General features: G+C 69.7%; 32 protein-coding genes (2 of these 32 only partly in view). 22 read left to right on the forward strand and 10 right to left on the reverse strand.

The genetic code is table 11. From position 1 onward, the window contains the following. The 4 genes from AC6I0Y_RS01175 to AC6I0Y_RS01190 all read left to right on the forward strand — a co-directional run. A protein-coding gene (locus AC6I0Y_RS01175) for a PASTA domain-containing protein (RefSeq protein WP_497732430.1) crosses the window boundary here: on the forward strand, positions 1-2,211 show its final stretch. It extends 56,898 nt beyond the left edge of the window; 2,211 of the gene's 59,109 nt are visible here — the last part of the coding sequence; its start codon lies off the left edge, out of view; its stop codon occupies positions 2,209-2,211. After that, a complete protein-coding gene (locus AC6I0Y_RS01180; RefSeq protein WP_497732433.1) occupies positions 2,165-3,337 on the forward strand; it encodes a hypothetical protein in 1,173 nt (390 codons plus the stop codon). The genes AC6I0Y_RS01175 and AC6I0Y_RS01180 overlap by 47 nt, the downstream gene beginning before the upstream one ends. After that, entirely contained in the window at positions 3,289-10,515 is a 7,227-nt protein-coding gene (locus AC6I0Y_RS01185; protein ID WP_497732436.1) for an SdrD B-like domain-containing protein, read from the forward strand. The genes AC6I0Y_RS01180 and AC6I0Y_RS01185 overlap by 49 nt, the downstream gene beginning before the upstream one ends. A 1,181-nt stretch (positions 10,516-11,696) precedes the next feature. Then, positions 11,697-12,308: a helix-turn-helix transcriptional regulator gene (locus AC6I0Y_RS01190; RefSeq protein ID WP_160710591.1), complete on the forward strand. Its 612-nt coding sequence runs from the start codon at positions 11,697-11,699 to the stop codon at positions 12,306-12,308. A gap of 946 nt (positions 12,309-13,254) precedes the next feature. Here AC6I0Y_RS01190 and AC6I0Y_RS01195 read toward each other — a convergent pair. Beyond that, positions 13,255-13,743: a helix-turn-helix domain-containing protein gene (locus AC6I0Y_RS01195; protein ID WP_497732441.1), complete on the reverse strand. Its 489-nt coding sequence runs from the start codon at positions 13,741-13,743 to the stop codon at positions 13,255-13,257. Positions 13,744-14,159: 416 nt separating this feature from the next. Here AC6I0Y_RS01195 and AC6I0Y_RS01200 point away from each other — a divergent pair, with 416 nt between their 5' ends. From AC6I0Y_RS01200 to AC6I0Y_RS01220, 5 genes are all read left to right on the forward strand, one after another. Next, complete coding sequence (locus AC6I0Y_RS01200; protein ID WP_497732443.1) at positions 14,160-17,036, forward strand: AAA family ATPase; 2,877 nt, start codon at positions 14,160-14,162, stop codon at positions 17,034-17,036. A gap of 53 nt (positions 17,037-17,089) precedes the next feature. Continuing rightward, the gene (locus AC6I0Y_RS01205; RefSeq protein WP_497732446.1) at positions 17,090-18,133 is read left to right on the forward strand and encodes a hypothetical protein; all 1,044 of its coding nucleotides are present in this window, start codon (positions 17,090-17,092) and stop codon (positions 18,131-18,133) included. A 10-nt stretch (positions 18,134-18,143) separates the two neighbouring features. Further along, a complete protein-coding gene (locus AC6I0Y_RS01210) occupies positions 18,144-18,893 on the forward strand; it encodes a metallophosphoesterase family protein (RefSeq protein ID WP_497732449.1) in 750 nt (249 codons plus the stop codon). A 153-nt stretch (positions 18,894-19,046) separates the two neighbouring features. Next, entirely contained in the window at positions 19,047-19,691 is a 645-nt protein-coding gene (locus tag AC6I0Y_RS01215) for a metallophosphoesterase (RefSeq protein WP_497732452.1), read from the forward strand. A gap of 472 nt (positions 19,692-20,163) precedes the next feature. Continuing rightward, positions 20,164-21,150 carry a hypothetical protein gene (locus AC6I0Y_RS01220; protein ID WP_497732455.1) on the forward strand — a complete coding sequence of 329 codons (987 nt, stop codon included), beginning with the start codon at positions 20,164-20,166 and terminating at the stop codon, positions 21,148-21,150. Positions 21,151-21,676: 526 nt separating this feature from the next. Here the strand turns inward: AC6I0Y_RS01220 and AC6I0Y_RS01225 are convergent. From AC6I0Y_RS01225 to msrA, 5 genes are all read right to left on the reverse strand, one after another. Beyond that, the gene (locus AC6I0Y_RS01225) at positions 21,677-25,453 is read right to left on the reverse strand and encodes a phosphoribosylformylglycinamidine synthase (protein WP_497732457.1); all 3,777 of its coding nucleotides are present in this window, start codon (positions 25,451-25,453) and stop codon (positions 21,677-21,679) included. Between the two features lie 269 nt (positions 25,454-25,722). Further along, positions 25,723-28,041: an ATP-binding protein gene (locus AC6I0Y_RS01230; protein WP_497732459.1), complete on the reverse strand. Its 2,319-nt coding sequence runs from the start codon at positions 28,039-28,041 to the stop codon at positions 25,723-25,725. A gap of 316 nt (positions 28,042-28,357) precedes the next feature. Next, positions 28,358-30,514: a YhgE/Pip domain-containing protein gene (locus AC6I0Y_RS01235; RefSeq protein WP_497732461.1), complete on the reverse strand. Its 2,157-nt coding sequence runs from the start codon at positions 30,512-30,514 to the stop codon at positions 28,358-28,360. After that, a complete protein-coding gene (locus AC6I0Y_RS01240) occupies positions 30,511-33,147 on the reverse strand; it encodes a YhgE/Pip domain-containing protein (protein ID WP_497732464.1) in 2,637 nt (878 codons plus the stop codon). The genes AC6I0Y_RS01235 and AC6I0Y_RS01240 overlap by 4 nt, the downstream gene beginning before the upstream one ends. Positions 33,148-34,154: 1,007 nt before the next feature. Further along, a complete protein-coding gene (gene msrA, locus AC6I0Y_RS01245; protein WP_497732467.1) occupies positions 34,155-35,438 on the reverse strand; it encodes a peptide-methionine (S)-S-oxide reductase MsrA in 1,284 nt (427 codons plus the stop codon). 693 nt (positions 35,439-36,131) lie between these two features. On the opposite strand from msrA, the gene AC6I0Y_RS01250 reads away from it, so the two are divergent. Next, complete coding sequence (locus tag AC6I0Y_RS01250) at positions 36,132-37,457, forward strand: hypothetical protein (protein WP_497732469.1); 1,326 nt, start codon at positions 36,132-36,134, stop codon at positions 37,455-37,457. Positions 37,458-37,653: 196 nt separating this feature from the next. Here the strand turns inward: AC6I0Y_RS01250 and AC6I0Y_RS01255 are convergent, their stop codons facing one another. Both AC6I0Y_RS01255 and AC6I0Y_RS01260 read right to left on the reverse strand, forming a co-directional pair. Then, positions 37,654-37,797, reverse strand: a complete 144-nt coding sequence (locus AC6I0Y_RS01255) for a hypothetical protein (protein ID WP_160710427.1) — start codon at positions 37,795-37,797, stop codon at positions 37,654-37,656. A 119-nt stretch (positions 37,798-37,916) separates the two neighbouring features. Further along, positions 37,917-38,363, reverse strand: coding sequence for a hypothetical protein (locus AC6I0Y_RS01260; protein ID WP_497732474.1), 447 nt, complete (start codon positions 38,361-38,363; stop codon positions 37,917-37,919). 30 nt (positions 38,364-38,393) lie between these two features. Between AC6I0Y_RS01260 and AC6I0Y_RS01265 the strand changes: the two genes are divergently transcribed. The 8 genes from AC6I0Y_RS01265 (at position 38,394) to AC6I0Y_RS01300 (ending at position 46,510) form a co-directional block, all read left to right on the forward strand. Then, positions 38,394-39,002, forward strand: coding sequence for an arylamine N-acetyltransferase (locus AC6I0Y_RS01265; protein WP_497733625.1), 609 nt, complete (start codon positions 38,394-38,396; stop codon positions 39,000-39,002). 52 nt (positions 39,003-39,054) lie between these two features. Beyond that, positions 39,055-40,482: a Y-family DNA polymerase gene (locus AC6I0Y_RS01270; protein WP_497732477.1), complete on the forward strand. Its 1,428-nt coding sequence runs from the start codon at positions 39,055-39,057 to the stop codon at positions 40,480-40,482. Between the two features lie 100 nt (positions 40,483-40,582). Further along, positions 40,583-40,960, forward strand: a complete 378-nt coding sequence (locus AC6I0Y_RS01275) for a YolD-like family protein (RefSeq protein WP_497732483.1) — start codon at positions 40,583-40,585, stop codon at positions 40,958-40,960. A 1,314-nt stretch (positions 40,961-42,274) separates the two neighbouring features. Further along, positions 42,275-42,730 (forward strand): PadR family transcriptional regulator, encoded by a 456-nt coding sequence (locus tag AC6I0Y_RS01280; RefSeq protein ID WP_497732488.1) that lies wholly within the window; start codon positions 42,275-42,277, stop codon positions 42,728-42,730. A 22-nt stretch (positions 42,731-42,752) separates the two neighbouring features. Continuing rightward, positions 42,753-43,376, forward strand: coding sequence for a DUF1700 domain-containing protein (locus tag AC6I0Y_RS01285; RefSeq protein ID WP_497732490.1), 624 nt, complete (start codon positions 42,753-42,755; stop codon positions 43,374-43,376). Between the two features lie 44 nt (positions 43,377-43,420). Then, a complete protein-coding gene (locus AC6I0Y_RS01290) occupies positions 43,421-43,678 on the forward strand; it encodes a hypothetical protein (RefSeq protein ID WP_160709730.1) in 258 nt (85 codons plus the stop codon). 179 nt (positions 43,679-43,857) lie between these two features. Beyond that, entirely contained in the window at positions 43,858-44,412 is a 555-nt protein-coding gene (locus tag AC6I0Y_RS01295) for a nitrous oxide-stimulated promoter family protein (protein ID WP_497732493.1), read from the forward strand. Positions 44,413-44,923: 511 nt separating this feature from the next. After that, on the forward strand, positions 44,924-46,510 hold the full coding sequence (locus AC6I0Y_RS01300; RefSeq protein WP_497732495.1) for a hypothetical protein: 1,587 nt from the start codon (positions 44,924-44,926) through the stop codon (positions 46,508-46,510). 292 nt (positions 46,511-46,802) lie between these two features. On the opposite strand, the gene AC6I0Y_RS01305 is transcribed toward AC6I0Y_RS01300, so the two are convergent. Both AC6I0Y_RS01305 and AC6I0Y_RS01310 read right to left on the reverse strand, forming a co-directional pair. Beyond that, positions 46,803-47,918, reverse strand: a complete 1,116-nt coding sequence (locus AC6I0Y_RS01305; RefSeq protein WP_497732497.1) for a helix-turn-helix transcriptional regulator — start codon at positions 47,916-47,918, stop codon at positions 46,803-46,805. 156 nt (positions 47,919-48,074) lie between these two features. Beyond that, positions 48,075-48,959, reverse strand: coding sequence for a methionyl aminopeptidase (locus AC6I0Y_RS01310; RefSeq protein ID WP_497732499.1), 885 nt, complete (start codon positions 48,957-48,959; stop codon positions 48,075-48,077). 572 nt (positions 48,960-49,531) lie between these two features. Here AC6I0Y_RS01310 and AC6I0Y_RS01315 point away from each other — a divergent pair. From AC6I0Y_RS01315 to AC6I0Y_RS01330, 4 genes are all read left to right on the forward strand, one after another. Further along, positions 49,532-50,128: a GntR family transcriptional regulator gene (locus AC6I0Y_RS01315; RefSeq protein ID WP_497732502.1), complete on the forward strand. Its 597-nt coding sequence runs from the start codon at positions 49,532-49,534 to the stop codon at positions 50,126-50,128. 9 nt (positions 50,129-50,137) lie between these two features. After that, positions 50,138-51,289 carry a DUF1648 domain-containing protein gene (locus AC6I0Y_RS01320; protein ID WP_497732504.1) on the forward strand — a complete coding sequence of 384 codons (1,152 nt, stop codon included), beginning with the start codon at positions 50,138-50,140 and terminating at the stop codon, positions 51,287-51,289. A 143-nt stretch (positions 51,290-51,432) separates the two neighbouring features. Then, positions 51,433-52,716, forward strand: coding sequence for an MFS transporter (locus AC6I0Y_RS01325; protein ID WP_497732507.1), 1,284 nt, complete (start codon positions 51,433-51,435; stop codon positions 52,714-52,716). Between the two features lie 866 nt (positions 52,717-53,582). Continuing rightward, a protein-coding gene (locus AC6I0Y_RS01330; RefSeq protein ID WP_497732510.1) for a fibronectin type III domain-containing protein crosses the window boundary here: on the forward strand, positions 53,583-57,671 show its 5' portion. It continues 1,188 nt past the right edge of the window; 4,089 of the gene's 5,277 nt are visible here — the first part of the coding sequence; its start codon is at positions 53,583-53,585; its stop codon lies beyond the right edge, outside the window.

Below are 57,671 nucleotides of genomic sequence, written 5' to 3' on the forward strand. Positions count from 1 at the left end.
GACAACAACACCTCCAACTCCACCCTGGACGGCATGATCGTGCTGGCGGGCAACACCACCGCCTACACCCAGGACGACAACTACCGCGTCATCCAGACCCGCGCCAACGGCGACGGCACCACCACGACGGTGGGCTTCGACATGGCCACGGGCCGCGACGAGGAGCTGCTCTCGGCCGGCTACGGCTACTTCGGCACCTCCACCGTGGGCGGCACCGTGTGGTTCGACGCTGACTTCGACGGCGCCCAGGAGGTGGGCACCGCCGGCGAGTACGGCATCAACGACCAGGAAGTGCGCCTGACCCAGTGGTACTACCTGAGCGGCACCGCGAACGGCGACGGATCGGTGTTCACCGCCGCGGCCGTGACCAACAACAAGGGCCAGCAGCTGCGCCCGACGCGCACCTTCGCCGTGAAGGCCGCTGACGGCAGCCTGCTCATCGACGACATCGAGCTCACGCGCGACGCCGCCGGCGCGGTGGTGGGCGCCTGGGTGCGCAACCCGAACTTCGGCGACAAGATCATCACCGACGTGCCGCTGTTCGACGAGAACGGCGACCCGGTGCCCAACGTGGACGGCAGCCAGGCCACCAAGCAGGAGGTCAGCTACGCCGGCTACGCGAGCACCCTCACCGGCCCCGACGCCGTGACCGGCGCCGACGGGGTGTACGCCTTCCCCGAGCTGCTGCCCTACGTGCAGTTCGACGCCGACGGCGCGCCGCTCTACCCGGGTGAGGCGGCCGAGGCGGCCACCGACGACGTGCTGGCCATCGCCGCGTACCGCGTGACGCTGCCCAGCCTGCCCGAGGGCCACGTGCTCACGGCCTACCACAGCGCCGCGGCGACCACCGACGACGATTCCGACGCTGCCCGCGACGTGCTGCGCCAGCAGACGGTTACCAGCTACCCGCAGTTCAAGGCGACCGGCGAGCAGGACGACAATCTCTACGCCCAGTCCACCGGCTTCATCGTGACGGCCAACGCCGCCACCCGGGCGGACAACACGCCCTACGTCACCACCATCGGCGGCGTCCGCTACGACGTGGCCAACCAGGTGGCGACGCGCTCCAACGTGAACAGCGGCCTGTACGTGGTGCCGCAGAAGACCATCGACGGCATGGTGTGGAACGACACCGAGGCCGACGACAACACGGCCTCCGACGGCATCCGCGACAACGGCGAGTTGGGCCTCGCCGGCCAGAAGGTGCTCGCCACCCAGTGGTACTTCGTGCCCAAGGGCGACGGCACCGCTGACGATCCGCTCGCCCAGATTCCCGCCGGCTACACGGTGGAGTGGGTGCGTGCCGACGGCTCCGTGGCCGACGAGCCCGCCACCGCCGGCGACGGCTTCCACGCCGTGCCCACCGGCGTCCAGGGCGCCTGGGTGAAGAACGGCGGCTTCGGCAACGACTGGCTGTCCACCGTGCCCGCCGCCGACGGCTCCGGCACGCGCGTGCCCGCCCAGACCGGCGGCACGCTGGAGGCCGAGGCCGACGGCGCCACGCGCGACGTGGTGTCCGTGCTCACGGCCGATGGCGAGGACGGCACGACGCTCGGCCGCTACGCCTTCGACCACCTGCCCTCCGCGGTGATGAAGACCAACGCCACCACCGGCGTCGACCAGTACTTCCTGGCCGGCTACCGCGTGGAGCTGGAGAAGGTCAACGACACGTCTGCCGACGGCACCGACCCGTGGCACCTGACCTCCTACCAGCAGGGCACCGACGCGACGAAGGACTCCGACGCGTCGCTCGCCAAGCGCGGCTTCACCGTGAAGGACAGCTTCATCATCGCCAACCGCGACCGCGCCAACGACGGCCAGGTCATCCTGGCCTCGCCGGCGGCCGCCGGCACCACCGGCATCGCCGAGAGCCTGGTGAACATCCCGGCTAAGCACGCCATGGACACCGCCGACGCCGTCCGCTACGAGTGGACGCTGCCGGCCGACCGCGCGGCGGGCGACGTGGGCGAGATCGAGCCCGCGTACCGCTCCATCGCCGGCTATGTGTGGCGAGACAACGATTACCACGACGGTCTGTACACCCATGAGCCTGGCACCTACAAGGATCTGGACACGGGCGAGGAGATCACCCTGACCAAATCCGAGGAAGGCCGCTTCCCGAAGGTCGTCTACCTGCGCCAGTGGTACTTCGACCCCGAGGCCGATGGCGGTAAGGGCGCCTGGAAGGGCACGCGGGGAATACGGCAATGACTACAGCGACACGGCGTCGTTCTGCTGGCGCACCGCGCTGACTGAGCCTGCCGATGCCGACCGTGGCACGCTGAACGGCTACTACGAGTTCAGCGACCTGCCGGTACGCGTCATCGTGGATGGCAGGGAGTACCTGGCCGGCTACACGGTGTGCGTGATGGGTAACCTGGGCTTCACGGCCACTATCACGGAGTCCACGCATACCGACGACCCCAACGTCGTGCCCTATGACAGCTGGAACTCCAAGAGCCACCCGATGGTGACCTCTACTAGCGGAACGACCCTGATCGAGCGCTATGGCCAGGGCATGTTCCCGCTGTATCGCCAGGTGGCGACCTCTTCGAACGGCGATATCCACACCCTGGACTCCATGCTGGTGCTGGCCGGCTCGCAGACCAAGGACGCCACTGACGGCTCGGTGGCGCCGAGCCAGTACAAGGTGAACGCCACGGACGCCGCGAGCACTCTCGCCCAGTTCGACCTGACCTACGGCAAGAGCGAGAAGCGCATCAACGGCGGCTTCGTGGAGCCCCCGGCGGCCCCCATCACCGGCTATATCTGGAACGACGCCGACTACGATGGCGTGCGAGACGAGGACGAGGAGGGCGTCGCCGGCGTGCGCGTGCGCGTCGAGCAGTATTACTGGGGCCCGCTGACCGATGCGGCCGATGCGCCCTACGGTTGGATCGCCACGGGCGCCGAGATTCTGCCCGCGGTCACTTCCGACGGCGTGGCCGACAGCGACAACGTCCACAACCTGGTGAAGGGCCAGTATTATCTGGAGGCCCTGCCTACCAGCCACAAGCCCGATGAGACCAAGCCCCAGAGCTACCTGGCCGGCTACCGCGTCTACGTTGAGTCGCTGCCGGCAGGGGCCACGATCACCCGCGCCCATGCGGCATCCGACCTCGACGGCTACGCCACTGAGTCCGACCTGCTCCGCGGCGCGGCTGATGCCGACCGTAATCTGCCGCTGGTGAACCGCTTCGATCAGAGGCACGACCTCGACGAGGGTGCCACCCAGGCCTCTATCGTGCTGATGGCATGGTCATCACCGCACGCAAGAAGCTTAACGACGTGGCGGCTGAGAGCCTGGTCACCTATGAGGGCGTCACCTACGACTTGACCTCCAACGTGCAGATCCAGCAGGGCGGCGACGCCGGCCTGGTGTTCATCCCCTCCACCACCATCGAGGGCGTGGTGTGGGACGACAGCTACCATGCCGAGTCCGACCCGGTGATCGACATCGCCGCCCGCGAGCGCTCCTACAACGGCGTCCGCGACGGCGTGACCTACGACGAGTGGGGCAACGAGGTCATCTCCAAGCCGGAGCCCGGCCTGGAGAACCGCCTCATGAAGATGACCCAGTGGGTGTACGACGACGCCGCTGACACGTGGAGCCTGGTGCCCGGCTCCACGCGCTCGGTGCTGACCGCCGACGAGCTGGTGCGCGACGGCGACGGCAACGTGACGGGCGTGGACGAGAACAAGCGCGGCACCTACGCGTTCGCCAACGTGCCCTCGGCCATCATGAGCACCCACTCCGACACCACGGTGTCGGTGGCCCGCACCTACGACGAGGATCGCCACGCCAACGCCGCCGAGAGCTTCTTCGGCGACACCTACGCGCTTGCGTCCTACCAGGTGGAGCTCATGGGCCTGGACGAGGTGACCTTCGACGAGGACGGCAACCCGGCCGGCGCCAACGCTGACGGCACGGCCGACGGCATGTGGATGCTCACCCGCTACCACCAGGGGACCGATGAGCGCCGCGACTCCGACGCCGAGACCTCCGACCGCACCGGCACCGCTGGCGGCATCGTCGTGAGCGACCAGACCTCCGTGGCCGGCCAGGCTGGCACCCGCGAGGGCTCGCCGGTGGCCGTGGCCGCCGGCAGCGGCGAGGGCGCCCGCATCGTGGTGGCCCGCGAGGGCGTGCAGAAGGGCGAGGGCGTGACCAACGCCACCAACCTGGCCTCGGCTGCGGACTACGTGACCGTGCCGGTGAGCCAGCTGGTGCAGGACGCCACGGCCGCCGCGGCCTCCTACGACTGGCTCACCGTGGGCACCGGCACCGTGGCCGGCGGCAACGTCGGCGCTGTGCGTCCCACGCGCCAGTCCATCAACGGCATCCTCTGGGATGACGGCTACCATGAGCTGACCGATCCGGCCATGGACGAGCTGGCCCGCAAGAACGCCAACAACGGCATCCAGGACATCCGCGAGCGCGGCCTGAACGGCTACGCCCTCGACCTCGACCGCTACTGGTACGACACCGACACCGATACGTGGGTGAAGGACGATACCTATCAGTATCAGACCGTCACCCGCACGCCTGATGGCTCCGGCGGCTTCACCGAGCAGGTGACCGACGGCACCACGACGCGCAAGGAGCTCATCACCACCATCGCCCGCCCCGACCTGATGCCCGTGCTCAACCTGGGCACCGGCCAGGCCCTGGAGGGCGCGCGCCTGGTGCAGAACGGCTTCTACGAGTTCGACGACCTGGAGACCGCCGGCATCGTGACCGTGGGCGGCAAGGAGCGCCGCGTGGTCTACGGCTACCAGGTGCGCGTGACCGATGAGCGCGTGGTCGACAACAAGATGATGAAGGCCAAGTACCGCGTGAGCGACGCCGACGGCAACCCCGTGGACTACCTGGTCAACTCCGACCTGACCGAGGACAACGAGCTCACCGCCGCCGACGAGTACATCGTGCTGCTGGAGGTGGTGGACAACCAGGGCGCCACGCCGGACGGCCGCGTGTCCCACGAGTCCAACATCATCTACGCCCCGGCCTCCAACAACCATGACCAGACCAAGCCCGCCAAGCGCGACGCCAACGGCGAGATCGTCTACGACGTGGACGAGGAGACCGGCAAGAAGACGATCGTGGCGGACGACGACTTCTCCAACGTGAAGAAGGATGGCGCCGGCCGCTTCGCCTACGACCTGATGATGGGCGTGGATCGCACCGGCAACGACGGCGGTCTCATCACGCCGCCTACCTACGACATCTCCGGCTTCGTGTGGGAGGACGCCGACTACGACGGCATCTACAACTACGAGCCCGAGCAGCGCTACGACGCCGATGGCGAGCCGGAGCCCGAGCTGTACTCCGAGCGCGGCTACGGCGGCAAGAAGGTCATCCTGCACAAGTGGTACTTCGACCCGCGGAATGGCTGGGTGCCCGATGGCGATAAGGAGATGCTCACCGACGCGGTGGCGCATCCCGACGGCATCACGGGCTACTACGTGTTCGAGGACCTGCCCACCGCGCGCCTCGGCGCTGACGGCTCCACGTGGTACCTGGCCGGGTACACGCTGGAGGTGAGCGGAGCCAACGACGACGAGGGCATGATGTCGCTGCTCGTCACCGGCTACGAGTGGGATACCACCAAGCGCGATGCGCGCAACAGCAAGGCCCAGCCCATGGCCCAGAATGGTGAGCTCGCGCCCTTCGGCTACGCGGACGGCAACTTCCCCGTGGCCCTGAGCAAGGGCAACGTGCAGACCGGATCGGCGGCTGACGCCGAGGGCGCCGTGGACGGCGACGGCGGCGAGCGCATCTCCAAGAACGTGATGGACGGGCACATCGTCCTGGCCGGCATCGCCGACCAGAGCTTCCCCGGCCAGTCCATCAGCACCACGCGCGACGGTCAGAAGCTCGCCTTCGACTTCGCCGGCGGCCAGGACCAGACGGCCATGAACGCCGGCTTCGCGCCGCCGGACTACACCAACCTCATCGGCCTGGTGTGGTACGACGAGAACTACGACGGCCTGTTCGAGGACGAGAACGGCCTGGAGGACATCCAGGTGGTGCTGGCCCAGTACTACTTCGTGCCGCAGATGACCGCCGACGGCCGCCAGCTGTTCTACGACGAGGAGAGCAACAAGGACCTCACCGCCGAGGACATCGCCGCCGACAAGTACCAGAACGTCATGTACTGGGTGGAGGAGGCCGACGGCACCGCCAGCCTGCACATCGACACGCACTACCCGCATCCCGACCTGATCGAGTCGGGCGGCACCGTGTACCTGGTCCAGGGCTCCATGCGCTACCCCTACGAGCTGCTCGTCGAGCGCGATCTGCGCACGATGCGCGCCAAGGGCACGTGGGTGCTCAACGACAACTACGACGGCAACGGCGGTCAGAACGCGCCGGACGACGGCGACACGGATCCCGAGGAGCCCACGCTGACCGATGACGAGAAGGCCGAGATCATGGCGCTGGCCGACGCCGACGCCATGCTCGTGTGGATTGCCGACCCGGCTCGCACCCTGGTTCAGCTGAAGGGTCTGGCTGAGCTGCGTGCAGGCTTCATCGACGGCACCGAGACCGGCACGCCGGCCACGGCCGTGAAGGAGGCGCTCGACAAGCGCATCGCCGAGCTGGAGAACCCGGATGCGACCGAGCCGGGCGACGGCAGCGGCTCGGGCGATGGTGCTGGCGAGGGCGCCGAGGGCGGCGACGGCGCCGAGGCGAACCCCGACGGCGAGCAGCCGACGGCTCGTGCGCTCGCGATGCGCCGCGCGGCGGCCCTGCCGCTGGCGGACGACGCCGAGGGCGACGACGAGCCGGCTAAGACGGAGCCGTACCACCAGGTGACCTTCACCGATGCCGACGGCAACTATAACTACGAGAACCTGCCGGCCTACGTGCTCATCGACGACAAGGCCGACCCGACCAATCCCGGCACGGAGAACATCTACCAGCCGCAGGATCCGGCCCAGGCGGCCAAGGACGACGTGAAGTTCGAGACGGCCACGCCGTACCTGGCGGGCTACGCGGTGTTCGTCGTGAAGAAGGGCGAGTACCTGGTCTCCCGCTTCCACGTGGACACCGGCTCCGACAAGACCGACTCCGACCTGCGCGAGTTCGACGCCGTCATGTCGGGCGACTACAACAACATCAACGACCATGACGAGATCTACGCCGTGGTGGCGCGCAAGTCGCGTGAGGGCGACTACGCCAACTTCGCCAACGATCGCTACGAGGTGACCTACAAGGGCATCAAGTACGACCTGGCGAACCGCCTGCGCCTCAAGCACGCCGGCGACGCGGGCCTGGTCACCCAGGATCCCGTGCGCGTGGCCGGCCGTGTGTGGAACGACGCCAACGCCGACGGCCTGCAGGGCTTCACTGAGGCCGAGGGGCCGGAGGGCGAGCTCATCCAGGTGCCCACCGAGGATGAGCGCGGCATCGACGGCGCCTACGTGCGGCTGACGCGCTACTGGTACGACATCACGGGCGTCGGCTCGCTCGAGGACGTGCCGGGCCAGGGCCACGACGAGGATCTCACCCCGGACAACTCCGAGCTGCCCGAGGAGACGATCGAGCACATCAACGGCCTGAAGACCGCCATCGAGACGGCGCTTGAGGCCGACGTGGCCGCCGAGCGCGACCTCAACGAGGCCCAGGAGGCCGTCGACGCCGGCAAGCCCGGCGCTGAGGAGGCCCTGGCCGCGGCTCAGGCCCGTAAGGACGAGACCCAGGCTGCCAAGCAGGCGGCCGTGGACGCCGCCGTCGCGTGGATCACCGAGCCCAAGCCGGGTGTGGCCGCCGACGAGTGGATGAAGGGCCCGGCCCGCACCTACGAGGAGCTGCTCGGCTTCGAGAAGGTGGCCTGGACCTACCTCTACGCCTTCACCGAGGGCCCGGACGGCACCATGACCGGCGACCCGGTGTTCGAGGAGCTGCGCGAGGAGTTCTTCGTCTGCACCTTCGTGGTGAGCAAGGACATGGAGTTCGACGACTCCGAGCGTGGCGTGTGGCGTCGCGACTGGTCCTTCAGCCAGGAGGACGTGCCCGTGCTGCGCGAGGGTGCCGAGGGCACCTACACCGACTACTACGACCTGACCGACGCCGACCTGGCTCACCTCTCCGCGCTGCTGCCCGACGAGGTCGTGCTTGACGAGCTGGGCCGCACCACCTTCCCGGGCTCGGTGTTCACCACCACGGTGTCCAACGGCGACTGGGAGTTCTGGGCCAAGGGCACCGGCAACCACTACCTCGAGAAGCGGGGCGAGACGGTGAAGGTGCTCTACGGCTACCGCGCCGAGGTCATCAGCTATCCCGACACCGAGGACTACGTGCCCACGCTGCAGCATGTGGGCGCGGGCGACCCGACGCTGGGGCTCATCGACTCCGACTTCGACGATGCCACCCAGGCCCTGCGCCCGAACGGCGTGGACGTAGTGGACGACGCCAAGCAGAGCCTCACCGACACGGTGCAGGTGGGCAAGCTCATCGTGCTGGCGCGCCTGGCCGATGACAACGAGGCGTCCTCCACGGAGGGCCCCGGCGCCCGCTACTCGCAGATGAGCGGCGGCCAGATCTCGCCGGCCGACCCGTCGGTCGACGAAGAGCCCGAGCCGGAGCCGGAGCCTGAGCCGACTCCTGACCCGGCGGATCCGGACCCGGACTATCCCGACCTGACCGTGGCGGAGTGCGACGCCATTCGCGCCCTGCCCGACGCCGAGGCCGACCTGCTGGCGTGGGTGGCCGACGCCGACCGCACCGTTCACCAGCTGAGGGCCCTGCTGGTGCTGAAGGCCGCGTTCCTCGACGGCGATGGCGCCGCTGCTCCCGAGCAGGCGGCCGTCAAGCAGGCCGTGGCCGACCGCATCGCCGCGCTTGAGGCTGCGGGTGACGGCACCGGCGATGCCGGCGTGTCCGGCGCGGCGCTGCTGTCCGCGGCGGTCGACGCCCTGCCGGCGGTTGCCGCGGCGTCGCGGGCCGACGTGCCGGTGGGCCATGCCGATAGCGTGGACCAGCTGGCTGACATGCTCGACTGGATCGGCAACGCCACGCTCTCGCAGCTGCGCAACCTCACCGACGAGCAGCGTGCCCTCATCGAGGCGCATCAGATGCTGAAGAGCGCCTACGAGGAGCGCCTGGCGTACCTTGAGTCGCTGCTAGGCTCCTCGGGGTGGTCGGACATCAACTGGCGCGACAGCCTCGATCACGGCTATGGCGTGGTCAAGCTGGCCAAGGCCCATATCTCCGGCGTGGTGTGGCTCGACGCCAACTACAACGGCATCCATGATGCGGGCGAGGGCACGGGCATCGCCAACGTGCCGGTCAAGCTGACCCGTTATTGGTACGGCAAGGATGCCAGCGGCCGCATGACCTGGATCGCTGACGACAAGTACAATGCCAAGCCCATCTGCCTGACCAGCTCTGCCGCCGATGGCTCGTGGATCTTCGACGAGCTGGACGTGGCCGGCAAGCGCATGGTGGACGGCGTGGAGACCGTGGTGCTCTACGGCTACCAGGTGACGGTCGAGGACCTGCCGAAGGGCTACGGCGTGACCGTGATGAACCAGGGCTCCGACGAGACGGCGGACTCCGACCTGGACGAGATGACCAAGCTTCTCCAGCCGGCCGACCCGCATGGCGGCATGATCGTGCTGGCGGGCGTGTCTACCCGTCCCGACCTGGCGGTCGCGGGTTCCTCGGTGCACCTGGCCGGCCCGGGCAACACCGCCTGGGTGGTCGGCGAGGGCGTCGACTGCGACTACAACGACACGGGCCTGCTGCCCTACGCGCTGGCCTCCATCGCCGGCATCGTGTTCGAGGATCCGGAGGGCGACGGCCTGAAGGGCTCCACCGCCATCGGCCTGTTCGGCCGCCCGGTGTACCTCGACCGCATGGTGCTCGACGTGGATGCCGAGTTCGGCTTCAACGCCCCGAGCTACGTGTCTACGGCCCTCAAGGCCATCACCGCCGACGGCGTCGACGGCGCGGGCACGTGGACCGAGGTGGCCTCCGCCATGACGGCCGTCGACGGCTCGTACCGCTTCGACAACCTGCCCATGGTGGACGGCCAGGATCGCCCGTATCTGTACCGGGTGCGCTCGATCCTGCCGGATGGCACCGAGTTCGTGGCCGTCAACGTGGGCAGCGACGACAACAACGACAGCGACTGGTGGAACCTGCTGGGCTCCCAGACCGTGGGCATCACCCCCGGCATGGCGGTGCTCGGCGCCTTCCACGCCGGCCGCACCGAGCCCAACGCCTACGGCCAGCGCTTCAACCTGCTGACGCCCTACAACTGGACGCCGGAGGTCGGACGTGCCGTCGATTTGGGCATGAAGGTCAAGGACGAGGAGAAGCTCCTCGGTCGTGACCCGCTGCGTCCCTACAAGCTGGTGTGGGACGAGCGCGAGGGCCGCTGGAAGATGCTGCCGCAGACCGGCGACAGCATGCTCCTGCTCAACTGCATGGCCCTCGCCAGCCTGGGTGCCCTCCTCATCCTGCTGCTGGCCATGCGCCGCCGCAAGGACGACGAGGAGGAGTAAGCGATAGGCGGCCGTCTCTCCGGACGGCCGCCTATCAGGCGGGGGAGGGGCGGCCGCTGATGCGGCCGCCCTTTTTTGTGCTGTCCCGAAGCCGTGGCGGGCTCTGCCGGCTCGCTGGGGCGCCCTCGTCGGCCCGCCAAGGCGGCGGGGCGCTCCGCCGCCCGGCCCCGTCTCCCGCGCTGTCAGCGATAGGCGGCTGCCTATCGGGTCGGCCGCCGATGCGATTCCCTCTTTCCGCCTCGCCCCTCAAGCCCCCTCGGCCCCGTCGGCCCGCTAGGACGGAGAGGTGTCCCCCCGGCCCTGTTCCCCGTGCCGTCTTCTCGGCTCCGTCTCCCCGGCGCCATCCGCTACGCCCCGCGCGCCGCCTCGGCGCGCCCGCGACTGGACGGGAGCCCCGTCCCCGGCGCCCAGCCGGGCGAGTCCCGCGCGCCGCCCGCATCCCGCGCGTCCAGCGCGCCTCCGAGCCGCGCGCCCAGGCCCTGCGCTGCCGTCCACCAACACGTGCCCTCCGGCTGCTCCCATCGCCACCGCTCCCCGCGCCAGGGCACCCCCCCCCGACGCCAGCGCATGCCCCGCGCCGCTCATCGTCGCCGTGTCTACGCGCCAGGGCGCTCATCTCCAGCGCTAGCACGTGCCTGTCGCCGACGCGCATCCCGCGCGCCCCGCATCCCAGAACGTGCCCCCGGTGCCAGTACGCGCCCGCCGCCATCGCGCCGCGCGCGTCCAGCGCACCTCCGAGCTGCGCGCCCGCGTCCCCCCGACCTCCGAAAAACCGCCGCCGCCCGCAAATCGGGGCGGTTATGCACCGGCCGGCGCGCCCACGCGCCGCCCCGAGGCGCCCCGCTCCCGCCAAAGCCCCAGGTCGCCGGGGGCCGGGCGCGCCCGCGCGCGCCGGGGCGCCGGGGCGGCGGGTGCATAACCGCCGCAATCTGCAGCCGTGGGCCGCTTTCCCCGGGCCGCGCCCCGCGCCCCCTGCCCCCGGCTCCGCCTCGCCGAGCCTGCGACTGGACGGGAGCCCCGTCCCCGACGCCCGCCCGGCCCTGCCTCCTCCTCGCCTCACTGCCTTTTCCCTGGTCATCGGCTCTTGTCAAAGGGTTTTGGCAGCTTGAGGCCTCGGTGTCAAAGTCATTCGGTGGTACGATGGGGTGCCAGGAGGCACTCTTGCATTCGGAAGGACGGACATGCAGATCGGGCAGCAGATCAAGCGGCATCGGGCGCGGCTCGGGCTCTCGCAGGAGGAGCTGGCGGCGAGTATCTTCGTCTCGCGCCAGACCGTCTCCAACTGGGAGACCGACAAGACCTATCCCGACATCCAGAGCCTGCTTCTGCTGAGCGAGCGCTTCGACGTGTCCGTCGACGACCTGATGCGAGAGGATGTGGCCGCCATGCAGGAGATCATCGAGAACGACTGGAAGAAGATGTCGCGCCTCTGCGCGCTGGGCTGGGGGTTGACGCTGGCGGGCGTGGCGGCGTTCGCGCTGCTGGCTGGCGAGGGCGGCATCTCGGGCATTGTGCCCGGCGTGCGAGAGGGAACCCTCTTGGGCGGCGTGCTGTTCCTCGGGGGCTGGGCGGCGGGCCTCGTATGTCTGCACCAGGTCGAACGCTATAAGAAGAAGAACGACCTGGTGACCTATCGCGACCTGGTGGCCTACTCCAAGGGCGAGGCTCCCGTGCGCGATGTGAGCGCCTTCGACCGGCGCCACCCGATGGCCTCCAAGCTGCTCATGGCCGCAGGTGCGGCCGTCATCGGCTTTGCACTGGCGTTTCTGGCCATGACCGCCTTCGGGTTGTAGCGGCGGGCGAGGGGTTTCCCGCCGCGTATCCGCCCGTGCTGGCAGGTGCTCATCTGACGCCTCCGCTGCTTCGTCCGGGGCACTCGCGCGACTCACAGCCTGTCTAGGCCCCTGGTTCGCTCGGCTTGCCATCCGCTCTGGCCTCCCCGGTTGGCGCGGATCGCCGCCTGTCGGGTGCCTCCCCGCTTGTCGACAATCACGTCGCGCCGTTCTGCCTGGCGCCCCAGTAGGCCGCCAGGGGCGTGCGCGCTGTCAAGCTGATCGGGGTTTTCAGGTCCGGCATGGCTCACTGCCTTAGATGACGAGGGCCTGGGGGGCGTGTCGGCCTGCGCCTCGCGCCCTCTTTGGGGCGGCCCTCCGGTTGTGGGGTGGGGCTCGCACGTTCTCCCCCGTAGCGGTCGCATTGCTTTTTTCGCCGGAAATGGCACTAGCTTGCGATTTGGTAGGGTCGAGGCGTTTCCGTGGTGGGGGTTGATGCTAATTCGCAGAACGTCACCTGGGGTTTTGCGACGTGCGGCGCCCATGAAGCTGCTTTCTTGACGATTGCGAGCCCCCCTTACCCTGCGAAATCGCAAGCTAGTGCCAGAATTTCCCCGGAACTTGGCGGCGAGGCTGCAAGGACGCGTCGGGGTGTAGCGCCGGCTCGGGGCCTTGCGGTGGTGCCCCAGGAGGGCCCGCCGCCACTTTTTCCGCCGGAAATGGCACTGATCGTCAGTTTGGTACGCTTGCGGCAGCCCGTTGGAACCGCTGGTCGTGCATCTGGGATTCGCGACCTGGGGTTTTGCCGTGCGCGGTATCCGGCGGACTTATTGCTAAGCGCCTGGCGCGCCGTTGCACCGTACCAAACTGACGATCAGTGCCAAAATTTCCGCGAAAGCTGGCAGTGGGCCTCCGAGGACGCGCTCGGTTGCGCCCTGGCCAGCGCTCGCCGCGCCCTGGCGCCTCTCTACCGCTGCTGTCGCTGGCGCTCCACCCACAGCCGCAGCTCCAGGGCGTTCTCGCTGATCTTGCCGAGCACGTCGAACACCTCGTCGAGCAGGGGCTTCTCGTCCTCGGTGATGCGGTCGTCCGCTACGATGGCCCGCAGCTTTTCCTTTACGTCGTCTATCTGGTCGAACGCGACGTTGAGGTTGAAGAGGGTGTAGTACACGTTGTCCACCACGGTGGGCGGATCCTCCACTACCGAGGCGCCCAGGGGGCACTGCTGGTGGCAGTGGGCCCACTTCAGCTGGGGCGTGCCGTAGGTCTCGGCCATGGCCGCCACGGCGTCGGCCGGGGGGATCGTGTCGCCGTTCTCGTAGCCTTTGAGGGAGCTCGCGGACACGGGGAATCCTGCTGCTGAGAGCGCTTCGGCGGCCTTCTCTTGGCTGGAGAAACGCTCAAGGCGGCTCTGGCGGTAGATGTTGTCTGGATCTTTGGGATGGTTGCGACCCATCAGGCTCCCTTTCCGCGACGCTCACGATGGCCCCATTGTAGCAAACGCCCTGATCGCCTCGAAGACGCGCTCGATCTCGGCTCCCCAACCCCCCGACCCCCCGACCCCCCGACCCCCCGACCCCCCGACCCCCCGACCCCCCGACCCCCCCCATCGCACTCGTTCGCGTTTCCGTCGCCGACGCCCGCCCGCTGCCTGTCGCGGCTCGCCAGCGCCATCTCTCGCAACACCCCTCCCAGCCCTGGCGAAAACGCTGACGAAAACCGTCAGCGACGTTGCCGGTTTACCGCTTCTTTGGCCAAAGACGGCGTCTGTTTTGCCTGGTCACGCCCTGATAGCATGGGTGAACACCGAAAGGCGGCGGCCAGGCCGCCGGCGATTCGCGCGGCACGGGCGAACGAGGAGGAGGGGCGATCATGAGGTTCTACAGGATTACCTGCGTCACCGATGCTGACATGAGGGGCACTTGGCTCTACGACGAGCATCCGTTCAAGTCCTGGGGGAACAGGCTCTTCCTCATTTCCGACGATGACCGGAGCTCTTTCAGGCGCGGCGATGGCGAGACGCAGTTCCGCATCTTGGCGGCAGTGGCTAATCCCCGCTATGATCTGGCCGACCTTGAGGACTGCATTGTGGAGGCCTGTCGTGACTGGGACGTGGAGGGCACCGTGCGGGTGCGTGCGATCGAGGACTCGACCTATCGGGAGTGCTTCGGCGAGACACCCTACGCCGGAGGCGTTGCGGTGCGGCGGTTTTCCCAGGTTCTGGGTGCGAACGAGTTCTGCACGCTCTTGCAGGAGGTGGGCTGCGTGGACGACAAGCCCATCGGGCGGGCGTCTCACGACCCGGTGGAGGGCACGCGCTACAGTCGCTGCTTGGCCGAGGAGCTGGAGCGCATGGGCCGCACGGCGGCCGGCGAGGGCGCGGCTCGGTCGACGGGGGATCGACCGGTCGGCACTCCGGCGTCCCCGACTCAGCCGTTCCTGCCCGCCCACTACCTCATCGAGGGAATGAACGTCCATGAGTACGGTCCGGCTCTCGATGCGCTGCTGTTCTCGTTGAAGGAGGAGGGGCGCGTGCCATCCGCCTGCGCCATCACCTTTGACCTCGACAAGTTCCACAGCGGCGAGAAGAAGCGCAGCACAGATGAGTACTTCCTCACCTGCATGAACGATGCGCTCGTGGAGTCGCTCGAGGGTATGGTGCTCGTCATCCGCTACGGCACGTTCGACGAGGGCGGCGCCTTTGCCAGCTATCCCTACCAGCTGCTCACGCGCCTTCTGGACGCGCTGGCGCGGCACCCGCATACCGTGCAGGTGGTCATGGTCATTCCCGAGGGCGCCGACGCGCTGAAGCAGCGCATCCAGTCGCGCTTTGCCGTGCCGTGGGTCGAGCTGCGCCGTGATGCGGTGCCGAGCATCCAGGCCATGGGTGCCGCCGCGGTGCGCGCGGTGCTTGAGGAGCGCGCCTGTGACGAGGGGCTTGCGCCCGACGCCCAGCTGGCGGCGCTCGTGGACGCGCGCTTGGAGGACAGCTCGTTCTCCGACCTGGGGGCGCTCTACGAGGAGTGGCGGCGCGACAAGCTCACCCACGAGCGGTTTCCCTCCTATGAGCCGGTGGCCGAGCGTTCCCTCGCCCGCCGGCAGGCGAAGGGCCAGAGCGCCCTGGAGCGCCTGAACGCGCTCGTGGGGCTGGCGGACGTGAAGCGGCACGTCGCCGACATCCTGGCGCGCGTTCGAATGAATCGCGAGCTCGCCCTGGCGGGGCTTCCGGCGCGGCCGTTCTCGATGCACCTGGCGTTTCTTGGCGAGCCGGGCACGGGCAAGACCGAGGTGGCGCAGCTGTACGCCGAGATCCTGCGTGAGCAGCGCGTGCTGAGCGAGGGGCGCCTGGTCGTGCGCTCGGGTGCGCGCCTCTTCAACGTCAACGAGGCCTTCGAGGCGGCGCGCGGGTCGGTGCTGTTCATCGACGAGGCCTACAGCCTGATCGGCTACGGCGACACGGTGGCGTCGCTCATCGCCTCCATGGAGCAGTACCGCGACGAGGTGGTGGTCATCCTGGCTGGGTACGAGGCCGACATGGAGCAGCTGTTCCTCACCAACCCCGGGTTCCGCTCGCGCGTGGGCTTCTGCCTGCGCTTTCCCAGCTACTCCGACGCCGAGAAGCTGGAGATCTTCCAGCTGATGGCGCGACGCGCCCGGCTGACCGTGCCGCCGGAGACGCTCGCGCGTGTGCGCGACCTGCTGGCCCGCGGCGGCAGGCGCGACGACGAGGGCAACGCGCGGTTCGTGCGCAAGCTGTTCGAGGACGCCTGCGGGCGCCAGCAGACGCGTCTGGCCCGCAAGGCGCCCGCCGAGGGCTACACCGAGGAGACGCTCAGCCTGCTTCTGCCTGACGACGTGGGCACGGTGGCGGCCAGGCCGGCCCGCAGCGCTCGCGAGGAGCTGGCTGATCTGGTGGGGTTGGCCGAGGTGAAGCAGCTCGTGTCGACGTGGCTCGACCTGATGAGGGCGCAGAAGGCGCGGCGCGATGCGGGCATCGACGCGCCGTTTGTCCCGCTGCACCTGGCCTTCAAGGGCAACCCGGGCACGGGTAAGACCGAGGTGGCGCGGCTGATTGGCCGTATCCTGAAGGAGGAGGGCGTGCTCTCGGTGGGCGAGTTCTACGAGTGCGGCCGGCAGGATCTGGTGGCGTCCTACATCGGCGGCACGGCTCCCAAGGTGGCCGCGCTGTTCAGCCGCGCGAAGGGGTCGGTCATCCTCATCGACGAGGCGTATGCGCTCAACGACAACCAGCATGGCGGCTACGGCGAGGAGGCCGTCACGGCCCTCGTCGATCAGATGGAGAAGCTGCGCGAGGACGTGGTGGTGATCTTCGCGGGCTACACGCGCGAGATCGACGAGCTGTTCGCCGCCAATCCGGGCTTTGCCTCCCGCGTGCGCACGCACATCGAGTTTCCCGACTACGGCGTCGACGAGCTGGTCGACGTGCTGCGGCTGATGGCCCGCAAGCAGGGCTTCGCGCTGGCCGAGGGTGCGGCCGAGCGCGCGCGGGGCCTCTTCGCGAAGGCGGCGGCGCAGCCGAACTTCGGCAACGCCCGCTACGCGCGCAACCTGCTGGAGGAGGCGCTTCTCGCCCAGGCCACGCGTCTGGCCGCGGAGGCTGCCCGGGAGGGGCGCGCCGTCGGCGAGCTGCCGGTGGAGCGCCTGACCGCGCTTGAGCCTGAGGACTTCGCCAGGGGCGGCGTGCCGGTCGGCTCCGGAGCGCGTCCCGTCGGATTCCTGGCCGCATAGGGCGCCGGTTCCGCCCGCCTCCCCGAAGACCCCCACGAGAAAGGACTGCTGCCATGACCGACCCCCTTGCCTCGACTGACTACGGCACCGTTCGCACGGCCCTTGCGGGCGGCGCCATCGCCCTGGAGGACGTCGACCGCCGCTTCCCCGACCTCAAGGAGGCGTTCTTCGGCGACGCGTTCGGCGATGCGCGGGATCCCATCGAGGCGGTGCTCGCCTACAAGAGCCGCGGCTCGAGCTCCTACGACTGCGACGGCTCCGCCTTCTGGGTTTGGAACCGGGGGCGGCCCTACTGCACCACCGCCCGCGGCCCGGAGGCGGTCGCGCGCCTCTACGAGGCGCTGTGGGGCTACCGCGTCGAGGAATTGGGGAGCCGCGAGGGGCACGTCCAATTCCTCCTCATCCCCCCGTACTTTCCGTATGATGCGTACCCTGACGTGACCGTCGCGAAGGCGCGGCGCGTGGCCTGCGAGCTTTCCGGAGGCGATGTGACGAACAGCTTCTGGACCACCTACAAGCAGGCGCTCTCCCGCGAGGTCGTGCAGGGTGACATCCCTGCCATCTTGGATGATGGGGAGGCCTTCCACGGATCGGTGGATGGGGAGGTGATGGCTCAGCTGCGGATCTTCGCCCGCCTCAGCCACACGTTGGGCAACCTCATTCCCTGCCAGAAGGGCTTCAACGCGGGGCGCTACTGGTCTACGATGGATTACTGGGACCTCACGCTCATCTTCGTTCGCGACTGGTACCTGACCAAGCAGCAGCATCAGGCGCCCGAGGACGCCGCCGTGCCCGACACGCCGCTCAACGCCGGCGTCCTGGCGGCGTGCGGCCGGTGGCTCAACTCCTTCGGACGGGCGGAGGAGGGCTGGCGCGCGTTCGTTCGGCAGAACTTCCTCCAGCCCTACGTCGACGACGGCTACGCGGTGCGCCCGTTCTTTGCGGGGCACGGCTTCGGCTACCTGCGTCCCGAGGGGCGGCGGGACGTCCTCGCGTGCCTGATGAGCATGAACGCTTGCATCATCGCACGCGGCAACCTGATGCTGGCGGAGCTTGCATGCGGGACGGGGGCGGGCGTGCGCCTGCCCCACGACTGAGAGGAGCCTCATGACCGTCTACCTCACGGGGGACACCCACGGACTGTACGACATCGACAAGCTGCGCGCTGCCGCCTGGGAGGGGCGCGACTGGCGCCCGACGGCCGATGACTACCTGATCATCGTCGGGGACGTGGCGTGCATCTGGCGCACGCAGACGTGGGACCTGCCCGCGTACGACGCGCGTGATCAGGAGGTGATCGACGCCCTGACCGAGCTGCCGTGGACGGTGCTGTTCATCGACGGCAACCACGAGAATCACGACACGCTTCGGGCCTTGGAGGCGGAGCGCTGGCACGGCGGGCTGGTGAACCGCATCTCAGACCGGCTGATCCACCTGATGCGCGGGCAGGTGTTCGACATCGACGGCCTGCGCTTCTTCGCCATGGGCGGCGCGCACTCGCCGGACTGGGCCCATCGCATCGAGGGGATCAGCTGGTGGCCCGAGGAGATGCCCGAGCCTGACGAGTATGACGAGGCGTGCGCCAACCTGGCGGCCGTCGGCGGCGCCGTTGACGTCGTGCTGTCCCACACTTGTCCCACCCAGGTGATCGACGAGATCGTGAGCGCGCAGTTTTCCCAGGCTGACGAGTTGACTGAGTGGCTGCGGCGCCTCGTTGATGAGATAGACTTTCGGTACTGGTACTTCGGGCACTTCCACGAGGACTCGGCGGGGCTCTATGACGGGCGCTTCTCGTGCCTGTTCGAGGGCATCGTGGAGCTGAACCCCGAGACGGGCGCGGGCTTGGAGGTAGGCTGACGGCACGGCGGACGCGGGGTCGCGCGGGGCTGCGCTGGGTATGCGGCGCGCCCGGCTCGGCGGCGCGCGGAGCCGGCGCGACGCACCTTCCGATTGCGCATCGGACGCCCTGCTCGCGGTTGGCTGCCAGGTTGTATGAGAGGGAGGTTCTGCTTGATCATCTATGCCATGAGCGACATCCACGGCCAGGAGGCGCCCTTCGAGGAGGCGCTGTCCCTGGTGGATCTGGACGATCCTGACGTGATGCTGGTGCTGTGCGGCGACTACATCGACCACGACTGGCAGGCGCCGGAGTGGTTCGACCGCATCCGCCGGCTGCAGGAGGCGCATCCCGGCCAGGTGGTGGTGCTGAAGGGCAACCACGAGGACGCCTACTTGGAGGCTTGCGGGGATGCGCTCTTGCCCACGACGCGGCGATGGCTGCGCGATCTGCCCCTGTTCTACGAGACCGAGCGGCAGATCTTCGTCCATGCCGGCATTGACGAGGAAGCTGGGGACCTGTGGCGGGTGGCTTGCGAGGACTGGTACTTCCTGGGGAAGGTGCCGGCTAGCGTCGGGTCGTTCCCGAAGGATATCGTCGCAGGTCATGTGGGCACCTACGGCCTCTGCGGCGAGAACCGCGTGTATTGGGATGGCCAGGCGCACTTCTATCTGGACGGCTCCACCGAGAGGTCGGGCGTGGTGCCGGTGCTGAAGTACGACTCCGTCACCGATCGCTACACGACGTTCTGGCGAGCGCAGACGTCCGACAGCGCCCCTGCTTGGTGCGAGGAGCCCGTGCGCCCGGGGCGAGCGTAGGCTGCCGACGCCAGCGGGCGCGGGTGCGGGCGGCTGGTGGACGCGAGGGGCGGTTGTGGCGGCTGGCTGGCGTAGGCGATCGGCGGGGCAAATGCGTCGGGCGAGACGCACGGCAGAGGAGGCGGGGGCACGTTCTGGCGACCTTGGGGCGCGCCCTGCGGCTTCGTTTCGGCGGGGCTGGGAGGATACGGGGCGCCGCTTGGCAGGACGCTGTGGCAGAAGGGCCGCTGTTTGCGGGCGTGCAGGAGAGGTCGGGGGCCGCGCTTGGCGTGGCGCCGCGCTGGTGTGGTGTTGCGATTGACGGGGCGCCGCCTGGCAGGGCGTTGCGACGGAGGGGCCGCTGCCGCGGCGCCGACGGGGGAAGGCGGGGGCCGTGTTGCCCGAGTCCCGCCCCGCTGACGGCTGGACGACGCGGCGTAGCGAGGGGCCGCTAGGGTGGGGGCATGTGTCCCTGTTTGGAGCGGAGGAGCCCATGTCTGTCTACTTCACTCACCAGAGCGCGCTTTCCTTCTGGCGCCGCTACCGCGAGTTTCGCCACTGCCGCCCCATGGCGGTTCGCGCCGATCAATACGCAGGCATGGCGCCGAGCCTCTTGGAGATACGGGATGCCGCGCACGTGGCGCTTCCGGGCGATGATGAGCTTCACGTGTCGGTTCCCGAGGGAGCGCGCCGCGCGAAGGCGCGGGGGCTGATGCGGCACCGTTGGCACCGTGGAGGGGAGCGGGGATCGTACGTCAGGGTGCTCAAGGGGGTCTACGTGAGCTCGCCGGCGATGCTCTTCCTTGAGCTGGCGCCTGAGCTGCGCTTGGAGCACCTGGTTGAATTGGGCTATGAGCTCTGCGGCGGATTCACTTACAGCCGGGGGAGTGGCTTCTGCCCTTGCCTGCCGGCCGTCGCGCCCGCGACGTTGGAGCGCTTTGCGCGCGCCGCGGTGCGCAGCCGCGGGCGTGAGAAGGCGGTTCGCGCTGCGTCCCTCGTGCTGGCGGGGGCGGCGTCGCCGCGCGAGGCGCACGTGGCGATGCTCCTCACGCTGCCTCCCCGCCTGGGCGGCTACGGGCTGCGCCGTCCGGAGCTGAACGGAGTCGTCTTGCTCGATGAGGCGAGCCGGAGGATCCTGGGCAAGAGGAGCCTCCGCTGCGACTTGCTCTGGTCGCAGGCAAACGTCGCGCTCGAGTACGAGAGCGACCAGTTCCACGCGGGGCTGCCGGCTTACGTGGCAGATTCCAAGAGGCGTAACGTGTTGAAGCACCTGGGGATCGACGTCATCACGCTTACCAACGCCGAGATAAAGAGCGAGGCGGCCATGGACGGCTTGGCGAGCGGGCTCGCGCGGGCCCTTGGCCAGCGTGTCCGCGGATCTCAGCCGCAAGGGCAGATGGCCAAGGATCGGCTTCGGGGGCTCCTGCTGGATGCTCGCCAAAGGGCAGGCGCGGCTCATTTGCTCCGGGCTGATGGGTGAATGCCACGTTTTGAGCTTCTGATGGCACTTATCGTCAGTTTGGTACGGTCAAAACCCCTCCAGCGAGGCGCGCGTGATCGGGTTGGCCGCAAAAGCCCAGGTCGGCATCGAGCGAATTCGTCAAAGGGCCGCATTGGGAGGCCTGGAACCGTACCAAACTGACGATGAGTGCCAGTTTCGCGCGGAAAAGTGGCGGTCGGGCTCGCGGCGGCTGACGCTGAGCGACTTGAGGCGTACTGGGCGTACTGGGCGTGCTGGGTGTGACGGGCGTGACGGGCGCGCCGGGCGACGTTGAGGCGCATTGGGCGTGGTGGCGGTACGGGGACGCCGGGGTGGGCGCAGGGCGGTGCCGAGCGCGCGTGCGAAGGGGCAAGCGCTGGGTGCGGCTGGGCGGCGTCGGAGCGCGACGGGCGGCACGGGGACGGCGGAGCGGGCGCGGTGCGGTGTCGAACGCGGCTGGCAGGCACCGGGTGCGGGCAACAAAAAACGGGGGCAGCCATGGGCCGCCCCCGCCTGCGCGTGCGACTTACTTGAAGTACGCGACGCCTCCCTCGAAGAGGGGCTGCCACTTGTTGCCGGGGACGTTCTTGTAGACGGCGTCGCCGATGCGCTCGGTGTGGCCCATCTTGCCGAGCACGCGGCCGTCGGGGCTCGTGATGCCCTCGATGGCGAGCAGCGATCCGTTGGGGTTGACGGCCAGGTCCATTGACGGCGTGCCTGCGGCGTCCACGTATTGCGTGGCCACCTGCCCGCCGGCGACCAGCGCGTCCAGCACGGCCGGCGGCGCCACGAAGCGGCCCTCGCCGTGGCTGATGGCCACGGTGTGGATGTCGCCTACCTCGCAGGCGCTGAACCACGGTGACAGGTTGGACGCCACGCGGGTGCGCACGAGGCGGCTCTGGTGGCGGCCGATGCTGTTGAAGGTGAGGGTGGGGCACTCCTCGTCCATGGGGCGGATGTCGCCGAAGGGCACGAGCCCCAGCTTGACGAGCGCCTGGAAGCCGTTGCAGATGCCGAGCATCAGGCCGTCGCGGCGCTGCAGCAGGTCGCGCACGGCCTCGGTGACGGCGGGCGCGCGGAAGAACGCGGTGATGAACTTGGCCGACCCGTCGGGCTCGTCGCCGCCGGAGAAGCCGCCGGGGATCATGACGATCTGGCTCTCGCCGATGGCGCGCACGAGCGCCTCGGTGCTCTCGGCCACGGCGGCCGGCGTCAGGTTGTTCACCACCAGCGTGGAAGCCCGCGCCCCTGCGCGTTCGAAGGCGCGGGCGGAGTCGAACTCGCAGTTGTTGCCGGGGAACACGGGGATGATGACGCGCGGCTTGCCCGCCTCGCCCAGAAGCGCTGGGCCGTGGTAGGCGGCGCCGACGCCCTCGGTGTAGCTGACCTGCGGCACCGTCGGTAGCTCGGCGCGCTCGGCAGCCGGCGTGCGATAGGGGAAGACGGGCTCCATGCGCGCCTCCCAGGCCTCCTGGAGCGGCGCGAGCGCCACCTCCTGGTCGCCGGCGACCAGCGAGAACGTGGTCGTCGTCTCGCCGATGACGCCCACGGCTGCGTTCGCGCCCACCTCGGGCACGGCGGCGCCGTCGGCCAGCTCCACGAAGAAGCTGCCGTAGGCCGGCGTGAACAGCGCGTCGGCGGCGAACGTGGGCGCGAGCGCCACGCCCAGGCCGTTGCCCACGCACATCTTGAACAGCGCTTCCGCGCCGGCGCCGTAGCCCGGCGTGGACACGGCCAGCGCGTCGCCGGCGCCCACGAGCGCCTCCACGGCGTCGAGCACCGCGCGCAGCGACGTAGCATCGGGCACCAGCCCGCCCGCGCCCGCCGCGCCCTCGGCCGGCGCCGGCGCCAGGCACAGCACGCGGTGGCCGGCGCCCTTGAACTCCGGCGACGTCACGCGCGACACCGGCCCCACGGCCGTGGCGAACGACACGAGCGTCGGCGGCACGTCGAGCGCCTCGAACGAGCCGGACATCGAGTCCTTGCCGCCGATGGCGCCCACGCCCAGGTCAAGCTGCGCCATGAGAGCGCCGAGCACCGACGCCACGGGACGGCCCCAGCGGCCCGGCTCGTCGCGCAGCTTCTCGAAGTACTCCTGGAAGGTGAGGTAGGCGTCCTCGCGCCGGAAGCCCGCGGCCACCAGCTTGGACACCGACTCGACCACGGCCAGGTAGGCGCCCTGGTACTGGTTGGCGCTGCTCAGGTGCGGGTTGAAGCCCCAGGCCAGGCCCGAGCAGGTGGTGGTCTCGCCGTCCACGGGCATCTTGGCCACCATGGCCATGGCAGGCGTCAGCTGGTGCTGGCCACCGAAGGGCATGAGCACCGTGGCGGCGCCGATGGTGGCGTCGAAACGCTCGGCCAGTCCCTTGTTCGACGCCACGTTGAGGTCGGTCAGCACGGCTTCCAGGCGCTCGGCCAAAGGGTCGCCAGCGTGGCCCCAGGCGGCAGGCGCCTCCCAGGTGCCGCCAGCTGCCACGGCCACGTCCTGGGCCTTCGGGGCGCCATTGGAAGCCAGGAAGGCGCGGCTCACGTCCACGATGCGCTCCCCGTTCCAGTCCATGCGCACGCGCGGCTCCTCGGTGACCACGGCGATGGGCGTGGCCTCCAGGTTCTCCTCGTGGGCCAGCGCGATGAACGCGTCCACGTCCTGGGGAGCCAGGGCCACGGCCATGCGCTCCTGGCTCTCGGCGATGGCCAGCTCGGTGCCGTCGAGGCCCTCGTACTTCTTGGGCACGGCGTCCAGGTTGATCTGCAGGCCGTCGGCCAGCTCGCCCACGGCCACCGACACGCCGCCGGCGCCGAAGTCGTTGCAGCGCTTGATCATGCGGCAGGCGTCCCCACGGCGGAACAGGCGCTGGATCTTGCGCTCGACCGGCGCGTTGCCCTTCTGCACTTCCGCGCCGCAGGTCTCCATGGACTCGAGCGTGTGCGACTTGGACGAGCCGGTGGCCCCGCCGATGCCGTCGCGGCCCGTGCGGCCACCCAGCAGCACCACCACGTCGCCCGGCGCGGGCGTCTCGCGGCGCACATGGTCGGCTGGGGTGGCGCCCACCACGGCGCCGATCTCCATGCGCTTGGCGGCGTAGCCGGGGTGGTAGAGCTCGTTCACCTGGCCGGTGGCCAGGCCAATCTGGTTGCCGTAGGAGGAGTAGCCGGCCGCTGCGGTGGTCACGAGCTTGCGCTGCGGCAGCTTGCCGGGCAGCGTCTCGCTCACGGGTGCCAGCGGGTCAGCCGCGCCGGTGAGGCGCATGGCCTGGTAGACGTAGCTGCGGCCGGACAGAGGGTCGCGGATGGCGCCGCCCACGCAGGTGGCCGCGCCGCCGAAGGGCTCGATCTCGGTGGGGTGGTTGTGGGTCTCGTTCTTGAACAGGTAGAGCCAGTCCTGCTCCTCGCCGTCCACGTCCACCTTCACCTTCACGGTGCAGGCGTTGATCTCCTCGGACTCGTCCAGGCCGGTCATGATGCCACGGGCCTTGAGCCAGCGCGCGCCGATGGTGCCCATGTCCATGAGGCACACCGGCTTGGCGTCGCGTCCCAGCTCGTGGCGCAGCTCCAGGTAGCGCTCGAACGCGGCGCGCACGGCGTCGTCGTCGATGGTCACGTTGGTGAGCTCGGTGCCGAAGGTGGTGTGGCGGCAGTGGTCGGACCAGTAGGTGTCGATCATGCGGATCTCGGTGATGGTGGGGTCGCGCTGCTCCTCGGCGAAGTACTCCTGACAGAAGACGATGTCGGCCAGGTCCATGGCCAGGCCGCGCTCGGCGATGAAGGCGGCAAGCTCCTCGCGGCTGAGCTCGCGGAAGCCCTCGATCACCTCCACCGGGTCGGGCTGCGGATAGTCCACGGCCAGCGTGTCCACGGTGTCGAGCGACGCCTCGCGGGCCTCCACCGGGTTGATGACGTAGCGCTTGACGGCGGCCACGTCCTCGTCGGTGAGGGGGCCCTCCAGCAGGTAGACCGTGGCGGAGCGGACCGTCGGGCGCTCGCCCTGGCTGATGAGCTGGATGCACTCGCTGGCGGAATCGGCGCGCTGGTCGAACTGGCCGGGCAGGAACTCCACGGCGAACACGGTCGCGCCGTTCGCGTCGGGCAGCTCGAAGCTGGCGGTGTCGGACTGCGGCTCGCTGAACACGGTGGGCACGCAGGACTCGAACAGCTCGCGACTCGCGCCCTCCACGTCGTAGCGGTTGACCAGGCGCAGCCCCTCCAGCCGCTCGATGCCCAGGATGCCGCGCAGCTCGTCGGCCAGCTGCCGCGCCTCCACGTCGAACCCGGGCTTCTTCTCAACGTACACGCGTGAAACCATGGAACCTGCCTTCCGTCCGTTTTACCTGGGGTACATGATAAAACATGGGGCGCGGAAGCGGGGCGGGATCGCGCCGCGCAGGCGCGCTTCCGCCAGGTGGCGGGAGGGCGGCGGGCCGTAGGGGCCGCGTCCCGCCGGCACGCGAGCGAAGGCGCCGCGGGTCCCATGGCGCGCGAAAGGCGCTGCGGGCCGGTGATGCCACGCGGCGCGCACGAGGCGCGGCCCACGGCGCCTATGCCGCGCGGCGCGCGCCACGGGGGCGGCAGAGGCTAGAGGAGCTCGTCGAGAAGGGCGATGAGGCGGGGGAGGTCGAGGGGCTTGGAGACGTGGGCGGTCATGCCCGCGGCCATGGCGGCGCGGCGATCCTCCTCGAAGGCATCGGCGGTGACGGCGATGATGGGCAGCGCGCCCACGTCGTCGCGCTCAAGCGCGCGGATGGCGCGGGTGGCCTCGGTGCCGCCCAGGTGCGGCATGTGCATGTCCATGAGCAGGGCGTCGTAGGTGAACGGCTCGGCGGCGGCCACCATCTCCACGGCGGCGTCGCCGTCCTCGGCGGCGTCGACGACGAGTCCCTGCTCCTGGAGGATGGCCTGCATGATCTCGCGCGACAGGTCGTCATCGTCGGCCACGAGCACGCGCTTGCCGCGGAAGCGGGCCGGGTCGCGCCGCACCGCGCGCGACGACCAGTGCCGGGTGCTCGCGTGCTCGCTTGCGCCATCGGGCAGCCGCAGGTCAAGTTCCACTACGAACTCCGATCCCTCACCTGGGGCGCTCGTGATGGCGATGCTGCCGCCCATCATGTCCACGAGGTTCTTCGTGATGGGCATGCCCAGGCCCGTCCCCTCCACCTTGGGGACGTTGTCGGGCACCTCGCGCTCGAAGGGCTCGAAGATGCGGTCGAGGAACTCCGGGCTCATGCCGCGCCCCGTGTCCTTGACGGACAGGGCGTAGGAGCCGTAGCCGGTGGGCGCGCCCTGACGCTGCCAGCCGCGCACGGCGACGGCGCCGCCGGGCTCGGTGAACTTGATGGCGTTGCCGATGAGGTTCACGAGGATCTGGCTCAGGCGCAGCGGGTCGCCGAGCACCTCGTCGTCGTGGATGGCGGAGAAGTCGATGCTCAGGCTCAGCCCGCGCTCGGCCGCCTGGCCCTGGAACAGGTCGCGCAGCTCGTCAGCCAGGCCGCGCAGGCTCAGCGGCTCCTCGTTGATCTCCACCTTTCCGCTCTCGATGCGGCTCATGTCGAGGATGTCGTTGATGAGGTTCAGCAGGTGGCTGCTGGACGCCAGGATCTTCTCCAGACAGTCCTGCACGCGGGCCGTCTCGTCCATGTGCCCGAGCGCGATGCTCGCGAACCCGGTGATGGCGTTCATGGGCGTGCGGATGTCGTGGCTCATGTTGGCGAGGAAGGCGCTTTTGGCGTTGCTGGCGTTCTGCGCCAGGGTGAGCGCATCTTGGAGCAGGGCCTTCTGCCGCATCTGCTCACGCGTCTCGGCGCTCACGTCGCGGGCGGCCATGACCACCTCGTCGCTGCCGTCGGCCAGGCTGAGCACGCGCATCTGCATGTAGTCGGTGTCGTCCTCGAGGATGCGCCGGTAGGTGACTGAGACCTCGCCGCCCAGGGCCTTGAGCTGCTGGCGGACGTGGGGCATGAGCAGCACCGCGCGCACCCGCTCGCGGTCGGCGGGGTGCACGTAGGTGTCGATGTAGGTCTCAAGGCCCTCCTGATAGTGGCTCGACTCGGCCAGCATGTAGCGGGCGGTGTCGGGCGCCGACTTGCGGATGCGGTAGGGCTCCATCGTGTTCTGCGCGAGGTCGGCCAGGTACAGCGCGTAGTTCTCGCGGCCGAGCGAGTCGATGATGCCCATGCGCCGCGCGTTCGCCTCCTCCAGCTGCTTGCTGCGCGTGATGTCCTCCACGAACCCGAAGGCGAACATGCCGGGGCGCCCGGCGTGGGCCAGGCTGATGCGCAGCCAGCGGCCGTCGGCCAGCTGACCCTCGTAGAGAATGCTGCCGCCCGCGTCGCGGAAGTCGACCACCTGGCGGCGCACGTCGTCGACGCAGGCGGCCCCGAAGTTCTCCTCGCAGAAGGCGACGATGCTCTCATAGGTGCGGCGCAGGCTGAATCGGCCCGAGGTGGCGGCGGGTATCTGCACCAGGTGGCTGTCCATGTCGTAGAAGAGCACCCCGGCCTCGGCGTTCTCAAGCGAGGGGCGCATCGGCTCCACCCACTCGGACACGTCGTGCATGAGAAGGGCGCACATCCCGTGGTCGACGGGAAGCATCGACGTGCGGAGGAACCTGCCGTACGAGTCCGAGACCGTCTCGAACTCAAGGGTCTCGCCCAGGTAGGCGACGCGGTAAAGGCGCGGCAGCCAGGAGGTGTCGCCCTCTGGCCATACGGAGTAGGCGTCGCGACCCAGCAGGTCCTCCGGTCGCTGGTCGGTGAGCGCGCCGGCGGCGGCGTTGAGGTACTCATAGCGGAAGTCGACGGCGCTCGTGCCGGACTCGTCCAGATGGACACGGGCGATCGCGAACGCGACAGCGCTTTGGTCGAACACCTTGTGGCAAAACTCGATCATCTGCTCCATGATAGGGCTCCTTCCGGGGGGTGCGCTTGCGCGCGCCATCCGGCGATTCTCTATTCTGCGGCGCCCCTTTTCCGAGAGGGGCGCAAGGGTGCGAAGGGCGGTAGTGCGGCAGTGCGATGACGCGAGGGCGCAGGGGCGCGGGCGCGCAGACGTGCGATCCCGCGCGACGATGCCTGCGTCTGGGCGGGAGTGGGGAACGGGGCGAAGCATTCTCCCGACGGCTCCGTTGATAACAGTTTAATAACGATGCCTTGCAAAGTCTACCTTGGGAGGGTAATTGCGCGAGAAAAAATGACCTCTACGCTTGTATTTGACTTCAGACTACCTTGGTCTCGGCGAGCTTGCGCAGCACGTAGTCGTTGAGGCGGATGACGGGCCGGCGCAGCACGAGCCCGAGGAACAGCGACGGCGCGAGCAGGGCCAGCAGCTGGCCGATGCTCTGCCAGTACTGATTGCCGTAGATGCCGGCCATGGCGCTCTGGAGGGCCTCCATGGAATGGGTGAAGGGCAGCCACGGGTAGACGGCCTGGAAGAACTCGGCGGACATCTGCACGGGGAAGATGCCGCCCGACCCGGCCAGCTGGAGCACGAGCAGGATGATGGCGCACGCCTTCCCGATGTTGCCGAAGGACACGGTGAGCGTGTACACCAGGTTGGTGAACACGAGCGCGGCGGCCCACGTGGCCACGTAGTAGAGCAGCACGTGGTCGCATTGCACGCCGAGGAAGAAGACGTTGCCGGTGGCCACGATGGTGGCCTGGGCCAGGCCGAGCACGAGGAACACGCCGTAGCGCCCCAGGTAGAGCTGGCCGGGCGTGGGATGGTCGAGCTGGGCCTGGCGGCGCGGGCTCACCACCACCTGCATGAGGGCCACCATGAAGATGGCGCCGATCCAGAGCGAGAGCGACGTGTAGAACGGCGACATGGCGCTGCCGTTGTCGGCCATGGGCCACACGGCGTGGCGGTCGAGCTGGGTGGGGGCGGCCAGGAACTGGGCGATGCGCGCGGGGTCGGAGCCGATGATGGCGCGCACGGCGCCCGTGTCGCCCGAGGCCAGGGCCGCGGAGAGCGAGGTGCGCGCGGCGGCCAGGTCGTCGGCGGCGCGTCCGAGCACCTCGGCTGTGCTGGCGAGCGAGGAGGCCACCTCGTCCAAGTTGTCGCCGAGGGAGCTCGAGGTCTCCGAGAGGCTGCGCGCCGTGGCGTCCACCTGCGCGGCCAGCTCGGTCGAGGAGGAGCGCACGTGCTCGAGCGTGTCGGCTAGGGCCGCTGCCTCGTCGCGCAGGTGCGCGTCGTAGGAGGCGTGCAGATCCTCGACGGCTGAGCGCGCCTCGTCAATGCGGGCAGTTACCTCCGTGCGCGCCTTCTCGGCATCCGCGGCGCCCTGGCCGAGGGCCTCGGAGGCGTCGATGATCGACCCCTGGAGATTGGCTAGCTCGAGGATGGCCTGGTCGACGCGGGGAAGGAGCGGGCTTGCGGGGTCGGACTGCTCAAGGCTCGCGCGCAGGGCGCGGTAGGCGTCGATGACGCCCTGCACGTCGCCGCTGGCCGCGTCGAGCACGCCCTGGGCGGCCCCCGGCGCCTTCTCCAGCGCGTCGAGCGCCTCGTTCACGGCGGATGCCACGTCCTCGAAGCCGGCCTCGGCCTGGGCGAAGGCCGCGTCGGCCGCGCTGGCCGCGCCCTTCAGCGCCTCGGTCGCGTCGTTGATGCCCGTGTCTGCCTCGTCGAGCAGCGGGGTGACGGCTGCGCCCGCGCCGTCGGCGCCGCCGAGCACGTCGGCCGACGCGCGGGCCAGCGTGGACGTGGAGCCCACGAGCGCGCCGAAGGCCCGCGCCTGGGACGCCGCCCCGCTCAGCTCGTCGGCGGCCTGGGCCAGCTGCGCGTCCACCGCGCTTCCGTAGGCGGCGATGCCGTCGCCGTTCACGAAGCCGATCAGGTCGGACGTGGTGCCGAGAGCCACGTCGCCCACCGTCTTCGAGAACGTCTCGTCTATCTGCTGCTCGAGCGCGCTCGCGCCGGCGCCGGTGACGCGCGGGGCGATGGCGTTCTCCTTCTGGTTGACGTAGTAGACGATGTCGGCGTGCTCCACGTGGTCGGTGAGCACGGTGAGCAGGTCCTTGCTGAACGAGGGAGGGATGACGATGGCGGCGTAGTAGCTGCCGGCCTTGAGGCCTTCCACGGCCTCCTCCTCGCTCACGAACACCCAGTCGAACTGGTCGTTCGCGCGCAGGGCCGACGCCACCGACTCGCCTGCGTTCACCTTGACGGGGATGAGGTCGCTCTGGTAGCCCTCGTCCTCGTTGGCGACGGCCACCTTGATGCTGCCGGTGTTGTCGTAGGGATCCCAGAACCCGGCGGTGGTGAACCACGCGTAGAGCGGCGGCACGAGCACCAGGCCCACCACCACGATGGCGGCGATGGCGTTGTCCATGAGGTGCCGCAGGTCAAGCAGGAAGAGACGCGCGATGTTCCTCATGGGCGGGCCTCCTCGTCGTCGGGGCCGGCAGGCGCGGGGGCGGGCGTCGGGCCGGCGGGGGTGCCCGCCGCGACCTGGGCCGTGCCAGGGAGGGAGGCTTGGGCCGCGCGGGCCAGGTCATCGGGGCCGAGCTCGCTCAGGCGCAGGCGCGAGGCGAGGCGCGCGTTCACGTACTCGACGGCGATGAGGTAGCCGTCCACCACGATGATGCCGACCACCATGGCCGCCATCAGCACGATCTTCGTCTCCAGGTCGGCGCGCACCGCCAGCATCACGAGGAACGTCGCCACCGGCTGTGCGAAGACGAGCACCCAGCCTGCGCGGATGAGCCGCGGGTAGCTGCGGCGGAAGCGCGCGGCGCGGTCGGCCAGCTGCGCGCGGTAGCTCGCGTTCTCCAGCAGGGCGCGCATCATGGTGCGCAGGCGGAAGCGCTCACGGTGGGCGCCGTCGCCGGGATCCTCGCTGTCGAGCAGGTCGGTCCGGCCGAGCTTCTCGTCGAACAGCAGGTTGAGGTTGAAGGCGTAGCGGCCCAGCACCAGGCCGGTGAACAGGGCTATCGGCAGGAAGAGCAGCAGCCGCCCGAGGTCGGCCCAGTAGTCCAGCCCGTAGAGCCCGCCGATGGCCTCGCGCATGGCGTCGATGGAGTAGGTGAAGGGCAGCAGGGGGTTGAGCGCCTGGAAGAACGGCGGCATCATCTCGATGGGGAACATGCCCGACGACCCGGGGATCTGCATGATGAGCAGAATCACGGCGACGGCCTTCCCGATGTGCTTGAACGCGTAGGCAAGCGCGTACATGATGTTCACGTCCACGAGCACGGTCACCACGCCGGCCAGCACGAACAACGCGGGGTTATCGCATTGGATGCCCAAGACGAGGTCGCCTACGGTGACGATGAGCCCCTGCGCCAGGCCGAGCGCCATGAACAGCAGCCAGCGCCCCAGGTAGGCCTGGGTGATGGTGAGGGGCGGCAGGCCCTCCGGATCCACCCGGATGCGCACGATGGCCATGAGGATGAAGCCGGCCACCCAGAGGGCCAGGTTGGTGTAGAAGGGCGCCACGCCCGACCCGTAGTTGCGCACCGGGTAGACGTCGACGGTCTTGAGGCTGACGGGCGCGGCCATGAAGCTGCCGATGTCCTGGGCGTCGAGCCCCAGGAACTGGGCGAGCTCGTCGACGGAAGATGAGCTGCGCAGGGCCTCCAGGTCGGTGAGCATGCCGTCGAGCTGGTCCTGGACGGCGGCGAGCGAGTCGCCGGCGGCGCGGGCGGCCTCGTCAGCCTGGCCGAGGACCTGGTCGAGCGACGCGAGGGTGGCCCGTGCCCGGGAGAGCTCTGGCTGGAGGGCGGTCGTCACGCCGCGCAGGGTGCCGAGCGCCTGCGAGAGCGCGTCCAGGCTGCGGCCCACGTCGGGCAGCACGGTGTCCGTGAGGCTGCGCGAGGCGGCGTCCAGCTGGTCGGCCGCCTGACCGAGCGCCTGGTCGGCGGCGGAGGCCGCCTGATCTGCCTTAGTCGCCGCGTCGGCGAGGACGCGGGACTGCTCCTCCAGGCTGGCGACGGTCTGCTGGAGGCGCGCGTCCTCGTCGCGCAGGCGGTCAAGCGCGTCTTTGAGCTGGGGGTAGGAGGCAGCCTCAGGCTCGAGGGCCGCGATGAGCGCGTCGTTTTCCTGCAGCAGCTGGCGCGCGGTGGCTAGGGCCGTGTCCACGAGCTGCCGGCCCTGCTGGAGGCTGGCCGTGGCCTGGCCGATGGCGCCGTCGGCCGCAAGCGTCGCCTTGCCCAGGGCCGTGGCGCCCGACGCCATGCCGGCGGCCAGCTTGGTGCCGTAGGTCTGGGCGGCGGCGCGCACCTCGTCGAGCTGGCCCTGGGCCTGCGCGAGGTCGTCGGCCAGCCGAGGCAGCTCCCCCTCAAGCGTCGACAGCGTATCGCCGGCGCTGGTCACGGCCTGGCGCGCGGACGCCACCGTGGGGGCGGTGCCGTCGATGAGCGCGCGGGTCTCGCCGATGGCGGCCCGCGTGCGCGTGAGGTCGTCGGCCAGGCTGCCGGTGGCCGCGTCGGCGCGGTCCTCCACCTGCGTGCCCGCCTTCTGCGCCATCTCGACCACCGTCTGGCTCACGGTGGTGACGAAGGTGCGGTTGATCTCCTCCTCCAGCGTGGTGGCGCCCGCGTCGGTGACCTTGGGGGCCACGGCGGAGAGCTTCTCGTTGACGTAGTAGTCGATGGTCGGCTGCGTGAAGCTGCCGTCGAAGACGCTCGTGAAGTCGGCGCTGAAGTCGCGCGGGATGATGAGCGCGGCGTAGTACTCGCCGGACTCGACGCCTCGGCGGGCCTGCTCCTCGTCGGTGAACTGCCAGCCCAGCTGGTGGTTGTCGTGGAGCTTCTCCACCACCTGGTCGCCCACTTCCAGGTGGCCGGCCACGGCGCTGTCGGCGCCCTCGTCCAAGTTGGCCACGGCCACCTTGATGGACGCGGTGTTCTGGTAGGGATCCCAGTTGGCGGCTATGCAGTACCAGGCGTAGAGCGAGGGCATGAGGCACACGCCCGCCACGACGATGAGCGCTACGGGGTTGCGCAGCAGACGCCGCACGTCGCGGGTGAAGACGCGCCAGATGGCGGCTATGTTTTCCGTGAGCCTCATGCGGCGCGGCGCGCTCCTCTCGGGCCGGGTGCTGCCTTCTAGTATGGTGCGCGCGCCGGTCATGGTTGCTCCCGTCGCCCGGGCGTTGCCCGTCCGTGAAGCAGGGGGAGCCGATGCGTTAGGCGCGTGGGGTGGGCGGGGGCGGGGCGTCGGGGCGTCGCCGGGGTGCGTGGGCGGCGGGGGGGGCTGGCACGGGTGCGGGTGGCGATGAGGGGGCACTGGGACGCGGGGCCTGGGCGCGCGGCGTGAAGGGCGCGCCCCGGGGAAAGCGGCCCGCGGCTGCAAAACGAGACGGTTATGCACCCGCCCTCCCGCCGCCACGGCTCCCTCGGGCGCGTCCGGCATCCGGCGACCTGGGGCTTTGGCGGGGGCGGGGCGCCCCGGGCCGGCTCGCGGGCGCACCGGTCGGTGCATAACCGCCCCGATTTGCGGACAGGGGCGGTTTTTCGGAGGCCGGGGGCGCGGGCGCGCAAGACCCCGGAGGCGTGGGAGGCGGGGACATGGGACGCGCGGGGGCCGGAGGCGTGCGGGTGTGTGGGCTTGCGGGGCGCAGGGAACGTGCTGGCGCAGGGAGGGGTGCCCTGGCACGGTGGCGATGGGGGGCACTGGGACGCGGGGCCTGGGCGAGCGGCGTGAGGGGCGCGCCCTGGGGAAAGCGGCCCGCGGCTGCAGATTTCGGCGGTTATGCACCCGCCCTCCCGCCGCCACTGCGCCCTCGGGCGCGCCCGGCATCCGGCGACCTGGGGCTTTGGCGGGAGCGGGGCGCCCCGGGCCGGCTCGCGGGCTCCCCGGCCGGTGCACAACCGCCCCGATTTGCGGGCGGCGGCGGTTTTTCGGAGGTCGGGGAGCGGAGCGCGATGGCGTTGGGCGCCTCGGAGGCGCGCTGGACGTGCGGGGCTCGACCAGCCAGGCGTTGGGGGAGGGCACCTCGGAGGCGCGCGGGAGGGGGCTTGCCCGGCCAGGCGTCGGGGACGGGGCTCTCGTCCAGTCGCGGGCGCGGGGATGCGCTAGGCGGCGCGCTCGCGGACGGTGGGCTTGAGGTAGCCGTAGCCGGCGGCGTCCATCTCGGCGTAGGGGACGAACCGCAAGGCGGCGCCGTTGATGCAGTAGCGCAGGCCGCCCGATTCGAGCGGGCCGTCCGTGAAGACGTGGCCGAGATGGCTCTCGCCGACGCGGCTGCGAACCTCGGTGCGGGACATCCACGACTGCGAGACGTCCTCATGTTCGGTGACCACCGACGGCGCGATGGGGTGCGAGAACGCGGGCCATCCGCAGCCGGCGTCGAACTTGTCAGAGGAGGAGAACAGCGGCTCGCCGGTGACCACGTCCACGTAGATGCCGGGCTCGAACACCTCGTCGAGGGGGTGGGAGAACGGCCGCTCGGTGGCGCCGTTCTGCGTGATGGCGTACTCGAGCGGCGTGAGCATGCCGCGCAGCTGCACGCGGTTCGGGCGCGAGTAGGGGTGCGTGGCGATGGCGGCGTCCAGGTCGGCCGGATCGATCAGCGCGCCCAGCGCAGACGAGTCGCTGACGGGGGAGCCGCCGCGGGAGCGGACGGTGGCGGCGGGCGCGCCTGCGAAAGCCGCGTCGTCGCCCGGCGCGCCGGCGCCAGCCGCGGCGGCGGGCACGGGCAGGGGCGTGAGACCGGTATGGCCGGCGCCGGCCGCCGGGGCCGGCTCGGCCGGGGCCGGGGTCTCGGCCGCGGCACCGCCGCCCGCCGGGGCGCCGCAGCGCAACGGGTCGCGGTGGCCGTGGCGTCGCCGCCGGCCCTCGCCGAAGGCCGCCTCGTGCTCGGCGATGAAGGCGTCGGCATCTGCTAGGTTCACATGGCAGTAGCCGCCGGGATTGCGTTCCAGGTAGTCCTGGTGATAGCGCTCGGCTGGCCAGAACTCATGTAGCGGACCGGCCTCCACCACCACAGGCTTGGGGCAGCGTCGCTCCAGATCGTAGAGGGCGTTAGCTACGGCAGGCGCGTCGAAGGGATCGCTCCAGTAGATGCCGGTGCGGTACTGCTCGCCGCAGTCGTTGCCCTGGCGGTTGAGCGATGTGGGGTCGATGGTGCGGAAGAAGGCCTCCAGCAGCAAGGGCAGCGAGACGACCTCGGCGTTGAAGGCGACACGCACGCACTCGGCGTGACCGGTGACCCCCGCGCACACCTGCTCGTAGGTGGGATGTGGCGTGCTGCCGTTGGCGTAGCCCACCTCGGTGTCGATGACGCCAGGCAGCTTCTGCAGGTAGGCCTCGGTGCCCCAGAAGCATCCGCCGGCCAGGTATATCTCGTGCAGGTCCATGGCTCTTCCTTTGCGATCAGGGGAGACGCTTGTCTGGCGCTCCATGCTAGCAACGCGAATCGCCCGTTTCTGCTGGCCGCGTCAACCGTAACGAGAAGGATTCCTGCGCGAAAAGGAGGGCCGCGGGCGGCGGTGCGGGCGACCTGGGCAGACCTCGCTCGTTGTCCGATGGAGAGGGGGGCAGGCCGCTCGGGGAAACGGCGGGCAGGAAAATGCCCCTTTTCTGGCGAGCAATCACGACTTTGCAACATCTAGCAGGTGAAAAAGCGCTAAGGAGCCGGGGGAGGACGTCTCTTGCGCGGAAGGCACCTGGGGAAACGTGCGCGGAGTGAGGGCTGCGCGATGCGATGGTGTTGCAAAGTCGTGGTTGCTCGCCAGAAAGCGCGACTTTTCCTGCCCGGGCACGCGCGGGGGGAGGGGCTCCGCCGAGCCGATGCGCCCGCACCGATCCCCCCCCGCCGCCGTGGCACGCGGTGCCTCCGCCGGCACGCGGGGCCCAGCTGGGGCGCGGGCACGCCGGGCGCAGAACGACCGGGGGCGTGGAGGAGAGGCGGCGGTCGCGTGACGGTTCGGCGACCGTCGGCACGGCGCGCGGCGGGCAGGGCGGCGCCTGCGCACAATGGGGGAAAGACGCGAGCGCGCTTCTGCCGGCGTGCCCGCCGCAAGACGATGGCAGGCGGAAGGAGGCGCGCCATGACCTGGGCCCACGGCGCAGCGGGGCAGCGCCCGAGCGTGCTGCGCGGGGTGCTGAGCGACCTGTCGCTTCCGCAGGTGGCGGGCACGGCGCTGGCTGCGGTCACCTCCATGCTGCTATCGTCCTACATCGGTATCGCGGGGTCGATTATCGGCGTGGCCGTGGCGTCGGTGGTGTCGACGGTGTGCTCATCGCTCTACAAGAACTTCCTCGCGGCCTCGGCCGAGCGCATCCGCGAGCTGCCCCAGACAGTGCACGGTGCTCCCGCTGGCGTGGCGGAAGGCGCAGGGGCGTCTGGCCTCTCGGTGCGCGAAGGCGCGGGAGCGCCTGGCCAGGGGGTTGGGGCTGCGGCAGATCCTGCGGGTGCGGTGCCCGCGGATGTGGAGGGAACGGATCCTGCGGATGCGGCGGCTCCCCTGGCCACGGGGGCGGCGAATGCCGGGGGCGGCCAGGCCGGCTGGGCGTCGAGCGCGGGCGATCAGGCCGGCAGGTCGGACGCGCCCGAGACGGCGGCAGAACCCGCGGTCGCCGGCACGGCTCCGGGCGCCTGGGCGGACGACGGGCGCGGCGTGCTGGGCGCGATGCTGCCCCTTGGCGCGGCGGAGCGCCTGCGGGGGCGGTCGACGGCCACGCCGCACCTGGGCGACGCCGGAATGGAAGTCGACGGTGCCGTGCGGGCAGCTCGTGAGGCGCGTCTGCGCCGGTCGCGTACCCGCCGTAACGTGGCGCTCGTGGCCGCGCTGTCGGCGCTCGTCGCCGTCGCGCTGTCGGGCGGCGCCGTGTGGTTCCTCACCATGGGCCAGGGGCTGGGCGCGAAGCCGGAGCCCGTGCGCTTCTCGGCGCCGGCGAAGGAGCAGGCTGCCGACGAAAAGGCGAAGGACGACCAGAAAGACGCGGCCGCGGACAAGGCTGCTGCAGACAACAAGGCGGCGTCCTCAAGCGACGCGGGCGCTGGCGCGGACGGCAGCGGCGCGGATCAGTCCGACGCATCGGGTGACCAGGGCACCAGCGGCAACGGCTCCTCGACGGGCACCTCGACGGGCGGCGCGGACTCCAACGGCGGCTCGACGGGCGGCTCGACCGGCGGCTCGACCGGCGGCACCGACCCGGAGTCGGGCGGCTCGGGCGCCGGGTCAGACGGCGCCGGGTCGGGAGCGGGCACGGGCGGATCCGGCACGACGAGCGGCTCGGGCGGCGGCTCGGGATCCGGCGGTTCCGCAGGCGGCGGCTCGGGCGCGAGCAACTCCGCGAGTGGCGGCGACCAGGCGACTGGCGTCCAGGGCGGCTCGGCCGCGAAGGCAGCTGCGGCAGGTGCGTCCTCCTAAGCGGCGAAGGCGCACGTCGCGAGGCCGAGTGCCAGCACGGCGCCGGCCAGGGCGACGCCCAGCAGCCGGTCGAGCGCGCCGCTTCGCGCGGATGCGGCTCCCTGCGGAGCGCCCGTCCCCGCACTCGACCGGCGCCGCGGGCCCGATGCTCGACCGCCGGTCCGCCCGAGGCGCCCCGCCTGCGCGGCAGGCGCGCTCATCGTTCCTCGATCTTGGTGACGGCGGGCGCCTGGAGCGCCAGCGCCACCCCGACGATGCCGACGACGGCCAACGGCAGCAGAATCTTCGCGAGCTTGCACATGAGAACCACCTCCATGTTCGGGATCTTCGATGGTTCCATCCTACGGGGTCTCGCTTACCTCACCCTTGCGCGCACCTAACCCTTTTGTCACCTAACGCGAGGGACCGTCCCCGCGCGAAAGACCCCGCGCCTGCTGCGTACGGGGAGGGGCTGACGGCTCAGCGCAGGAGCCACTTCCAGGCGGGGAGGATATGGATGACCCCCTCGGGGGTCTCCAGGGTCTCCTCTTCGTCGAGGGTCACGATGGCGGACTCGCGGGCGTCGAAGCGCGCCATCGCTTCCCGCAGGGCGCTGGCCTCGCGCTCCCTGGTTGACTCCCGTCCCAGATCGAGGCAGACCTGTACGAGGGAGCTCGCCTCGCCCAGGATCGCGTCCCCCTCGATGAAGTCCACCTCCTTGCCAGAGGGCAGCTTGAGCATGGACACGTCGCCCAGGCGTCCCGTCTTGCGGCGTCGGCGTAGCTCCAGGTAGACCGCCGTCTCGAACGAGAAGGCGAGGCCGTCGTCGGTGGCGGGCGCGCTCGCCCAGTACAGCCCGGGGTCGGCCGCGTAGAGCTTCATGCCGCCGAGGCGGATCTTCTGGGCCGAGTAGCTGAAGTCGTACACCTGGTAGGCGAGGTCGGCTGCGCGCCCGACCTGCGGTTAGACGCGCTGTTCGACAAGATCGTACGAAAGCGCCGCGGCGGGTACTGCTTCGAGCTCAACAAGCTGTTCGAGGCGCTGCTCGTGGCGCTTGGCTATGACGCGCGGCCGTGTCTGGCTCGCTCGGCTGACGTGCCCGGCCAGCGCGACCCGATCAACCACCGGGGGCTGCTGGTGAGCGTGGAGGGCGTGCTCGCGTCGGCGGATGTCGGCTATGGCGGCCCGGCGCCGGGCGGGCCCTTGCGGCTGGAGGCGTCGGGGCCGCAGGAGGTGGGAGGCGAGTGCGTCGAGGCGGTGCGTCTCGACGAGACCTGGTGGCGCGTCGATCGCTTCCGCGTGTCGACGGGGGAGCGGCTGGGCGTGCTCGAGCTGTGCGTCGCTCGCGTGGAGGATGGGGACTTCGCCGCGCTCAACCTGGCGTGCTCGCTGCCGGGGACGGAGTTCCGCGAGCAGGACCTGGTGAACTTGCGCACGGCCGACGGTCACGTGGCGCTGACGGGGCGGCGCCTGGTCATCCGCGCGGGCGCGTCGCGGCGCTGTCTCGAGCTGGGCGAGACGGAGGTGGACGAGGTGCTGCGGCGATTCTTCGGGCTTTCCTACTAGCCAGCGTGCGTGGGCGTGGTATAGTACACCCATGCCGAAACAGCGAACATATGTGTGTATCGACCTGAAGAGCTTCTATGCCTCGGTGGAGTGTCGCGCTCGCGGCCTCGACCCGATGACCGCGAACCTGGTGGTGGCCGATCCCGAGCGTTCGGGCACCACCATCTGCTTGGCCATCACGCCGGCCATGAAGGAGCTCGGCATCCGCAACCGCTGCCGCCTGCACGAGATTCCACCGCGGGTGGAATACGTGACGGCGCTGCCGCGCATGCGCGCCTACATGAAGGCGTCAGCCGATATCTACAGCATCTACCTGCGCTATGTGTCGCCTGACGACATCCACGTCTACTCCATCGACGAGTGCTTCATCGACGCGACGCCCTATCTCAGCCTCTACGGCGTGGATGCGCGCGCGTTCGCCGTCATGCTGCGTGACGCGGTGTTCCAGGAGACGGGCATCCCCGCCACGGCAGGCATCGGCACCAACCTGTTCCTGGCGAAGGTGGCGCTTGATGTGACGGCCAAGCACGCGCCGGATTTCATCGGCTACCTGGACGAGGAGGAGTTTCGCCGGCGCATCTGGCGTCATCGCCCCATCACCGACATCTGGAACATCGGGCCTGGCATCGCCCGGCGGCTGGCGCGCTTCCGCGTGTTCGACTTGAAGGGCGTCACTGAGATGGATCCGGACGTGCTCTACGACGAGTTCGGCGCCAACGCCGAGTACCTCATCGACCACGCTTGGGGTGTCGAGCCCTGCACCATCGCCGAGATCAAGGCCTACCGACCGGGAAGCACGTCGATGATGAACGGCCAGATACTGCCGGGTGCCTACACGTTCGAGGAGGCGCGCGTGGTGCTGCGCGAGATGGTGGACGCCTCGGTGCTCGACCTGGTGGCAAAGCGCCTGGTGACGAATCACATCTCGCTCATGGTGGGCTACGGCGCCGACCGCGGGGCGCATGCCGCGGGCGATGGGAGAGGGCGCGCGGGAGCTGCAAGCGCGGCCGACGCGTGGAGCGCGGATGCAGGCGGGGGAGGCGCCGACCGTGGGGCGCAGGAGGTGTTCGTGGGCGAGCACGGCGCGCGGCCGGCGCGTGGCGGCTGGGGCCCGGCCGCGCATGCCACGCGCAAGATTCCCGAGCGGACGAGCTCCCTGCGGCGCCTGCAGGGCTACGTCGACGCGCTCTACGAGGAGATCGTGGATCCGGCCAAGCCTATTCGCCGCATCAGCTTGGGCTTCGGTAACCTCGTTGATGAGGATCTGGCCACCTACGACCTGTTCACCGACTGGGAGGCCGAGGGCCGCGAGCGCAAGATGCAGGAGGCCGTGCTGGCCGTGAAGGAGAAGTTCGGCAAGAACGCCCTGCTCAAGGGCACGAGCTTCCAGGAAAAGGCCACCGCCCGCGAACGCAACACCATGGTAGGGGGCCATCGAGGAGGCTCTGTCGCCATCGCCGAGGACCCGGATCGTCTCTGATCGCGTGCGGCCGGGAGGCCGTTGGGGTGGGCAGGCGGCGGAGCGTCTCGGCTGCTGCGGGTGGCGGGGAGCAAGTGAGGATGATGGAGGAGGGATGGCTATGACGAATGATCGCGAGCGGACGGGACCGGGCGACGAGGCCGCAACTCGTCACGCCATCGGGCGCCCGCATCCTGATCGCGCCCGTCAGTTCATGCCCTTCGCCGCTCTGCGCGGCTACTACGAGCTCGTGCACGAGCGGGAGCGTGTTCCCACGCCCCGGCGCGAGCTCACCGAGGAGGAGGCTCGCGAGCTTGACGCCGCCCTAGCCCAGGTGGCCCGCGGCTCCCTCGTCCGCGTTACCTACTACGACGGCGACGCCTACGTCACCCGCGAGGGCCTCGTCAGCCAGAAGGACGAGATCCTCCGCGACCTCTGGCTCGTCCGAACCAAGATCCCCTTCGCCGCCCTCCAGTCCCTCGAGCTCCTCAAGGCCTAGTCGCTCCCAAAGCGCCAGGCGGCCCGTCCCGCCGAGCGCAGGTGTCAGGTCGCCGGGGCGCGGGCCGCTGAGTCGCGGGTGGCTGGGCGCTGGGGTCTCGGGTAGCCGGGCCGCTGGGCCGCGTTCGCCGAGCTGCGGGGCGCCAGGCCGCTGGGTCGCTTTTGTTGGACTGCGAGCTGCCGGGCTGTAGGGGGCGTGGTCATCGGATCGCTGGGGCGTGCCCTCCGGGTTGCGGGCAGCCGGGCCGCTAGGCCGCGAGGGCGCTAGGCCGGTGACCGCCGATCGTCTCGCCGGATCGCGGGCCGTTGGGTGTTGGGCTGCCGAGCTGTGCTTGCCGGGCCGTGGGCCGATGGGTTGCGGATTGTCGGGCCGGGGGGTGGCCCGCCAGGCCACCGGGCTGCGCCCTCCGGGTCGCGGGTGGCTGGGGCGCCGAGGCGTGCTCGCCGGGCTGCGGGGTCCTGGGGCCTCGGGTCGCTGGGTTGCCCGGTCGCCGGTCGCTGGGCTGTATCCGTCGGGCTGACGGATCGAGGGGTCGTCGGGCTGCGCTCGCTGATCTGCGGAGTGTTGGGCTGCAGGGGCGGGCTGTGGCCCGCCAGGCCACCGGCCCGTGCCCTCCGGGCCGCGGGGTCGCCGGGACGCTGGGCGCAGCTGCTGGGTTGGGAGGCGTCGGATGCCGGGTCTCTGAGGCGCCGGGACGCGCCGGGCTATGGGGCGTCAGATCGCCGCGCTCGCCGAGCCGCGCTCTCCGGGTTGTTCCCCATGTCCCCATCGCCTGTTGTTTCGTCGTGCTGTGTCGCAGCGTATTGCGCTGCTTTCGCCTGTGCGCTGCTCGCGCTCTGCCGGTTGCCGCGTGCCGCGCCTGCTGTGGCTTTTCGGTCGTTGGCTCGGCGTGCTTCGTATGATCCGTCGTCTGTCGAACTGTTAAACCACCTGCTCACCGCCGGATCTGGATGGCTCCTCGACTTCGCGCGATCTCCTCGGCCCGTTTGTTTCTCGTGCCTGCGCCCTGCCTGACTGACGTCCTGCCCTTAGTCTCGCTCTCGCTTGTGCCTCGCCTTATTCTTGCTTGTCCCGTTTTTTGTCGCGCAAAATGTTTCACGTGAAACATTCGTTTTCTTTTCCAGTGATCGCGGGCGCTCAGCAACACCCCGGCCCCCCGGACTTCTCCTCACTGCTCTGTGCGGGAGGACACCTGTGCGCAGGGGGGCGTGGGTGGGGACGGGCGCTGTTTCACGTGAAACATTCGCTCCTGTGACAAGGAGAGGTTGCCAATCAATACTATGTAACGTATAGTATATGGCGATAGGAGGTATTATGGACGCTCAGATGAAGCGGGGGTTCCTGGAGGCGTGCGTGCTGGCTACGCTGCGTCGGCGGGAGTCCTACGGCTATCAGATCATCAAGGACGTGCCGGCGAGCTTGGGGCTGACTGAGTCGTCGCTGTATCCGCTGCTCAAGCGCCTGCAAGGCGGCGGCCTGATAGCGGTGCGGACGGCGGAGCACAACGGCCGCCTTCGCAAGTACTATCGCATAACCGAGTCCGGCCAGGAGCGCCTACGCGCCTTCCTAGCCGAGCAAGACGAGGTGCGCGGCCTCTATCGTTATGTGGAAGAGTCGATGGTCGCGAGTTCGCAGTCGGCCTTCGAGGATGCGCCGGCCCCTGCCGGCGTGCCCGCGATCGCGTGCCCGGGGGCGGCGCCGTCGTCGGCTGACCCGCCAGCTGGCGAGACGCCGCCGGGCGCGGTCGGCGGCGCGCCGGTGTGGGCTTGATGGCTGTGATAGGAGGTTTCTCGTGAACAAGCAGGAGTTTCTCGATCGACTGGGCACGCTGCTCTCGTGCCTGCCGGCATCGCGTGTGGCCGAATCGCAGGCATTCTACGCCGAGGCCATCGCCGACCGCATGGAGGAGGGCATGACCGAGGAGGAGGCCGTTGCCGCGATGGGTTCACCAGGAGCGGTGGCCGACGCCATCCTCGATGAGATGCCGCCGGTCCCCCGCGTGATGGCCAAGACGCGCCGGCACAGCACCGTGCTGCTCTGGGCGCTCATCATCGTGGGGTCGCCTCTATGGCTTGCGCTACTGCTGACCTTCGCCCTGGTGGCGCTGGGGGTGTACCTGTGCATCTGGATGCTCGCCGCGATGCTCTGGGCCATTGCGGCCGCCGCGGTCATGGCCCTGCCGCTTGCCCTGATCCTCGCCTTCGCCGGCTTGATGGAGGGCAACGTCCCCTTCGCCCTCGCCTACGTGGGGGAGGGGCTGCTCGCGGCGGCGCTCGGCATCGTGTGCTTCAGCGCGGCGCTCTCGTCCAGCCGCTATCTGGTGAGGCTTTCGCAGAGGTGGATGGGCAAGATGCTCTCGCCCTTCCGACGCGAGCGGTCGCAGGCGCCCTCGGATGCCGTCGGCGCGACGGCCTGAGACGTCGGCGCTGGCTGCGGGCAGTGAAGTGAAAGGAAGAGAAGATGCGACAAGTGCGCAAGACGATGCATTGCGTGGCAGCCGCCCTGGCGGTTGCGGGGTTGGTGCTAATGGCGAGTGGATTCGCGCTCTCCGGCTGTGACGTGCGCGTGTTCACGGCTTCGGTTGATCGAGGAGCCGTCATGCTTGGCGGCGTGGAGGTGGAGAATCCGGAGCAGGTGCCGCTGCTCGGCTGGATGGCGTCGATGGGGAGGGTGGAGATCAACCCGCCCGAAGCGCCGGACGCGCCCACCGCGCCCTAAGCTCGTCGGCCCTCGGATTTGAGGTGCCCAGGTCGGCGGTTGCCGGGGTCTTCGCCCTTGCTCGACCACCCGTGCCGGTTCTTAGGCTCGATCGGGCTCCGACTGCGCGATGTCCCAAGCGCGTCCAGGAAGCCGTGGAAATCCTGTGGCCGTTTCCCGCGTGCCCTATAATGTGAGCCATGACTAACATTACTGAGAACACCCCGGTGGAAGCGGTGGGGGAGGGCTCTTGCGAGCGCCTGACCACCGACGTGTCCGACTCCCTCGCTGCTCCTGCGGTGCTTGAGCGTGCCAGCTCAAACGTCGCTGCCGCGCCTGCGTCCGCCGACGCGACGGCGCCTGCCGCACCTGCGTCTGCCGTAGCGCCCGCGCCCTCTTCGCGCCGCGCCGCCGCTGATCCGCCGGCCGTCGCGCGACGGCGTGCTCGCGAAGAACGCGTCATCTCGCAGATGGTGGCGCTTTACTGCGCCGGCAACCACGATGCCGCGTCGCGCACGGAGCGCGCCTGCTGCGGCGAGCCGGTGTGCCCCGCGTGTAAGGCCGTCGACGCCTATGCCGTCCTGCGCACTGCGCGCTGTCGCCAGATGCACGCCAAGACCTCCTGCGAGAAGTGTCCCTATCATTGCTACCGCCCCCAGGAGCGCGAGCAGATTCGCCAGGTCATGCGCTATGCCGGCCCGCGTATGCTCACGAAGCACCCCATCGCGGCCATCCGCCACCTCCTCGGGAGGTAACGCCCGCTGCACCCGCTGCGTCTCAGCAGCAGGACGGTCGCGCCCATCCGGGCACGGCAGGGCAGTCGCCAGCTTCCCGTCCTCCCTAATCCCCGACCGCCGCGGCGGCGCGACTGTCCCTCGCGTCGTCGCGGCGGGGTTCCCGCAACCGTCCGTCCGCGCCGCTGCCACCTTTTCGCCGAAAAATGGCACTAATCGGCAGTTTGGTACGGTTCGCGAGGCTTTCCGAGCGGATCGCGTTTTCGCGACCTGGGGTTTTCTCGCGTCAGGACGCATCCGAGGGCGCAGCTGGCCTGAAAGGGGCCTATTGCACCGTACCAAACTGCCAAATAGTGCCATCAGACGCGCGTTTTCCGGCTTTGGCATGATTCTTGCTCGCCTGACGGCGCGCGCCATGTCGGGCGGGCAACGCCTGGCCTCGGTTTTAGCGCCAGGTACGCCGTGCGACGCGGCGCGCCCTGCCCGTTGTGGTATACCCACAAGGTCATCGTTTGCCTAAGAAGGACGCGTTATGGAAGCTGGTCAGGTAGGGAAGGCGGTCGAATCCGCCACGGGCGGTCTCCGCCATGGGCGGGAACGTGCCGATATGAAGGTCGACGCGCCGGGGTACGTCGACGAGGCTGCGCCGCTCACGCGGGAGTACCTCGACGTCATCGCTGAGCTTGGCGGGGATGAGGCCGGCCGTCGCGCGGCCTGGGAGCGCATGGCAAACGGTTCGGCGTGGTACCACGGCGAACCCGTCGCCTTCAACTACATCCCGCGCATCTACGGCCCGCATATGCGCGCATGGCTGGAGAACGTGGCGACCACCGCCTACGGCATCCTGCGCACGATCATTGAGCGTTATCAGGTTGACCCGGTCTACCGTCGGGAATTCCGCTTTGACCCGCGCGTGGAGGAACTCGTGCTCCTGCCGCGCGGCTACAGGGAGCCGCTGCCCCTGGCGCGCGTCGACCTCATGCTCGACGAGGCAACAGGCGACTTTCGCTTCTGCGAGTTCAACACCGACTCGTCGAGCGGGATGAACGAGGCGCGCGAGGCCCTGGCGGCCATCCGCGAAGGCGCGGCGTACCAGGTTATGGCCGCACGTCACGGGTTCGAGGACGATGGGGAAGCGCAGTTTGCCGGCTGGGTGCGCACGTTTGCGCGCCTCTACGCTACGAGCGATCGGACGGCAGCGGCGCCGCTCGCGACGCCACCCGCGCCCACTGCCGCCTTGTCCGCCCCTGACGCGCCCGTTGCTGAGGCCGCCGTCGGACGCGCCGGCGGGCTAGCCTCCGCGGCACGCCCGCGGGTGGCCATCGTCGCGTGCCTCGATGGCCCTGAGCCTGACGTGAGCGAGCTCGCCCTGTTCATCCCCCTGTTCGAGGCAGCCGGCTTTGACTGCTCGGTGTTCGACGTGCGCCAGCTCAGCTTCGACGGCGAGCGGCTTCGCGGCAACGTCGCGTTGGCCGGCATGGGCGATGTGGACATCGACGTCATCTGGCGCTTCTGCATCGTGGTTGATCTGCTGGAGCACTGGGATGACGTGCAGCCCCTCGTCAACGCGTTGCGCCAGCGGAAGGTAGAGATGATCGGCAGCTTCACCACGCAGATCGCCCACGATAAGCAGCTGTTCGCCGTGCTGCGGCGTCCGGCCACCCAGGCGCTGCTCACGGCGGAGGAGCGGCGCTTCGTCGAGGAGCACATCCCCTTCACGGCCTTCCTTGACGACCCGGCCCTCGACCTGGACGCCGTGCGCCGTCATCCCGAGCGCTGGGTGCTCAAGCCCACCGACTGGTACGCCAGCAAGAACGTGGTGGCTGGCGCCGAGTGCGCGACGGGAGAGTGGTCGCGCATGATCGACGAGGCGCTCGCGCAGAAGAGCGGCTCGCCGTGGATCGTGCAGGAGTTCTTCGCGCCCCAGGTCACGCCTGCCGTCCCGCTCTACGGCCGCCCAGAGGACTTCACGGCTGCGCCGCGTCCCTTCGGGAACCTGCTGGGGCTCTACGTGCACGCGGGGCGCTTCGCCGGGGTCTACCTGCGCCAAGGCCCTCACGACGTCATCGGCAGCGCGCGGGAGGGCCTGGTCACGCCCGTTCTCTGGACGCAGGGCTAGCGCCTGGCGGGACGCTCCGCCCGGAGAGCGTCCCGCCTCGGCCAGCCCGCTTGCGGCTGGACGCGGTCGGCCGCGGTTGGGCGCCACCGCCCAAGGGATCGGGGCCGAGGCCGCCCGGCAGTCGCACCCGCCCGCTCCCCCCCCCGCCGCGGCGGCGGCCCGCCGCTCGCGCACCAGTCCGCCAGCCCTACGCGCAGCCCTGCGCCCTTGCGCTGCTCGTCCGCCGTCAGGCGACGGCCCGCCGCCCAGCTGGCGTCACCCGCCCGTCCGCCGCCCCGCCGCGCACCGGGCCCTAGGCCGTCGGATCATCCTTCACGAAGGCGGACACGAAGATGCTGGCCACGCCGCACAAAAGGCCGCCGACCACCCAGGCCATCCAGAAGTAGGCCGTGTGCCACTGCGGCACGAGCAGCAGCGCCACGCCCACCATCGTGGCAGCGATCATGATGATGCCGCACAGGCCGTTCGTGAGCTGGCTCTTGCGGTGGCGGCGTTCCAGCCGCGCCCGGGCGCGCTCAATCTCCGCGTCGGAGGCGTCGGGTATGCCCAGAATCTCGCAGATCTGCGCGTCGGTGTACAAGCCGCGCAGCTGGGCGGCGCTGGCCTCGCGCAGGTACTTCCACGAGTCGCTCTCGGCCAGGGCCTGCTCGCGGGCGTTGTTGTAGTTGGTGACGTTCAGGCGCGCAAGCAGCATGCTCGTCCGCACGATGAGCCACACCGCTATCGCTATGAGGGCCATCATGAGGCCGCTCGCGATACCCTCGACGAAGTCCCCGCTCCCATCGGTGAGGCTCGCTCCCACGATGCCGACGAAGATGAGGAAGATGCCACCGACGAGGTTGATCACAAAGGAGCGCTGGGTGGCGCGGCGATCGTCGGCGGTGTAGAAGTCCTGGACGTAGGGGTGGCTGCGCTGAAACTCCACATGCTGGAACGAGGCCGTGAGAATGAGGGCGGTGCCGACGCCGATGCCGACGAATAGCGGAATGAGCGTAAGGGCCTCCAGGTTCGGATTGAAGCGCTCGGCGGCGGTGCCCACGAAGATGAGCAGCGACACGCCCAGGAGGATGGTGAAGACGCCCGTGGCGATCTTCGTGGCGAAGGCGCGCATGTGCTCGTCGTAGCCGCACACGTCCAGGGGCGGGCCGCCGGCGTTCTCGCGCATGGCGGCAGCGGCGGCCTGGGCCCGCGGGGTGGGGGAGGTGGCGGTCAGGTCACCCGTCACCAGGTCATCTAAGGTGCAGTCGAAGATCTGGCACAGCTTCAGCAGCTTGTCCATTTCGGGGTAAGCGCGCTCGGCCTCCCACTTGGTGACGGATTGGCGGCTGACGCCGAGCATCATGGCCAGCTGCTCCTGGGTCATGGCGTGGGTGGCGCGTAGGTGCTGCAGGTTGTTGCGAAAGCTCACGATGGGTCCTCTCGGTAGGGCAGGCGGTTGAATCGGCTGTCGACGCACCTCACTCTACGGTAGCCGGCGTCTCCGATCTACCAACTTACGGCATCATTTTTTCGCACCTGCAGGTTGCCAACCCCAGGTCAAAGGCGTAAAGCTACCAGATCGACACTACCAGCTCAGCAGCTCGTAGCCGTTCTCGGTCACCACAATCTGAACCTCCCACTGGGCGGTGGGCAGACCGTCGGCGGTGCGGACGGTCCAGCCGTTGGGGTCGGACATGTCGATGTCCGGCCTGCCCAGGTTGATCATGGGCTCGATGGTGAACATGAGGCCGGGCGCGAGCACGGGCCCTGTTCCCGCCTCGGTCACGAAGCTCACGAACGGGTCCTCGTGGAACTCAAGTCCGATGCCGTGGCCGCCGAACTCGCGCACCACGCTGTAGCCGTGGGCCTGGGCGTAGGCGTTCACGGCCGCGCCGATGTCGCCCAGGTGCCCCCAGGGCTTGATGGCCCTGAGGCCCTCCTCCACCGCCTCTTTGGTCACGCGCACGAGGTCGGCCTTCTCAGGTGGCACCGCGCCGATGCAGAACATGCGCGAAGAGTCGGAGAAGTAGCCGTCCAGGATGGTGGAGCAGTCGACGTTGATGATGTCGCCTTCCTTGAGCACCTCGTCCTCGCGGGGGATGCCATGGCAGACTACCTCGTCGACCGACGTGCAGACGCTCTTGGGAAATCCCTCGTAGTCGAGCGGCGCGGGAATGGCGCCATGCTCGACGGTGTAGTCGTGCACCCAGCGGTCGATGTCGGCGGTGGTGACGCCGGGGCCGATGCGCTCGGCCACGTAGTCGAGTGCGCCCACGTTGACGGCGGCGCTTCGGCGGACGCCCTCGATGTCGGCGGCAGTCTTCAGCAGGCTGCGCAGCGGCACCTCCTCGCCGGCCTCGTAAAGGGCCTGGAGGCGCTCGTCGAAGTCGTGGTGGCACTTCTTGTACTTGCGTCCGCTGCCGCACCAGCACTCGTCGTTGCGGCCGGGCTGCGGTTGTCCGTCGTACATGGTTCCTCGAATCTGCCCCGGAGGGCGTCGGTGGCGGGGTGCCCCTTCGGGGGCGTGGGGGCGATGTCGGCCGACACGGGGGCGCGGGGTCGGCGCTCTGGGGCGTCTGCCGGCGCGGGTGCGGACGTTGTCGCCTATGATCGCCTGCCATACTACCGCAACTTGGCGGATGGAACCGCGTTTCGCTGCCGTTCGGTTGCGTGGGGAACAGATGGGCGGGGTCGGGCGCGGGCGTCGTTGCCGCGGGATGAGCTGGATGGCGGCGCTTCCCTGGAAAAACGCGCTGCTTTCTGCAAATTGGAGCGGATTTGCACCCGCCATTGGCCTTGGCGGGGGCTGGGTCACGGGTAGCCGGGCGCAAACCCCCTGGTCGCCGGATCTGGATTGGGCGGCGAGCTCCCGTTTGCGCGATTTTCGGAGTGCAGAACCGTTCGAATTTGCAGAAATCAGCGTGAGAAGCCGGAAAAAGCATGGAACGGCCTCGCATGCCGCGGCCTGATGCCATGGTGCGACGCATTTGTTATAATAGCCATATAACAAATAGAACAGGTTCTCACGAAGGAGGGCATGCCATGATTCTGCGCATTGACCAGGGCTCGCAAGAGCCCCTGTACCTGCAGATACGAAACCAGCTGGTGGGCGCCATCGCGCGCGGCGAGCTGCTGCCAGGTGACCGGCTACCGGGCGTGCGGGCCCTTGCGTCGGATTTGGGCATCAACCTGCATACGGTCAACAAGGCCTATGCGGTGCTGCGTGACGAGGGCTATCTGCTCATGCGCGGCCGCAGCGGTGCCTTTGTGGCCGATGCGGCGCAGGCCGCCTCGGCTGAGCGCCGGGCCGATGCCGAGAAGCATGCGGCCGAGGCGCTGCGAGGCCTCGCGCTAGAGTGGCGCGCCCGCGGTGGAGATGCGGCGGGTTTCGTCGACCTGGCTGCGGCGTCGGCTGCCGCCGTGTTCGACGATCCGGGCGTCGCTGGGGCATCCCGCGATGTGGCTGTGCGCCTTGCGGTTGGCACCGACCTGGCTCCCGGAGCTGCAGCCGACGCGTCCGGAGCGGGCGCTGGCGCCCTTGCCGACTCAGCCGCAAGCGCCTTGGGCGCGCTTGCTGCCGGCATCCCCTCCGGCCTCGCTCCGACCGACCTCGCCGCCCCCGCCGCGGCTCGCCCCTAGGAGGCTGCCATGGAATTACTCGTTGTGCTCATTCTTGTCGGCTGCGTGCTGCTGACCGGCGGTCTGCTGGCCGTCACCCCTTGGCTCATGCCCAAGACCGAGTGCTTCGCCGTCACCGTGCCCGAGGGCGCTCGCCGCGATCCGCGCCTGGCTGGCTTCCGCCGCCGCTATGCGCTCATCGTGGGCGTGGCCACGCTTGCCTGCTCCGGGCTCCTGGCCGCCTTCGCCGCCAGCGCCGGAAGCTCGCTTGGCGAGGGGACGGCCTTCGTCGGGGTGCTCGTCGGCGCGATGCTGGTGCCGACAGTGCTGTCGTTTGGCCTTATGCTGCACTTTCGCCGACGCGTGATGGCCGTCAAGCGCGCCGAGGGATGGGCGGCGCCGCGCCCCCAGGCGGCTGCGGTGGTGGCCGAGGACGACGTGCCGCACGCCATCTCCCTCGCCTGGAACCTGCTGTACGTGCCGGTTGTCCTGGTGACGGCGACCATCGGTGTGGTGGCGTGGCCGTCTATTCCCGATCAGATCCCCCTGCACGCCGACTTCTCCGGCACCGTCAACGACTGGGCACCCAAGAGCATCGGCAGCGTGTTCTTCCCCGTGCTCGTGCAGCTGTTCATGATCGCGTGCTTCCTATTCTGCCATTGGTCGATCCTGCGCTCCAAGCGTCCGACGAGCCCTGGCGCGCCGGTGACCTCGGCCCTGGCGTACGGCTTGTTCGCGCGCGCCCAGAGCATTTACCTGTTGGCGACGGGCGTGCTCGTCACGGCGGCGTTGGGGCTTACGTTCATGCTGTCGGCCATGGGCGTCCTCTCGCTTGGCGGCGCGGGAGCCATCGTGGCGGTGGCGGTGATTCCCGTATTGCTGGGCTCGGTGGCCATCGCGCTTGTCTACGGGCAGGCCGGATCGCGACTGTTCCGCCGCATGGAGGCGGCCGGCGCCAACGCGGGTGTCCCGTCCGGCGCCGTGATGCCCGCGGACGACGACGATCACTGGAAGCTCGGCATCTTCTACGTAAACCGCGACGACGCGAGCCTGTTCCTTCCCGAGCGCTTTGGCGTGGGCTGGACGCTTAACCTGGGGCGCCCGGCGGCCTGGGCGGTCGTCGGCGGGTTCGTTGCCGCGATGGCGCTGTTCGTGGTGCTCGTGTTCATTGCGATAGGGTAGGGGAGCGACCCGGCGGCAGTTGGTTCGCAGACCGTCGGGCGCTTGCCGCGCGCCCTGGTTCGGGCGCTCTCAATCTGAGAACCCGGCGCGAAGGTGCGCCTGCGGGGTGGCGCGTCGGCGCCAAACCCCTATAATCGGTCGCTATGGCTAAGAAGTTCGACCCCGGGGTATACCGCGCCATCCTGCGCGTTCGCCAGGCCTACGCCTTTGACGTGGGCGGTTTCCTCATGCGCTTCTACTCGTACATGATGAACATCGGCACCATCACCATGATCACGCTGGCCGGCCGGTCGTTCCTCGTCGCGGGGCTGGTGTCGTCGGCCATCGCGCTGGCCACGTTCCTCATCTCGCCGCGCGTCTCCAAGCTCGTCGACGAGCGCGGGCAGCATCGCGTGGTGCCCGTGGCCGCGGCCATCACGTTGGTGGGGTGGGCTCTCATGCTGGTTACGGTGGGCACGGGCGGCCCCGACTGGGCGCTGTTCGCGGCCGCGGTGCTCATGGGCTTCGTGCCCAACCCCCAGGCGCTCGTCCGCGCGCGCTGGACCTATCTTATCCGCACGGGGCGCCTGGGCGACGCCGCGCCCGACGTGCGCACCATGTTCTCCTACGAGGGCGTGCTCGACGACATCGGCTTCATGTTCAGCCCGTCCATCTCCATCGCGCTGGCCACGGCGCTGTTCCCCACGGCGGGTCTCCTGGCTGGGGGCATCAGCTTCGCGGTGGGCGTGACGGTGCTCTCGCTCTCGCGCTCCACCGAGCCCGAGCCCGGGTGGGGCGCCGCCCCTGCCAGCGGCGCCGGCGCCGCCCGTCCCCGGAGCGTGTTTCGCACGTCGGCGGTGGTGCGCGTGCTGTTTCTGCTCATGCTGTTCCTCGGCGCGTTCTACGGCATCTTCGATACCGCCACCGTGGCCCTCGCCGAGGAGCTTGGCGATCCCAACATCGCGAGCATCATTCTCATCATCGCGTCGTTCGTGTCGATGATCATGGGATTCGTGTTCGGGATGATCTGCCTGCGTGTGCCGCAGCACCTTCAGCTGGTGGGCGCTGGCGTGCTCATCGGCTGCGCGTACGGCTCCATGGCGCTCATCGACTCGGCGCAGTCGCTGTTCGTGGTGTCCACGCTCGGCGCGCTGTTCTACGCGCCGTTTCTTATCGTGTGCAACGCCACCTGCGAGCGCGCTGTCCCCAGCGACCGTCTGACCGAGGCCATCACGTGGATGAACGCTGGGGCTACCTGCGGCATGGCGTTTGGGCCGTCGCTCGGCGGCGTCATCATCGACGAGATGGGCGCGGTGGCGTCCTTCGATCTGGGCGCCGTGCTGGCCATCGCCATCCCTGTGACGCTCGCGCTGTTCTACCGCCTGCTCAAGCGCAACGTCCGTGGCGAGGCGCCCGCGGAGGCGGCTGGCGGATCTCCCAAGGAGTAGGTGCCTGCGGGTCGGACGGAGGCGCTCGCGGCGGGTGCCGGCCTCACGCCAAGAGGCAGGTGCCCACGGGCCGGCGAAGAAGTGGGCTCTGCCCCCCCCCGGCAGCGGCGCGGCGACGGCCCCCTGGGGGCAGCGGCGCGGCGACGGCCCCGGCTGCGACGCGACGGGGGGGCGGGTCGGGTGGTAGGGGCGGCCTGCGTGCAGGGAAATCGGCGAAAAATGGACACTTGCGCCGAAATTCCGAGGTCTGCAGGGGCCTGAGGAGGCAAAATGCCCGCGCAGTCACTGTGGGAATTCTCGTGACCTGGGAAAACGCTCGGCCCGACCGCTCTGGAGCGCCCAGCGCCTCGGAATTTCGGCGCAAGTGTCCAAAAACGCGAAAAGAATGCGCGCGACCCCCCTCTATCCCCCTCCAGCGGGATCCTCGTAGACGCCAGCGGGGGCTCCGGCACGTGCTCGGGGAGCGGGCGGCTGAGGGGCCGCGCGGAGGACGCGCGCCGGCGGCTGCCGTGCGGGGGCTGCGCGGAGGACGCGCGTCGGCGGCTGTCGTGCGAGAGGGGGGCCGGCATGCGGTCGGGCGCCCCGCTTTTCCCGGCGGATCTCCCCAGGAGCAGGCGCCTGCGGGTCGGGCGGGCGCTCGCGGGGCGGGTGCTCGCCTCGCGCCAAGAAGCAGGCGCTCGCGCGCCGGGCGCGCCTCCGGCCCCGCCTGCGTTCGTTGCGAAATATGACCCTTTCGCTCAGGCGGCTGCTATAATGCCTCCCATGCCGGGCTGACGGGCTGGCTGCTTGCGCCTCTGGGGGAGCGCGCAAGACGGCGGCCGCCTAGCGCGGACACGCACCTTGTACAATGAGAGAGAGGTTGGGAAGTGAGACGGGTGACAGCATGCGTCACCGCGCTCTGCCTGGGATTCTCGCTGTTCGGCATGCCGGCCATGGCCGTTGCCGAGCCCGCGGATCCAGGGAGCACGCAGGAGACGCAGCAGACCGAAACGCAGCTAGAAACGAACAACGATGATCTTGCCGCTGGAAGCCGAGAAGACCAACTGACCCCCGCCGCCGACGCGACGCCTGATGCCGCGCCGACCGACGAGGGTGCCGACGGCGCCGAGGGAGCGGGCTCGCTCCAGGGTGCCGTCGTCGACGTGGAGCTCACGTCGTTCGTTCCGCGGGCCGCACTGGCGGCCGACCTGACTGCACAACTGAATACTGAGGACGGCGCCGTCGTGGCGGGGCCGGTCGCCTTCGGGCCGAAGGCCTCCGAGGCTGCCGTCGTGGCTGCCCTCGCCGAGGAATCGGCCCGGGCGGCTGGCGCTGACGGCGATGGCGCGCCCGCCGATCGCGTCACCGCGGCCTGCGCGCTCTACGCGTGCCTGGACGCCGTGCCGGCCGGCACGTACACGCTCGTCGTGCGCGGTGAGGGCTACGGCACCTTCACGCAGGAGGTGACCCTGGCCGATGGCGACCGCGCTGCCCTGCGCCTGGCAGACAGCCTGATGAGCGGGCTTGACGCCGACGAGGCGGGCGTGGGCCTGGCGCCCTATGGCGACTTCAACGGCAACGGCGAGGTGGGCTCGGGCGACGCGTCGCTTCTGGCCCGCGCCGTGGCCGACGCGGCGCCTCGCGCCGGCGCCGGAGCCGAGGCGCGCTTCGACCTGACGGGCGACGGCGCGGCTACGCTGGCCGACGTCCAGGCGTTTGCCGCCACCCTGGGTCATGCCCGCGAGGGCGCGGGCGCCCAGGCGGCCGTGCACCTGACCAAGGACGGCTCCCAGATGAGCCCGGCCCTCGGCGCGGGCACCATGGTCGCGGGCGACGTGCCCTTCGACAGCCTTTTCGCGCCCGACGGCGCCGTGGTGGCGCTTGCTCCGGCTGACGGCCAGCCCGTGTCCGTTGACGCACCGGTGGAGTTCTCCGTCGAGCCCCGGGGGGCTGCGCTGGCGGGCCTCACCCTGCAGGCTCCCGTCGACGCCGGCGGCGCGCCCCGCGCGGGCCTGGTGGTCGTCGAGCTCGCGGACGGCTCTGTCGAGGAGATTCCCTTCTCCGACGAGGGCATTCACGCCCTGCGCTCGAGTGGCCTGCCCGCCACCGGGTCGGTGGAGGCCGAGAACGGCCTGGTGGTCATCGACTTCGGTGCGCGCGTGGCCGTCAAGCGCATCACCATCCGCGTCACGGCAGTGGCCGACGGCGGCACGCTGGCCGAGATAGCCACCGTCGAGTTCCTCAACGGCATGGAGGATCGCATCGCGCCTCCCGACCTCAACGTTCCCGCCAACTTGGCTGCCGATGCGGCCGACAAGCGCTTCACGCTGGCGTGGGATCCGCAGGTAAACGTGACCGGCTACGAGGTGGAGGTGTCGCAGGGCGGCGTCACGGACGTCCGCGCCGCGGTGCTGCCCACCGCCGAGGTGAGCACGCTTCGCGGCGAGAAGCTGGCGAACGAGACCGACTACCAGGTGCGCGTGCGCTCCGTCAACGGCGACTGGCACAGCCCCTGGGGCGACGCCATTACCGTGACGCCGCATGCCACGAAGGCTCCCGCCGCGCCCGACGGCGTGACAGTCGAGGGCGGCTACGGCGAGATCGTGGTGCGCTGGCGTGCCGCGGAGGACGCCGCGCGCTACACCCTCTACTACAAGGCCGAGGACGAGGCTGAGTTCCACGCCGTCGAGGGCCTGACCGACACCAGCTGCACCGTGGGCGACCTGTGCCACCGCACCCGCTACCTTGTGTATCTGACGGCCAGCAACGACTGCGGCACGTCCGCCCCGTCCAACCAGTACAGCGGCGAGACCATCGACCGCACGGCCAAGGTGCCCTGGTACAACCTCATCAACCGCACGGTTCAGAGCGCCTCGCTCGACTCGCACATCATCGACGTGACCGCGGCGCCGCACGATCCCGGCAAGGTGCCGGACTTCGAGCCGCGTCACCTGGTAGACGGCGACTACGACACCTACTTCTACTCCGCCCGCCACAACGACGGCTGGGGCGAGGTGACGGTCACCTTCGACGACGCTTATGAGATGAGCAGCTTCGCGCTCACCACCTATCTGGGCAACGGCTACTGCTCGATGCACGAGATCCGCGTGACGGTGGACGACGGCGCCGGCAACCGCGCCACGTACCACTCGGGCTCAGGCCTGTCGTGGTCGGCCATCGCCAACACGCCCAACTCCGTCATGGTGAGCTTCCCCAAGGCGAAGGTGAAGACCATCTCCCTCACCTACTGCCGCGCCTACTGGGCGCCGGTTACCATTTCTGAGCTGGCGTTCTACCAGCATGACACCTTCGCGGAGGAGGTGGCGGCGCTCTGGGCGGACGACCTGCACACGGTGCTTGCCGACGGCGTGACGCCCGAGGCCATCGAGGACATCCGCGCGCGCCTGAACACGCCCGACCCGGCGTGCGGCGAGCTGCATCCGCGCTACGAGCTGCTCGTGGCCGAGCTGGACAACGCCATGGCCGTGCTCAACGCCCAGGGCCTGCGCGCGCCCGTGGCGATTGACCCGCAGGTGCGCAGCTCGGTCAATGCCAACGTGGGCGGGCTCAACGCGTGGCAGCCCCTCGGCGTGTCGGCGAAGGCCGGCGAGGAGGTGGCGGTCTACGTGGGCGGCGCTGGCGCCGCGGCCGGCTCGTCCACCCCGCTGCGCCTCATGGCCACCCAGTACCACGCCGAGTCCAGCTCGTGGAGCACGACGGCGGTGGGCACGCTCAAGACGGGCATGAACACCGTGGTCATCCCCAAGCTCACCTCGCTCGATGTGGAGAAGGGCGGCGCGCTGTACGTGGAGTACGCGGGCACCGGCGCGAGCCGCTCCTACGCGGTGCGCGTGGTGGGCGGCGTCGATATTCCCGTGCTCGACCTGCACGGCGTCACCGACGAGGCCGAGCGCCTGGCGCGCTGCGAGGCCTACGTCCGCTCGCTCGACGCGTCCGTCGCCGGCCTGGAGCAAACCCATGCCGACGCCGGGCATGACCATGCCTACGATCCGCAGAACTGCGTGGCCAACGCCACGGACGTCGTGTGCGACACCATCATGTTCTCCATCCCCGCCAGCCAGGTGCTGGCCGGCTTGGGCTCGGGCACGGTGGCTGAGCGCGCTGCCAAGGTGAATCACGCGCTGGCCGAGGCCGACGAGATGATGCACCTGTTCTACCAGCACAAGGGCCTGGGGAACCTGACCGCCGAGGAGCAGGAGGTCTACGGCACGCGCAACGGCCTGCCCACGGCACGCCAGAACATCCGCTACATGCGCATGTTCGCCGGTGCGTTCATGTACGCCGGCGGCCTGCACATCGGCGTGGAATGGGGCTCCACCGTCGAGTTCTGCTCCACCCCGGGCGTCTCCTTCGACGAGAGGGGCCGCTACCAGTCCGGCTACTACTACGGCTGGGGCGTCTCGCATGAGGTGGGCCACGAGATCAACCAGGGCGCCTACGCCATCGCCGAGGTGACGAACAACTACTACGCGCAGCTGGAGAAGGCGCAGGACACCGATGACTCCACCCGCTTCACGTACCCGACCGTCTACGAGCGCGTGACCTCCGGCATCAAGGGGATGCCGGGCGGCGCCACGGGCATCGCCGTGTACTGGCAGCTGCACCTCGCCTACGACAAGGGCTACAACTTCAAGACCTACGACACCTATACCGAGCAGTTCAACAACCTCTTCTTCGCCCGCGTGGACGCCTATGCCCGCAACCAGGCCATCGCGCCCCAGGCGAAGGAGGACGGCGTGGCGCTCACCCTGGCCGGCGCCGACAAGGACAACGCGCTCATGCGCCTGTCCTGCGCCGCTGCCGAGCGCAACCTGCTCGCCTACTTCGAGGCATGGGGCCTCGAGCCCAACGCGGGCACGCGCGCCTATGCCGAGCAGTTCCCGGCGGAGGAGCGCCCCATCCAGTACCTCTGCGACAGCGCCCGCGCCTACCAGCTGGAGGGCGGCCGCTCCACG

This window comes from Adlercreutzia sp. St.1H8 (assembly GCF_059728655.1).

What these genes read in the sequence shown, in the direction of transcription:
- AC6I0Y_RS01180 (WP_497732433.1), top strand. Translation starts at nt 2,165, where the DNA reads ATGGCGGTAAGGGCGCCTGGAAGGGCACGCGGGGAATACGGCAATGAC.
- AC6I0Y_RS01190 (WP_160710591.1), top strand. Translation starts at nt 11,697, where the DNA reads ATGCAGATCGGGCAGCAGATCAAGCGGCATCGGGCGCGGCTCGGGCTC.
- AC6I0Y_RS01195 (WP_497732441.1), bottom strand. Translation starts at nt 13,743, where the DNA reads ATGGGTCGCAACCATCCCAAAGATCCAGACAACATCTACCGCCAGAGC.
- AC6I0Y_RS01200 (WP_497732443.1), top strand. Translation starts at nt 14,160, where the DNA reads ATGAGGTTCTACAGGATTACCTGCGTCACCGATGCTGACATGAGGGGC.
- AC6I0Y_RS01205 (WP_497732446.1), top strand. Translation starts at nt 17,090, where the DNA reads ATGACCGACCCCCTTGCCTCGACTGACTACGGCACCGTTCGCACGGCC.
- AC6I0Y_RS01210 (WP_497732449.1), top strand. Translation starts at nt 18,144, where the DNA reads ATGACCGTCTACCTCACGGGGGACACCCACGGACTGTACGACATCGAC.
- AC6I0Y_RS01220 (WP_497732455.1), top strand. Translation starts at nt 20,164, where the DNA reads ATGTCTGTCTACTTCACTCACCAGAGCGCGCTTTCCTTCTGGCGCCGC.
- AC6I0Y_RS01225 (WP_497732457.1), bottom strand. Translation starts at nt 25,453, where the DNA reads ATGGTTTCACGCGTGTACGTTGAGAAGAAGCCCGGGTTCGACGTGGAG.
- AC6I0Y_RS01230 (WP_497732459.1), bottom strand. Translation starts at nt 28,041, where the DNA reads ATGGAGCAGATGATCGAGTTTTGCCACAAGGTGTTCGACCAAAGCGCT.
- AC6I0Y_RS01235 (WP_497732461.1), bottom strand. Translation starts at nt 30,514, where the DNA reads ATGAGGAACATCGCGCGTCTCTTCCTGCTTGACCTGCGGCACCTCATG.
- AC6I0Y_RS01240 (WP_497732464.1), bottom strand. Translation starts at nt 33,147, where the DNA reads ATGAGGCTCACGGAAAACATAGCCGCCATCTGGCGCGTCTTCACCCGC.
- msrA (WP_497732467.1), bottom strand. Translation starts at nt 35,438, where the DNA reads ATGGACCTGCACGAGATATACCTGGCCGGCGGATGCTTCTGGGGCACC.
- AC6I0Y_RS01250 (WP_497732469.1), top strand. Translation starts at nt 36,132, where the DNA reads ATGACCTGGGCCCACGGCGCAGCGGGGCAGCGCCCGAGCGTGCTGCGC.
- AC6I0Y_RS01255 (WP_160710427.1), bottom strand. Translation starts at nt 37,797, where the DNA reads ATGGAACCATCGAAGATCCCGAACATGGAGGTGGTTCTCATGTGCAAG.
- AC6I0Y_RS01275 (WP_497732483.1), top strand. Translation starts at nt 40,583, where the DNA reads ATGACGAATGATCGCGAGCGGACGGGACCGGGCGACGAGGCCGCAACT.
- AC6I0Y_RS01280 (WP_497732488.1), top strand. Translation starts at nt 42,275, where the DNA reads ATGGACGCTCAGATGAAGCGGGGGTTCCTGGAGGCGTGCGTGCTGGCT.
- AC6I0Y_RS01290 (WP_160709730.1), top strand. Translation starts at nt 43,421, where the DNA reads ATGCGACAAGTGCGCAAGACGATGCATTGCGTGGCAGCCGCCCTGGCG.
- AC6I0Y_RS01295 (WP_497732493.1), top strand. Translation starts at nt 43,858, where the DNA reads ATGACTAACATTACTGAGAACACCCCGGTGGAAGCGGTGGGGGAGGGC.
- AC6I0Y_RS01300 (WP_497732495.1), top strand. Translation starts at nt 44,924, where the DNA reads ATGGAAGCTGGTCAGGTAGGGAAGGCGGTCGAATCCGCCACGGGCGGT.
- AC6I0Y_RS01310 (WP_497732499.1), bottom strand. Translation starts at nt 48,959, where the DNA reads ATGTACGACGGACAACCGCAGCCCGGCCGCAACGACGAGTGCTGGTGC.
- AC6I0Y_RS01315 (WP_497732502.1), top strand. Translation starts at nt 49,532, where the DNA reads ATGATTCTGCGCATTGACCAGGGCTCGCAAGAGCCCCTGTACCTGCAG.
- AC6I0Y_RS01320 (WP_497732504.1), top strand. Translation starts at nt 50,138, where the DNA reads ATGGAATTACTCGTTGTGCTCATTCTTGTCGGCTGCGTGCTGCTGACC.
- AC6I0Y_RS01325 (WP_497732507.1), top strand. Translation starts at nt 51,433, where the DNA reads ATGGCTAAGAAGTTCGACCCCGGGGTATACCGCGCCATCCTGCGCGTT.